Annotated in this window: 45 protein-coding genes and 3 tRNA genes (1 of these 48 cut by a window edge); 30 read left to right on the top strand and 18 right to left on the bottom strand. The window is 69.9% G+C overall.

The genetic code is table 11. From position 1 onward, the window contains the following. Positions 1-332 precede the first annotated feature (332 nt). The 3 genes from LV75_RS23665 to LV75_RS23655 are packed head-to-tail and all read right to left on the bottom strand — an operon-like array spanning position 333 to position 3,073. Positions 333-2,546 carry a heavy metal translocating P-type ATPase gene (locus LV75_RS23665; protein ID WP_253889171.1) on the bottom strand — a complete coding sequence of 738 codons (2,214 nt, stop codon included), beginning with the start codon at positions 2,544-2,546 and terminating at the stop codon, positions 333-335. Next, positions 2,543-2,716, bottom strand: a complete 174-nt coding sequence (locus LV75_RS23660) for a heavy-metal-associated domain-containing protein (RefSeq protein ID WP_301319698.1) — start codon at positions 2,714-2,716, stop codon at positions 2,543-2,545. The genes LV75_RS23665 and LV75_RS23660 overlap by 4 nt, the downstream gene beginning before the upstream one ends. Positions 2,717-2,776: 60 nt before the next feature. After that, on the bottom strand, positions 2,777-3,073 hold the full coding sequence (locus LV75_RS23655; RefSeq protein ID WP_092782234.1) for a metal-sensitive transcriptional regulator: 297 nt from the start codon (positions 3,071-3,073) through the stop codon (positions 2,777-2,779). Positions 3,074-3,297: 224 nt separating this feature from the next. Here LV75_RS23655 and LV75_RS23650 point away from each other — a divergent pair, with 224 nt between their 5' ends. The 20 genes from LV75_RS23650 to LV75_RS23555 all read left to right on the top strand — a co-directional run bounded on the left by LV75_RS23650 (position 3,298) and on the right by LV75_RS23555 (position 27,644). Beyond that, positions 3,298-3,543 carry a hypothetical protein gene (locus LV75_RS23650; RefSeq protein ID WP_253889169.1) on the top strand — a complete coding sequence of 82 codons (246 nt, stop codon included), beginning with the start codon at positions 3,298-3,300 and terminating at the stop codon, positions 3,541-3,543. A 369-nt stretch (positions 3,544-3,912) separates the two neighbouring features. Next, positions 3,913-3,985: transfer RNA gene (locus LV75_RS23645), tRNA-Glu, on the top strand. A 24-nt stretch (positions 3,986-4,009) separates the two neighbouring features. Next, a tRNA-Asp gene (locus LV75_RS23640) sits at positions 4,010-4,083 on the top strand. A gap of 169 nt (positions 4,084-4,252) precedes the next feature. Then, positions 4,253-4,326, top strand: a tRNA-Phe gene (locus LV75_RS23635). A 321-nt stretch (positions 4,327-4,647) separates the two neighbouring features. Further along, positions 4,648-5,109, top strand: a complete 462-nt coding sequence (locus tag LV75_RS23630) for a Panacea domain-containing protein (RefSeq protein ID WP_253889168.1) — start codon at positions 4,648-4,650, stop codon at positions 5,107-5,109. Continuing rightward, complete coding sequence (locus LV75_RS23625) at positions 5,106-5,483, top strand: type II toxin-antitoxin system death-on-curing family toxin (RefSeq protein ID WP_253889167.1); 378 nt, start codon at positions 5,106-5,108, stop codon at positions 5,481-5,483. The genes LV75_RS23630 and LV75_RS23625 overlap by 4 nt, the downstream gene beginning before the upstream one ends. Positions 5,484-6,668: 1,185 nt before the next feature. Beyond that, the gene (locus LV75_RS23620) at positions 6,669-8,189 is read left to right on the top strand and encodes a sugar transferase (protein WP_253889166.1); all 1,521 of its coding nucleotides are present in this window, start codon (positions 6,669-6,671) and stop codon (positions 8,187-8,189) included. Between the two features lie 158 nt (positions 8,190-8,347). Beyond that, positions 8,348-9,424: a Gfo/Idh/MocA family protein gene (locus tag LV75_RS23615; RefSeq protein ID WP_253889165.1), complete on the top strand. Its 1,077-nt coding sequence runs from the start codon at positions 8,348-8,350 to the stop codon at positions 9,422-9,424. After that, positions 9,421-10,443 carry an NAD-dependent epimerase/dehydratase family protein gene (locus LV75_RS23610; RefSeq protein ID WP_253889164.1) on the top strand — a complete coding sequence of 341 codons (1,023 nt, stop codon included), beginning with the start codon at positions 9,421-9,423 and terminating at the stop codon, positions 10,441-10,443. The genes LV75_RS23615 and LV75_RS23610 overlap by 4 nt, the downstream gene beginning before the upstream one ends. After that, a complete protein-coding gene (locus tag LV75_RS23605; RefSeq protein ID WP_253889163.1) occupies positions 10,443-11,570 on the top strand; it encodes a DegT/DnrJ/EryC1/StrS family aminotransferase in 1,128 nt (375 codons plus the stop codon). The genes LV75_RS23610 and LV75_RS23605 overlap by 1 nt, the downstream gene beginning before the upstream one ends. Beyond that, a complete protein-coding gene (locus tag LV75_RS23600) occupies positions 11,567-13,642 on the top strand; it encodes a glycosyltransferase (protein ID WP_253889162.1) in 2,076 nt (691 codons plus the stop codon). Before LV75_RS23605 ends, LV75_RS23600 begins: the two co-directional genes overlap by 4 nt. 2 nt (positions 13,643-13,644) lie before the next feature. Next, positions 13,645-15,498, top strand: coding sequence for an asparagine synthase (glutamine-hydrolyzing) (gene asnB, locus LV75_RS23595; protein ID WP_253889161.1), 1,854 nt, complete (start codon positions 13,645-13,647; stop codon positions 15,496-15,498). Further along, complete coding sequence (locus LV75_RS23590; RefSeq protein WP_253889160.1) at positions 15,495-16,136, top strand: acetyltransferase; 642 nt, start codon at positions 15,495-15,497, stop codon at positions 16,134-16,136. The genes asnB and LV75_RS23590 overlap by 4 nt, the downstream gene beginning before the upstream one ends. Positions 16,137-16,173: 37 nt before the next feature. Further along, positions 16,174-17,280, top strand: a complete 1,107-nt coding sequence (locus tag LV75_RS23585) for a DegT/DnrJ/EryC1/StrS family aminotransferase (RefSeq protein WP_253889159.1) — start codon at positions 16,174-16,176, stop codon at positions 17,278-17,280. A 5-nt stretch (positions 17,281-17,285) separates the two neighbouring features. Next, the gene (locus tag LV75_RS23580; RefSeq protein WP_253889158.1) at positions 17,286-17,843 is read left to right on the top strand and encodes an acyltransferase; all 558 of its coding nucleotides are present in this window, start codon (positions 17,286-17,288) and stop codon (positions 17,841-17,843) included. A gap of 481 nt (positions 17,844-18,324) precedes the next feature. Continuing rightward, complete coding sequence (locus LV75_RS35615) at positions 18,325-22,296, top strand: DUF4082 domain-containing protein (RefSeq protein ID WP_253889157.1); 3,972 nt, start codon at positions 18,325-18,327, stop codon at positions 22,294-22,296. Between the two features lie 18 nt (positions 22,297-22,314). Beyond that, positions 22,315-23,358, top strand: coding sequence for a glycosyltransferase family 2 protein (locus LV75_RS23570; protein ID WP_253889156.1), 1,044 nt, complete (start codon positions 22,315-22,317; stop codon positions 23,356-23,358). 450 nt (positions 23,359-23,808) lie between these two features. Then, positions 23,809-24,300 carry a SigE family RNA polymerase sigma factor gene (locus LV75_RS23565; protein ID WP_253889155.1) on the top strand — a complete coding sequence of 164 codons (492 nt, stop codon included), beginning with the start codon at positions 23,809-23,811 and terminating at the stop codon, positions 24,298-24,300. Between the two features lie 11 nt (positions 24,301-24,311). Next, a complete protein-coding gene (locus LV75_RS23560) occupies positions 24,312-25,145 on the top strand; it encodes a hypothetical protein (RefSeq protein WP_253889154.1) in 834 nt (277 codons plus the stop codon). Positions 25,146-25,355: 210 nt separating this feature from the next. Then, positions 25,356-27,644 carry an effector-associated constant component EACC1 gene (locus LV75_RS23555; protein ID WP_253889153.1) on the top strand — a complete coding sequence of 763 codons (2,289 nt, stop codon included), beginning with the start codon at positions 25,356-25,358 and terminating at the stop codon, positions 27,642-27,644. On the opposite strand, the gene LV75_RS23550 is transcribed toward LV75_RS23555, so the two are convergent. From LV75_RS23550 to LV75_RS23530, 5 genes are all read right to left on the bottom strand, one after another. Then, positions 27,641-28,462 (bottom strand): glycosyltransferase family 2 protein, encoded by an 822-nt coding sequence (locus tag LV75_RS23550; RefSeq protein WP_253889152.1) that lies wholly within the window; start codon positions 28,460-28,462, stop codon positions 27,641-27,643. The two genes, LV75_RS23555 and LV75_RS23550, sit on opposite strands and share 4 nt — an antisense overlap. Then, entirely contained in the window at positions 28,459-29,976 is a 1,518-nt protein-coding gene (locus LV75_RS23545) for an oligosaccharide flippase family protein (protein WP_253889151.1), read from the bottom strand. Before LV75_RS23545 ends, LV75_RS23550 begins: the two co-directional genes overlap by 4 nt. Next, complete coding sequence (locus LV75_RS23540; protein WP_253889150.1) at positions 29,973-31,421, bottom strand: O-antigen ligase family protein; 1,449 nt, start codon at positions 31,419-31,421, stop codon at positions 29,973-29,975. Before LV75_RS23540 ends, LV75_RS23545 begins: the two co-directional genes overlap by 4 nt. Before the next feature lie 2 nt (positions 31,422-31,423). Continuing rightward, entirely contained in the window at positions 31,424-32,419 is a 996-nt protein-coding gene (locus tag LV75_RS23535) for a hypothetical protein (protein WP_253889149.1), read from the bottom strand. Between the two features lie 154 nt (positions 32,420-32,573). Next, positions 32,574-34,205, bottom strand: a complete 1,632-nt coding sequence (locus LV75_RS23530; protein ID WP_253889148.1) for a hypothetical protein — start codon at positions 34,203-34,205, stop codon at positions 32,574-32,576. A 266-nt stretch (positions 34,206-34,471) separates the two neighbouring features. Between LV75_RS23530 and LV75_RS23525 the strand changes: the two genes are divergently transcribed. After that, positions 34,472-35,647 (top strand): right-handed parallel beta-helix repeat-containing protein, encoded by a 1,176-nt coding sequence (locus LV75_RS23525; protein ID WP_253889147.1) that lies wholly within the window; start codon positions 34,472-34,474, stop codon positions 35,645-35,647. An 86-nt stretch (positions 35,648-35,733) separates the two neighbouring features. On the opposite strand, the gene LV75_RS23520 is transcribed toward LV75_RS23525, so the two are convergent. Both LV75_RS23520 and LV75_RS23515 read right to left on the bottom strand, forming a co-directional pair. After that, positions 35,734-36,699 carry a TolB family protein gene (locus LV75_RS23520; protein ID WP_253889146.1) on the bottom strand — a complete coding sequence of 322 codons (966 nt, stop codon included), beginning with the start codon at positions 36,697-36,699 and terminating at the stop codon, positions 35,734-35,736. Beyond that, positions 36,696-37,934 (bottom strand): MFS transporter, encoded by a 1,239-nt coding sequence (locus LV75_RS23515; RefSeq protein ID WP_253889145.1) that lies wholly within the window; start codon positions 37,932-37,934, stop codon positions 36,696-36,698. Before LV75_RS23515 ends, LV75_RS23520 begins: the two co-directional genes overlap by 4 nt. Before the next feature lie 196 nt (positions 37,935-38,130). Between LV75_RS23515 and LV75_RS23510 the strand changes: the two genes are divergently transcribed. Both LV75_RS23510 and LV75_RS23505 read left to right on the top strand, forming a co-directional pair. Then, entirely contained in the window at positions 38,131-39,522 is a 1,392-nt protein-coding gene (locus LV75_RS23510) for a glycosyltransferase family 4 protein (RefSeq protein ID WP_253889144.1), read from the top strand. Between the two features lie 14 nt (positions 39,523-39,536). Then, positions 39,537-40,844: a UDP-glucose dehydrogenase family protein gene (locus LV75_RS23505; RefSeq protein WP_253889143.1), complete on the top strand. Its 1,308-nt coding sequence runs from the start codon at positions 39,537-39,539 to the stop codon at positions 40,842-40,844. Between the two features lie 2,650 nt (positions 40,845-43,494). Here LV75_RS23505 and LV75_RS23500 read toward each other — a convergent pair. Continuing rightward, positions 43,495-44,304 (bottom strand): hypothetical protein, encoded by an 810-nt coding sequence (locus tag LV75_RS23500; RefSeq protein ID WP_253889142.1) that lies wholly within the window; start codon positions 44,302-44,304, stop codon positions 43,495-43,497. 117 nt (positions 44,305-44,421) lie between these two features. Here LV75_RS23500 and LV75_RS23495 point away from each other — a divergent pair, with 117 nt between their 5' ends. Next, the gene (locus LV75_RS23495; RefSeq protein WP_253889141.1) at positions 44,422-44,631 is read left to right on the top strand and encodes an ECF-type sigma factor; all 210 of its coding nucleotides are present in this window, start codon (positions 44,422-44,424) and stop codon (positions 44,629-44,631) included. Continuing rightward, the gene (locus LV75_RS35100) at positions 44,632-45,177 is read left to right on the top strand and encodes a Clp protease N-terminal domain-containing protein (protein WP_301319635.1); all 546 of its coding nucleotides are present in this window, start codon (positions 44,632-44,634) and stop codon (positions 45,175-45,177) included. It begins immediately after the preceding gene. A 195-nt stretch (positions 45,178-45,372) separates the two neighbouring features. Here LV75_RS35100 and LV75_RS23480 read toward each other — a convergent pair whose 3' ends face one another. Both LV75_RS23480 and yczE read right to left on the bottom strand, forming a co-directional pair. Then, complete coding sequence (locus tag LV75_RS23480) at positions 45,373-46,455, bottom strand: calcium:cation antiporter (RefSeq protein ID WP_253889140.1); 1,083 nt, start codon at positions 46,453-46,455, stop codon at positions 45,373-45,375. A gap of 10 nt (positions 46,456-46,465) precedes the next feature. Next, positions 46,466-47,107, bottom strand: coding sequence for a membrane protein YczE (yczE, locus tag LV75_RS23475; RefSeq protein ID WP_253889139.1), 642 nt, complete (start codon positions 47,105-47,107; stop codon positions 46,466-46,468). A 59-nt stretch (positions 47,108-47,166) separates the two neighbouring features. Here yczE and yczR point away from each other — a divergent pair, with 59 nt between their 5' ends. Both yczR and LV75_RS23465 read left to right on the top strand, forming a co-directional pair. Next, positions 47,167-48,609, top strand: a complete 1,443-nt coding sequence (gene yczR / locus LV75_RS23470; protein ID WP_443612909.1) for a MocR-like transcription factor YczR — start codon at positions 47,167-47,169, stop codon at positions 48,607-48,609. Between the two features lie 1,564 nt (positions 48,610-50,173). Then, a complete protein-coding gene (locus LV75_RS23465) occupies positions 50,174-51,025 on the top strand; it encodes a S8 family peptidase (protein ID WP_308211024.1) in 852 nt (283 codons plus the stop codon). On the opposite strand, the gene LV75_RS23460 is transcribed toward LV75_RS23465, so the two are convergent. From LV75_RS23460 to LV75_RS23445, 4 genes are all read right to left on the bottom strand, one after another. Beyond that, a complete protein-coding gene (locus LV75_RS23460; RefSeq protein ID WP_253889138.1) occupies positions 50,951-52,933 on the bottom strand; it encodes a CHAT domain-containing protein in 1,983 nt (660 codons plus the stop codon). The genes LV75_RS23465 and LV75_RS23460 overlap by 75 nt on opposite strands. Next, positions 52,921-53,319 (bottom strand): hypothetical protein, encoded by a 399-nt coding sequence (locus LV75_RS23455; RefSeq protein ID WP_253889137.1) that lies wholly within the window; start codon positions 53,317-53,319, stop codon positions 52,921-52,923. The genes LV75_RS23460 and LV75_RS23455 overlap by 13 nt, the downstream gene beginning before the upstream one ends. After that, on the bottom strand, positions 53,316-53,882 hold the full coding sequence (locus LV75_RS23450) for an RNA polymerase sigma factor (protein WP_253889136.1): 567 nt from the start codon (positions 53,880-53,882) through the stop codon (positions 53,316-53,318). The genes LV75_RS23455 and LV75_RS23450 overlap by 4 nt, the downstream gene beginning before the upstream one ends. Positions 53,883-54,098: 216 nt before the next feature. Further along, complete coding sequence (locus LV75_RS23445; protein WP_253889135.1) at positions 54,099-55,265, bottom strand: pyridoxal phosphate-dependent aminotransferase; 1,167 nt, start codon at positions 55,263-55,265, stop codon at positions 54,099-54,101. 86 nt (positions 55,266-55,351) lie between these two features. On the opposite strand from LV75_RS23445, the gene LV75_RS23440 reads away from it, so the two are divergent. After that, positions 55,352-56,560, top strand: a complete 1,209-nt coding sequence (locus tag LV75_RS23440) for a DUF445 domain-containing protein (protein WP_253889192.1) — start codon at positions 55,352-55,354, stop codon at positions 56,558-56,560. 30 nt (positions 56,561-56,590) lie between these two features. Here LV75_RS23440 and LV75_RS23435 read toward each other — a convergent pair whose 3' ends face one another. Further along, positions 56,591-57,064, bottom strand: a complete 474-nt coding sequence (locus LV75_RS23435) for a CGNR zinc finger domain-containing protein (RefSeq protein WP_253889134.1) — start codon at positions 57,062-57,064, stop codon at positions 56,591-56,593. A gap of 88 nt (positions 57,065-57,152) precedes the next feature. On the opposite strand from LV75_RS23435, the gene LV75_RS23430 reads away from it, so the two are divergent. Together LV75_RS23430 and LV75_RS23425 are read left to right on the top strand one after the other, a co-directional pair. Continuing rightward, a complete protein-coding gene (locus tag LV75_RS23430) occupies positions 57,153-57,521 on the top strand; it encodes a VOC family protein (protein ID WP_253889133.1) in 369 nt (122 codons plus the stop codon). Between the two features lie 67 nt (positions 57,522-57,588). Further along, positions 57,589-57,671, top strand: partial view of a PadR family transcriptional regulator gene (locus LV75_RS23425; protein WP_253889132.1) — the beginning only. 442 nt of this gene lie beyond the right edge of the window; 83 of the gene's 525 nt are visible here — the first part of the coding sequence; its start codon is at positions 57,589-57,591; its stop codon lies off the right edge, out of view.

Below are 57,671 nucleotides of genomic sequence, written 5' to 3'. Positions count from 1 at the left end.
AGCCCGCAGCCGGTGTGACTGGCGACACAGCAACCATTCCGGTCCTGAGCCGTTCACCTGCGGTTATGGAGAGGCCCCCGCGCCAGGGGGAGGAACGCGGGGGCCGGAGGGGATCTCCACAGGTGCTGACCGGGGGTGTGTCAGCCCCACGATTGTTGCACGTGCACCGGCTTGGGCGGGAGGTCTCAACCGGGAAAAATTGCCGTCAATGTTCACCTGATGTTCGTCTTGCCTCGTGGCCTTCTCACCGCTAGTGACCTGCGGTGATGACCTTCGCCGACGACCCCGCCGGGCCGTACGTCGCACCCGCCGGACAGCTCCCCGGGAGCCGCTCAGGCGGCCGCCGGGCGGAACCCGCGCAGCCGCAGGCTGTTCGCCACCACGAACACGCTCGACAGCGCCATCGCCGCCCCCGCGATCATGGGGTTGAGCAGGCCGAACGCCGCCAGCGGGATGCCCGCGACGTTGTAGGCGAAGGCCCAGAACAGGTTCCCCTTGATCGTCCCCAGGGTCCGCCGGGACAGCGCGATCGCGTCCGCGGCGAGCCGGGGGTCGCCGCGCACGATCGTCAGGTCGCTCGCCTCGATCGCCGCGTCCGCCCCGGTCCCCATGGCCAACCCCAGGTCGGCGGCGGCCAGCGCGGGCGCGTCGTTCACCCCGTCGCCGACCATCGCCACCACGGCACCCCCGGCGCGCAACCGCTCGACCGCGGCGACCTTCTCCTCCGGCAGCACCTCGGCGATCACGTCGGTGATCCCCACCTGCGCCGCGATCGCCGCGGCCACCCGCTGGTTGTCGCCGGTCAGCAGCACCGGCCGCAGCCCGAGCGCGCGCAACCGGGAGATCGCCTCGGCACTGGTCGGCTTCACCGTGTCCGCCACCGAGATCACCCCGATGGCGACGCCGTCGGCCGCCGCGGCGACCACCGTGCGGCCCAGGGCCTCGGACCCGGCCAGCGCGGTCGCCAGCTCGGTGGGCAGCTCGATCCCGTGCTGTGCCAACAACCGCGGCCGACCGACGACCACCGGCACGCCGTCGACGACACCGGTCACCCCGAGCCCCTCGGCGTTGCGGAAGTCCTCGACCCGCGCCTGGCTCGCCGCCCGCGCCGCGATCGCCTTGGCCACCGGGTGTTCAGAGGCCGATTCCACCGCCCCCGCGAGCCGCAGCAGCTCCTCGACAGCGACCCCGGGCGCGGGCACCACGTCCACGACCGACATCCGCCCGGTGGTGATCGTGCCGGTCTTGTCCAGCACCACCGTCGTCACCCGCCGGGTCGACTCCAGCACCTCCGGGCCCTTCACCAGGATCCCGAGCTGCGCGCCGCGCCCGGTGCCGACCAGCAGCGCGGTGGGCGTCGCCAACCCCAGCGCGCACGGGCAGGCGATCACCAGCACCGCGACCGCCGCGGTCACCGCCGCGTCCCCGGACGCCCCCGAGACCAGCCAGCCAGCCAGCGTGATCACCGCGATCGCCAGGACCACCGGCACGAACACCGCGGAGACCCGGTCGGCCAACCGCTGCACCTGGGCCTTGCCGGTCTGCGCCCGCTCGACCAGGCGGGCCATCTGCGCCAACTGCGTGTCGGCGCCGACCCGGGTCGCCCGCACGAGCAGGCGGCCGCTGGTGTTGACCGTCCCGCCGACCACGGCCGCGCCGGGGCCGACCTCCTCCGGGACGGACTCCCCGGTGACCAGCGCCCGGTCGACCGCGGACGCGCCCTCCTCCACGACGCCGTCGGTGGCGACCTTCTCGCCCGGTCGGACCGCGAACAGCTCGCCGACGCCCAGCGCCGCGATCGGCACCCGCACCTCGACGCCGTCGCGCAGCACCGCCACGTCCTTGGCGCCCAGCGCCAGCAGCGCGCGCAGCGCGGCACCGGCCCGCCGCTTGGAGCGGGCCTCGAGCCATCGGCCCAGCAGCAGGAAGGTGGTGACCCCGACGGCCACCTCGAAGTAGATGTCCGCCCGCCCGTGGTCGCCCGCGGGCAACAGGCTGAACTCGTGCCGCATCCCCACCGCGCCAGCGCCGCCGAACAGCAGCGCGTAGACCGACCAGAGGAACGCCACGCCGACGCCCATCGACACCAGCGTGTCCATCGTGGCCCCGCCGTGGCGCAGGTTGACCGCGGCGGAGCGGTGGAACGGCCACGCGCAGACCAGCACCACGACGTAGGACAGCGCGAGCGCCGACCACTGCCAGGTCGGGAACTGCCACGCGGGGACCATCGACACCGCGATCACCGGCGCGCTCAGCGCGGCCGAGAGCCAGAACCGCGCCCGCGCGTCGTCGACGGTGGTCGCGGTGTCGGGCTCCGCGCGCACCGGGCTGGCCTGGTAGCCCGCGCCGGTCACGGCGTCGACCAGCGTGGTGGTCGGGAAGCCCGGTGGTACCTCGACGGTCGCGCGCTCGGTCGCGAAGTTGACCGAGGCGCGCACCCCGTCGAGCTTGTTCAGCTTGCGTTCGACCCGACCCGCGCAGGCCGCGCAGGTCATCCCCCCGATGGCGAGCTCGACCCGCTCGGGCGGCCGCTCGACGGTGGTCATGTCAGCTGGTACCCGGCCTCGGTCACCGCGGCCGCGACGGCGGCGCGGTCGAGTTCGGCGGCGCTGGTCACGGTGACCGCGCCGGAGGCCAGGTCCACCTCGACGCCGGAGACCCCGCCGATGGCGGTGAGCTCCTCGGTGACCGACGCGGCGCAGTGGCCACAGGTCATCCCGGCGACGGTGTAGACGGTCTGCTCGGACACTTCGGTGTTCCTCCCTGGATCCCGGATCTAAGACTTGACCAGGCGGGCGATCGCGTCGGCCGCCTCCCTGACCTTCGCGGCGGCTGCCTCGTCGCCCTGTCTGGCCGCGTCGACCACGCAGCCGGCCATGTGTTCCTCGAGCAGTTCGAGGGCGAACGCCTGCAGCGCTTTGGTCGCCGCGGAGACCTGGGTGAGCACATCGATGCAGTAGGCGTCCTCGTCGACCATCCGCTGCAGGCCGCGGACCTGCCCCTCCACCCGGCGCAGCCTGCGCAGGTGGGCGTCCTTCTTGGCGCTGGGGCGGTGCGTGTGCTCGTGCTCCATGCCACTGACGATACCCATAGGGGGTAGGGGTTGGTGAGCAGCTGTGGCGTTGATCTCCCCGGGCGGGTGGTCCGCCCTGGTCAACTCCTGGCACCGGAGTCGTCACGGTCCGAAAAGATGTCACGGACGGCTACCGAGGGTGCACTGCGGTTCACTCTGCGGGGGGCTGTGGACGCGGCGACTTGTCTCATAGCCTCACGCCAAACAAAAGCCGGGGAGGCACCATGAGCGGGTCACTCGAAGTGCGCAGTTTCCTTCTCCAGCAAGACAGCATCGGCGGGACCAACCAGTTCTCCACCGGCGTTCCGGCCCCCCGTTCGGGGGAATCCGCCCGCGTCTCCGAGGAGCAGGTGCGCCGCGCCCGTCTGGCCGTCGCGATGGGCGCCCAGTCCACCGAGGACTGCCGTGAGCTGCTGGAAATGCTCGGCCTGATCGACGGCGACGACGGCCTGCCCGCCGTTCGCCGTTGACCGTTTCCAGTACGGTTTCAAGATCGGATCCGACCGTCGGAAATTGACCTCCGGGTGCCGCCGAAGATCATTTTCCGCCCAGCGCGCCGGTTCGCCCGGCGCGCGATTCCCGGGGTTGGCGCAATTCGACCAACCAGGTAACCCAGCGTGACCCTCGTCCGGTGCCGCGGACGAGGGTCGACCACCCCCGGTCGTGCTGATCATCGCCGGGTGCGGTCGGCGGAGTGTTTGCCCAGGTCGGGGGCAGTTTCGGGGGGCCGTTTTGGTCATCCGGGAGGTGTGCCCTAAGCTATGCGTGCTCCCAGAGAAACCGGGCCTGGCCCGGGGAACCTGGAAGCGCGGTCGATCGGTTCGCCCGGAATTGGTCGGGCTCCCATCGTCTAGCGGCCTAGGACTCCGCCCTTTCAAGGCGGCAGCGCGGGTTCGAATCCCGTTGGGAGCACGTAGTACGGTAGTAGTGACGCAAGGCCCTGTGGCGCAGTTGGTTAGCGCGTCGCCCTGTCACGGCGAAGGTCGCGGGTTCGAGTCCCGTCAGGGTCGCGAGCTTTGGCATGCCCTTGTCCACGGAAAGCGTGGACCTGGGCGCTCGCCATTGCTTCTGGGGGGCGACCCCCCAGACCCCCACGGTGCGGTACGTGCCGAACCAGCGTCGTTTTTTGTACGTCTGGTTCTCGGTTGGTGCCGGTGCTGGTGGGGGTGTTGTGTTCTTGGCCAGGTAGCTCAGTTGGTACGAGCGACCGCCTGAAAAGCGGTAGGTCGGCGGTTCGACCCCGCCCCTGGCCACGGCCTCGGCCGATCTATGTCCACGGAGAGCGTGGACTGGGTCGGCCGTTGTTGTATCTGGGGGGCGACCCCCCAGGCCCCCACGGTGCGGGGGCGGGGAAGGTGTGGAGCGGTGGAGTTCGCGGAGCTTGTGTAGCGGACGGAACTGCGGATGCTGGAGCGGTGGGGGAAGGCGCAGAGCGGTGGAGTTCGCGGAGCTTGTGTAGCGGACGGAACTGCGGAGCGCCTGGACAACCGGGGGGACCCAGCGGGGGCTCGCTTGACCTTCGGTCGTCGCATCGAGGTTGTAGCCAATGGCACGGTGCGGTCGGGGGTGGGGTGATGGGTGAGGTGGGGGAGATGGTGGGGAGTGCGGGGCGGTGGGGGGTGTTGCTGTACTACTGCCAGGCTTGGCATGTGGTGTGGGAGGGCAGGGGGCTGTTCTCGGCGCGGATCGAGGCGGGGGGCGAGGGGCCGGTCGTGGGGGTTGGGCGGCAGGACCTCGAGTTGTCGGAGCGGGAGCGGGGCGTTGTTGATGCGGTGGTCGGGTTCTACGGCGGGTTGACGGACGGGGAGTTGGCCTCCTTGGTGCGTAGTGAGGCGCCTTGGCGGGAGGCGGAGGTGGGTGCGGAGATCCCCGTGTCCGCCCTGCTGCGGTTCTACAGCGGCTTGGCCTTGAGGCACGGCGAGGATGTGCCGCGCCGACCGGTTGGGGACGAGGAGTTGGCGGTCCCCGAGTTGCTGGCACTGGTCGAGTCGGAGGTGCCGCGGTGGCGGGAGACGCTGGATCGGCTGGCGCAGTGACCTACTACTTCGGCTTCGACGCGCTGGTCGGGATCAACCGGTCGTTCACCAACGGCGGCGGCCGGACGATCGACGAAGGGGTGGCCCGGTCGGCGCTGGCCCGACCCACCCACGCCTTCGGGGACGTGGAGTTCTACCCGACGGTGGTGGGCAAGGCGGCCGCGTTGCTGGAGGCGCTGGCCCGGACGCAGGGGTTCGTGGACGGCAACAAGAGAACCGCGTGGCTCGCGTGCGTCGGCCTGCTGAAGGCGCACGGCCTGACCCTCAAGGCCGAGGCGGACGCCTACGCTGCCGACCTGGTGCTCGACGTGATCGCCCGGCGTAGCGGGTTCGCAGAGGTGCACGACTGGCTGCTCGACAACCTCGAGGACTAGTACCGGCCATCGAGGTGCCCCAGACACCACGGCACGGCGGTGGACCCGACGGGCTCGGTGGTCGCGCGAAGTGAATGAACTTGGAGTGCTTGGCGCGTAAAGCCCCTGGTCATGAAGTGTGGTCCCCGCGCTAGCGGGGCTGTTCCCGACGCCACCCGCAACAAGACCGTGACGATCACGTGGTCCCCGCGCGAGCGGGGCTGTCCCCCCGGCCAAGCGGCGCGGGATCGTCGCGGGCAAGTCGTCCCTGCACTCGCGGGGCCGTTCTCCGGGCGGGATGTCGGTTGCGGCGCGTGGGCACCGGCTCTTGCCGCTTCCTTGGTGGGGAGCTGGGCGGGGTGGCGTTACCCGGGGGTGGGGGCGTCGTTTTGGGGATGGTCAGAAGGTCATCTGTTCGGGGGCGTTTGGTTCATCGGGTTGGTGCTTGGTCCGAGTGGCCGCGTGAGGGGTTCGCCGGGGGTGTGGGGGTGGTCACTTGGTGTGCGTTGACTTGATGGGTGAACGGTCCCGCCGGATGCGGGAACGGGGGTTGCGCAGGTCGGCCGAAGATGATGTGTGAGGCGGGACACAGATAGCTGATGGGCATAAGGGAAGTGATATGGAACGCACGGCATACCACTTCCCGGCGTTTACGTTGCGTGATCTTTAACTGGGAACGTCGGGCACCGGGCTGGCCTGGTCAAACGCGGTAAACGCGGGCTTGAGGGAAATACGCGTTCGCGATTGGTGCAGCTGTGATGGGGCTGGACGGCGGCGGTCGGGGGGCGTTGTCTGTGTCACGCTGGACGGCTGCGGTCTCACTCGGCGGTGGGAATTCACGGATCTCTACCGGGGTGGGATATACGCTCTGTCACCTGCCGGGCTGTCCGAGGTGGACTGTCGCATGTGCTCACGGGACGTGAGCGGACCTGCGGTGGAGCTACCGGACAGGTCACGGCTGTGCATCGTCGTTTGCTACTCGCTGTGTAGTCAGTTGCCTACAAACACAAGGCCAAGCCGAACGGGTTACATAAGAACTAACCCTCCGTGTAACGGCCCCGGGTAACCAAACGAATGAGCTATCGCAGCCAGGTCCCGATCGTCGCAGCTCGGGGAGTTGGCTCAACCCACTTTCAGCATGGTCAAGGGGCTTCGGGACGCCCCTCGACCGTGCATGCCCGATCCACCCACAACGGGGGATACACGATGCGTGACCAAGTCGGCCTTCCACGTCGGAGAGCTTCCCTGTGGCCCGCGCCAGCCGGTGCGCGCCGCGGCACCAAGCCGCGCCGCGACCTGCCCGCGGGTGAGCCCTCCTACCCGCCGGTGGCGGGCTGGGAGCCCCGCTACCGCACGGGAGTGCTGCTGGCTGACCTGTTCTCCGTGCTGTTCGGGGTGCTGGTCGTCGGTGGCTTCGTGGCCAACCGGGTCGATCCGGCCAGCCCGCTCATCACGCCGACCGGTGTCGTTACCTTCGGCGTCCTGGTGGCGTCCCTGATGGTGAACCGGGTGTGGAATCTCGCAATCCTGGGCCAGGGCGCCGAGGAGTTCCGCCGCCTGGGGCGCGCCTTCGTGGCCGCCTCGGTCGTGCTGGCGCTCGGCGGTCTGCTGTTCGACATCACCCAGATCCGCCCGTGGGTGTTCATCGTCGTCCCGGCCACCGCGCTGCTCGTCTTCCCGATGCGCTACGTGCTGCGGCAGTTCCTGCACCGCGCCCGCCGCGAGGGCCGCTGCCTGCTGCCGGTGATGGCAGCGGGCAACGTCGAGACCATCCGCGACCTCATCACCCGCACCCGCGGCGCCACCCACCTGGGCTGGCGGGTCGCCGCGGTGTGCACCACCGACGGCCTCGGCGAGGACGTCACCGAGATCGACGGCGTGCCCGTGGTCGGCCAGCTGCGCGACCTCGCCGCCCACGCCCGCCGCGGCGGCTACCGCATCGTCGCGGTGACCCCGGACGCCTACTGGACCCCCAAGCGGCTGCAGCAGCTCGCCTGGAAGCTCGAGGGCTCCGGCGCCGAGATGGTCGTCGCCCCCGTGCTGATGGAGGTCGCTGGCCCCCGCCTGCACGTCGACGCGGTGCTCGGCATGCCGCTGCTGCGCGTCTCGTCCCCCTCCTTCACCGGTGTGCGCCGCGTGGTCAAGGACGTCTTCGACAAGGTCGGCGCCGCGATCCTGCTGACCCTGCTCGCCCCGGTCATGATCGCCGTCTCCATCGCGATCGCGGTGGACACCCGCGGGCCGGTGTTCTACAAGCAGCGCCGGGTCGGCAAGGACGGCCGCGAGTTCACCATCGTCAAGTTCCGCACCATGGTGGTCAACGCGCACAAGCTGGTCACCAAGCTCGCCGACCAGAACGAGGGCCACGGCCTGCTGTTCAAGATGCGCAAGGACCCCCGGGTCACCAAGGTCGGCGCCATCCTGCGGCGCTACTCCATCGACGAGCTGCCGCAGCTGTTCAACGTGCTCGCGGGCCCCATGTCGCTGGTCGGCCCCCGCCCGCCGCTGCCGGAGGAGAGCGCCCGCTACGCCCCCGACGTGCGGCGCAGGCTCCTGGTCAAGCCCGGTCTGACCGGCCTGTGGCAGGTCAGCGGCCGCAGCGACCTCCCGTGGGAAGAGGCCGTGCGCCTGGACCTGCGCTACGTCGAGGATTGGTCCTTGGCGCTCGACGCGGTCATCCTGTGGAAGACGTTCCGTGCCGTCTTCACCGGCCAGGGCGCGTACTGAAACACCCCAGCACCCGGGGAGCGATAGTCGACGAACACCCGTACCGGCGCAGGGGCCGGTGCGGGTGGGGGATCAGCACGGAGCTGGTCGGCGCCTGAGCTGATCGGATCCTGGCCACCCCAGCACTGAGGACATCAGCACTGTTAAGGGGATTCAGCGTGGGAACCATCGGGCTAGCCGTCATCGGCGCGGGTTACTGGGGGCCGAACCTGGTGCGCAACGCGCAGGCCACCCCCGGCTTGCGGCTGCAGTACCTGTGCGACCTGGACGCCGACCGGGCGCGCAAGGTCCTCGGCGAGTACTCCACCGTCGCGGTCTCCGACTCGCTCGACGAGGTCCTCGCCGACCCGGCCGTCGACGCGGTCGCGATCGCCACCCCGGCTGGCACGCACCTGCCGGTCGCGATGAAGGCGCTCGAGGCGGGCAAGCACGTGCTGGTCGAGAAGCCGCTCGCGGCGACCTACGACGAGGGCCGCCTGCTGGTCGAGGCCGCCGACAAGCGCGGGTTGACCCTCATGCTCGACCACACCTACTGCTACACCCCGGTCGTGGAGCACCTGCGCGACCTGGTCCGCGGCGGCGGCATCGGCTCGGTGCAGTACCTGGACTCGGTGCGCATCAACCTGGGCCTGGTGCAGCCGGACGTGGACGTGCTGTGGGACCTCGCCCCGCACGACCTGTCGATCTTCCTGTCGATCCTGCCCGACGGCGTGCAGCCGATCGCGGTCGCCGCGCACGGGTCGGACCCGATCGGCGCTGGCCGGGCCTGCGTCGCGCACCTGACCATCGAGCTCACCGGCGGGGCCATGGCCCACGTGCACGTGAACTGGTTGTCGCCGACCAAGGTCCGCACGATGATCATCGGCGGCTCGAACCGCACCGTGGTCTGGGACGACCTGAACCCGGCGCAGCGGCTGTCGGTCTACGACCGCGGCGTCGACCGCAAGGACGCCACCGAGGTCGGCGCCCAGGCCCGCGCGCAGACGATGGTGTCCTACCGCACCGGCGCCATGGTCGCCCCCGCGCTGCCGGAGAAGGAGGCGCTGCGCGCGGTCATGGCCGAGTTCCGCGACTCGATCAACGACAGCCGCCCGCCGCTGACCGACGGCCGCTCCGGCCTGCGCGTGCTGTCCATCCTGGAGGCCGCGTCCGCGAGCCTCGCCAAGGGCGGGGTCTTCCTGCCCATCCGGTCCACCGAAAACGCCAGCAGCACCGCAGAGGGAGTCAACGCATGAGCGCGCAGCCGATCGAGGGCCAGCGCATCCTGGTCACCGGGGGAGCGGGCACCATCGGATCGTCGGTGGTCGACCAGCTGATCGCCGCCGGTGCCGCCGAGGTGACCGTGCTGGACAACTTCGTGCGCGGCCGCCGGGAGAACCTGGCCGACGCCGCCGCCGCGGCCGGTGACCGGCTCAAGGTGGTCGACGGCGACATCAACGACCGCAAGGTCGTCGGTGAGCTGACCAAGGGCGTCGACCTGGTGTTCCACCTGGCCGCCATCCGCATCACCCAGTGCGCCGAGGAGCCCCGGCTGGCGCTGGAGAGCCTGGTCGACGGCACCTTCACCATCATCGAGGCCGCCGCGGCCGAGGGCGTCAAGAAGGTCATCGCGTCCAGCTCGGCGTCGGTGTACGGGCTCGCCGAGACGTTCCCGACCGACGAGCGGCACCACCCGTACAACAACGACACCTTCTACGGCGCCGCGAAGGCGTTCAACGAGGGCATGCTGCGCAGCTTCAAGGCCATGCAGGGCCTGGACTATGTCGCGCTGCGTTACTTCAACGTATACGGTCCGCGTATGGACGTGCACGGCCTCTACACCGAGGTCCTCATCCGCTGGATGGAGCGCATCGTCGAGGGCAAGCCGCCGCTGATCTTCGGCGACGGCGCGCAGACGATGGACTTCGTGCACGTGCACGACATCGCCAGGGCCAACCTGCTGGCCGCCCGCGCGGACGTCACCGACACGGTGTACAACATCGCGAGCTCGGCGGAGACCAGCCTGCTCGGCCTGGCCGAGGCGCTGCTGGGCGCGATGGACTCCGAGCTCGGCGTCGAGCACGGCCCGGAGCGCAAGGTCAACGGCGTGACCCGCCGCCTCGCCGACATCAGCGCCGCCGAGCGCGAGCTCGGCTGGCGCCCGGAGATCAAGCTGGATGATGGGCTCCGGGGCCTCGTGCAGTGGTGGCGCGCAGAGAAAGACAGCACAGCGAAGGTTGCGGTTGTCGACACTGCCGTGAAGGGCTCCGCCTGATGGCCATCCCGGTGATGAAGCCGCTGCTCGGCGAGGAGGAGGCCCTCGCCGTCGCGGAGACCGTGCGCTCCGGCTGGGTGGCGCAGGGGCCGCGGGTCGCCGCGTTCGAGAAGGCGTTCGCCGAGCGGGTCGGTGCCGCGCACGGCATCGCGGTGTCCAACTGCACGACCGGCCTGCACCTGTGCCTGCACCTGCTCGGTGTCGGCCCCGGTGACGAGGTCGTCGTGCCGTCGCTGTCGTTCATCGCGACCGCCAACGCGGTGCGCTACTGCGGCGCGACGCCGGTGTTCGCCGACATCGACCCGCTGACCGGCAACCTCACGGCGGCGACGGTGGCCGCGGCCATCACCCCGTCGACCAAGGCGATCATGGTCGTGCACCAGGGCGGGGTGCCCGCCGACGTCAAGGGGGTCCGCGCGATCGCCGGTGACGTGCCGGTCGTCGAGGACGCCGCGTGCGCCGCCGGGTCCACTTTGGACGGCGCCCCGGTCGGCACCGGCGCGCTGCTGGCCGCCTGGTCGTTCCACCCGCGCAAGCTGCTCACCACCGGTGAGGGCGGCATGATCACCACCGACGACGCCGAGTGGGCCACCCGGCTGCGCAGGCTGCGCGAGCACGGCATGAGCATGTCGGCCGCCGACCGGCACGCCGCGGGCGGCGCGGTCGTCGAGTCCTACGTGGAGACCGCGTTCAACTACCGGATGACCGACATCCAGGCCGCCATGGGCCTGGTGCAGCTCAAGCGGCTGGACGGCATCGTCGACCAGCGCCGGGCGCTCGCGGCCCGCTACCACGAGCTGCTCACCCCGCTCGGCCTGCGCGCGGTCACCGACCCGGCGAACGCCACGACGAACTACCAGTCGTTCTGGGTCGCGCTGCCCGACGGCGCCCCCGACCTGCTGCAGGTCCTGGGCAAGCTCGCCGAGGCCGGGGTCTCCGCGCGCCGCGGCATCATGGCCGCGCACATGGAGCCCGCCTACGCCGGGCACCCGCACGCGCCGCTGCCCGGCACCGAGGAGCTGGCGACCCGGTCGCTGATCCTGCCGCTGCACCACGAGATCACCGACGCCGACCAGAAGCACATCGTCGGCGCCCTCGCCGACGCCCTGGGGCTGGTGGCGTCATGAGCACCCGTCCGATCGCCGTGGTGATCGTGACTTACAACAGCGCCGAGGTCATCGCGGACTGCCTGCGCGCCCTGCCCGCCGCCCTCGAGGGCGCGGGCGAGTCGCGGGTCGTCGTGGTCGACAACGCCTCCCACGACGGCACCGCCGACGTGGTGGCGCTGACCGACTCCGAGGTCAAGGTGGTGCACCGGACCGGCAACGACGGCTTCGCCGCGGGCGTCAACACCGGCTTCGCGCACGCCGACGGCTGCGACGTGCTGGTCCTCAACGCCGACATCCGGTTGGCCCCCGGCGCGGTCGCGAAGCTGCGCGCGGCCGTCAAGCCGGGCATCGGCGTGGTCGCGCCGAAGCTGACCGAGCCCGACGGCAGCATCCAGCACTCGCTGCGCCGCACCCCGACCGTCCTGCGGACCCTGGGCGAGGCCGTGCTCGGCGGCCGCCGGGCCGGTCGGTTCGGCCCGCTCGGCGAGACCGTCACCACGCCCGCCGCTTACGAGCGCGCGGGCGTCGTCGACTGGGCGACCGGCGCGGCCTGGCTGGTCACCCGCGAGTGCATCGAGTCGGTCGGGCCCATCGAGGAGCGCTACCTGCTCTACTCGGAGGAGACCGAGTTCATGCTCCGGGCGGGCGCCCAGGGCTTCAAGACCTACTACGAGCCCGCCGCGCAGGCCGTGCACCTGGGCGGGGAGTCCGGCACCTCGCCGCGGCTGTGGTCGCTGGTGGCGACGAACAAGGTCCGCCTGCACCGCGAGCGGCACGGCAAGGTCGCCGCCGCGGGCATGTGGGCCGCGACCATGGTCAACAGCCTGCCCCGGGCCGCGCGCGGCTCGGCGACGCACAAGGCCGCGGTCAAGGCCCTGCTGACCCAGCGCACCTGGCCCGCGCCGCTGTCCACCCCCGCCGCACCACCCAAAGACGCCCCGCCGTACGTCTGCTTCTCCGCCCAGGACTGGTGGTACCACAACCAGGCCCACTCGGACTTCCAGCTGATGCGCCGGGTCGCCGAGCACCGCAAGGTCCTGCTGGTCAACAGCATCGGCCTGCGGATGCCGACCCCGGGCAAGAGCACCCAGTTCCTGCGCCGCATCCTGCGCAAGGCGGGCAGCGTCGCCAAGCTGGTGCGCCGCCCGCTGCCGGACGTGCCCGGCTACTACGTGATGACCCCGCTGCCGCTGCCCTTCTACGGCAGCGAGCGGGTGCGCGCGCTGGGCGCCAAGCTGGTCCGCGCCCAGGTGCGGGCCGTGTGCGCGGTGCTGCGGATGCCCAACCCGATCGTCGTCGCGACCATCCCCACCGCGTGGGACGTCGTGCAGGGCATGCCGCACCGCAAGCTCGTCTTCAACCGGTCCGACCGGCACTCGGCGTTCCCCGAGGCCGACCAGACCACCATCGCCGCGCTGGAGGACAAGCTGCTCAGCGGCAGCGACCACGTCCTCTACGTCAGCCGCCAGCTGCAGGAGGAGGAGTCCGCGCTCACCCAGCAGCGGGCGCACTTCCTCGACCACGGCGTCGACCTGCAGCACTTCCGCCGCCGCGCGCAGCTGCCCGCCGACCTGGCAGGCATCCCGGGCCCGCGGATCGGTTTCTTCGGCAGCCTCGACGACTACCTCGTGGACTTCGACCTGCTCGAGCGGGTCGCCCAGGAGTTCCCCGAGGCGTCGCTGGTGCTGATCGGCGACGCGACGCTGTCGATGGAGCGGTTCGCGAAGTACCCGAACGTGCACTGGCTCGACTTCCGCCCGTACGCCGAGATCCCGGCTTACGGCACCGGCTTCGACGTGGCGCTGATGCCGTGGCTGGACAACGACTGGATCAAGCACGCGAACCCGATCAAGATGAAGGAGTACCTGGCGCTGGGCCTCGCCGTGGTCAGCACCGACTTCCCCGAGGTGCACCAGTACCCGGAGCTGATCAGGATCGCCCGGGGCCACGACGCGTTCGTCGCGGCCATCAGGCAGACTCTCGATGACGGCGGCCTGTCCACAGTGGAGGGCCGAAGGGAAGCTGTGCTGCCCGCTTCGTGGGATTCGCGGGCCCGCCAGCTGGTCGACCTCGCCGAAGGGCAGCGATAGCGATGTGCGGAATCGCCGGAGTGCGCAGGCTGGACGGGGCGCCGGTGGATCCGGCCGTGCTGGTCGAGATGGCCAGACGACTGCACCACCGCGGCCCGGACGACGCGGGGACCTGGATCGAGGGGTCCACCGGCTTCGCGCACACCCGGCTTTCCATCATCGACCTGGGCGCCTCGGTCCAGCCGATGGCCACCCCGGACGGGCGCAAGGTGATCGCCTTCAACGGCGAGATCCTCAACTACCGCCAGCTGCGCGACCGGCTGGACTACCCGTTCCGCACCAGCGGCGACACCGAGACCCTGCTGGCGCTCTACGACAAGCACGGCGTCGAGAGCGTCACGCAGCTGCGCGGGCAGTTCGCCTACGCGCTGCACGACGGCGAGACCGGTGAGCTGCACCTGGTGCGCGACCGGTTGGGCATCCTGCCGCTGTACTACTACGTCGACAACGAGATCTTCGCGTTCGCCTCGGAGATCAAGGCGCTGCTGCCCGCGATCGGCGAGCGCCGGGTGGACGTGGCGAGCCTGCACGACTACCTGGCGCACCGCTCGGTACCCGCCCCGTACACCCTGGTCGAGGGCGTCCGGAAGGTCCCGCAGGGCCACCGGCTGACCCTGGGCCGCGACGGGCAGGTCCGGCTGCGCGCGTACTGGCAGATCCCGGCCGACGCCGCGCACCGCGACGTCTCCCCCGAGGAGGCCGTGCGGCTGGTGGCCGACGCGCTCGACGCCTCGATCGCCGACGCGCTGGTGGCCGACGTGCCGGTGGGCGCTTACCTGTCCGGCGGCATCGACTCCAGCCTGATCTCGGCGCTGACCGCCAAGGCCAAGCAGGGCGAGGGCCTGCACACCTTCTCCGCGGGCTTCGGCGACCCCCGGGTCGACGAGCTGAACTGGGCGCGCAAGGTGGCCGACATCGTCGGCAGCGAGCACCACGAGGTGATCGTCACCGCCGAGGACTTCAAGGCGAACTGGCACAAGCTCAGCTGGCACCGCGACGCGCCGCTGTCCGAACCCGCCGACGTCGCGGTGTTCAAGCTGGCCGAGCTGGCCCGCCAGCAGGTGAAGGTCGTGCTGTCCGGCGAGGGCAGCGACGAGCTCTTCGGCGGCTACCCCAAGTACCGCTTCGCCCAGGCCACCCGCTGGGCCGGGCTGATCCCGGCCCCGCTGCGCGGTCGGATCCTGCCCCGGCTGGAGCGGGCGCTGCCCGCGTCCCGCTCGCGGCTCGGCGTCGCCGTGCGGGCGATGGGCGAGGGCAGCTCCGCCGAGCGCATGCGCGGCTGGTTCGCCCCGTTCACCGAGCGCGAGCGCGACGGCCTGCTCGGCGGTCCCGCGGTGCGCAGTGCCATCGCCCCGTACCAGCGGGGCCGCGGCGACGCGCTCAGCCGGATGCTCTACGCCGACTCGCACGCCTGGCTCGCCGACAACCTGCTCGAGCGCGGCGACCGGATGTCCATGGCCGCCTCGCTGGAGCTGCGGCCGCCGTTCCTGGACCACCGGCTGGTCGAGCTGGCCTTCTCGCTGCCCAGCTCGGTCAAGGTCCGCAACGGCGTGACCAAGTGGGTCGTCAAGGAGGTGGCCAGGGCGCACATCCCCAACGACGTCGTCGACCGCGCCAAGTCCGGCTTCAAGGTGCCGCTGGACGCCTGGTTCCGCGACGGCCTGCGCGACATGGCCAACGACCTGCTGACCGGTCCGTCCTCCTTCGTCGCCCAGGTGCTCGACCCGGCCGCGGTGCGCAAGCTGCTCGCCGAGCACCACGCCGGTACCCGCAACGAGCAGCCCCGGCTGTGGACGCTGTTGTCGCTGGAGGTCTGGCACCGCGAGTTCGAGAAGTCGCTGCGGGTGGGCGCATGACCCAGCCGTTGCTGCTCGTCGGCGCCGGTGGGTTGGCCAGGGAGGTCCTGGCCGCCGCACGCGCGCTGCCCGACGAGTTCAAGACCATCGGCATGCTCGACGACGACCCGGATCGGCACGGCTCCGATGTGGACGGTGTGCCGGTGCTCGGGCCGACCGACCTGGTCCACGAGCACACCGACGCGCTGGTGCTGGTCTGCGTCGCGTCGCCGGGTAGGCCCGACGGCCGCGCGAACGTCGTGCGCAGGCTGGACCTGCCCGCGCAGCGCTACGCCACCCTGGTCCACCCGAGCGCCTCGGTCGCCCCAGGCGTCGAACTCGGCGCCGGGACCGTGCTGCTGGCGGGGACCGTGATCACCGCGCCGCAACGGGTCGGCGCGCACGTGCTGGCCATGCCGCAGGTGCTGTTCACCCACGACGACTCGGTCGCCGACTTCGTCACCTGCGCCGGGCGGGCCACGCTCGCGGGCGCGGTGACCGTCGCCGAGTCGGCCTACCTGGGGGCCGGTTCGCTGGTCCGCCAGGGGGTCCGCATCGGTGCCCGGGCCGTGCTCGGCATGGGCGCCGTCGTGTTGTCCGACGTGCCGGACGGCGAGACCTGGGTCGGGGTACCGGCCAGGCCGCTCGGCCCGCGTTGATCCCGCAAGCTCCTAACTCCTGAAGGAGAGCTCACCCATGACCGGCCCAATCCCCCTGGTCGACCTGGCCGCCCAGCACGCCGCGGTGGCGGACGAGGTCGCGGCAGGCTGGGCTGCCGTGCTGGCCAAGACCGCGTTCGTCGGTGGCCCGCAGGTCGCCGCGTTCGAGGCCGAGTACGCCGCGTTCGCCGGGGTCGAGCACTGCGTCGGTCTCGGCAACGGCACCGACGCCCTGGAACTGGCCCTGCGCGCGCTCTCGATCGGCGCGGGCGACGAGTGCATCGTCCCGGCCAACACCTTCATCGCCACCGCCGAGGCCGTCGCCCGCACCGGCGCCACCCCGGTCCTGGTCGACTGCGACCTGGACACCGCGCTGATCGACGTCGACGCCGCCGCGGCCGCGGTGACCACCCGCACCCGCGCGGTCCTGCCGGTCGACCTCTACGGCCAGGTCGCCCCGATCGACAAGCTGCGCTCGGTGCTGCCGACCAACGTCGCCATCGTCGAGGACGCCGCCCAGTCGCAGGGCGCCACCCGCGGCGGCCAGACCGCCGGGTCCTTCGGCGACATCGCCGCCACCAGCTTCTACCCGGGCAAGAACCTCGGCGCGTACGGTGACGCGGGCGCGGTCACCACCTCGCGCGCCGACCTGGCCGAGCGGGTCCGGCTGCTGGGCGCGCACGGCTCGCCGCGCAAGTACGAGCACCCGGTGCTGGGCTTCAACTCCCGGCTCGACACCCTGCAGGCCGTCGTGCTCTCGGCCAAGCTGCGCCGCTTGGCCGACTGGAACGCCGCCCGCCGGGCCGCCGCGGACCGCTACACCGAGTTGCTCGCCGGTGTCGACGCCGTCACCACCCCGGTCGTCGCCGAGGGCAACGTGCCGGTGTGGCACCTGTACGTGATCCGGGTCGCCAACCGCGACGCGGTGCTGGGCAAGCTGCACGCCGAGGGCATCGGCGCGGGCATCCACTACCCCACCCCGGTCCACCTGACCGGCGCGTTCGCCGACCTGGGCCTCGGCGCGGGCGCCTTCCCGAACAGCGAGCTGCTCGGCGGCGAGATCCTGTCCCTGCCGCTGTTCCCGGAGATCACCCGGGCGCAGCAGGAGCGGGTCGTCTCGGTGCTCACCGAAGCCGTGCGGTGACCGGCGTGTTCGTCCACGAGCGTGGACTCTGCGAGAGCACCGAGGTCGGCGACGGCACCCGGGTGTGGGCCTTCGCGCACGTCCTGCCCGGGGCGCGGGTCGGCCGCGACTGCAACATCTGCGACGGCGCGTTCGTCGAGACCGGCGCGGTGCTCGGCGACCGCGTGACGGTCAAGAACGGCACCCTGGTCTTCGGCGGGGTCACCTGCGAGGACGAGGTCTTCCTCGGCCCCAACGTGCTGTTCACCAATGACTTCCGGCCCCGCGCGCACATCAAGAAGGGCCCCGAGGCGCTCATCGACACCCTGGTGCGGCACAACGCGACCCTGGGCGCGGGCACCGTGGTGGTCTGCGGGACCGAGATCGGCGCCTTCGCCTTCGCAGGCGCGGGCGCGGTCGTGACCAAGGACGTCGAGCCGCACGCGTTCGTGGTCGGCAACCCCGCGGTGCGCAAAGGCTGGGTTTGCGAATGCGCAGCCCGGCTCGATGACGATCTGCATTGCACCGAGTGCGGACTCGACTTCGTCACGGCAGGGGAAGGCAAAGGGCTGACCCGAGCCTGAGTTTTCACGTTTCGCCCAATGGCCGCCGAGCAACATCGGCGGCCATTCGGGTTTCTCGGGGTTGTTGCCCAGCGCCCGGCTGTCCGCCGATCAGGTGATTACCGGTCGACCACTGCCGGTTGGTGATCGACCGCACAGCGCGCTCAACCCGGTCAAGCAATCCCCAATGGACACTGGGAGTCCGCTGGGAGTGGGCTGTGTTCACGCATTGCCACAGATCCACTCGGGACGGTGAGTACCCGTCTGCCTGCTGGACATTGCGCATCGTTACACTCGTTGGGGGTAACGGGGCCATCGTATGTAACGATGTGCAGGGAAATAGGAACCGCTCTGCCCGTCAGGCGTCCCCTATTCGGTGCCAACTTCAGATTTTCCCTATCAGCGGTTACTCACCGTGGAGGCTCGGATGGACCGTGCGATGTTCGCCGCACGCGCTCGGGGGCGGACAGGGCGCGGCCTGCGCGCTGTCCTAGCAGGTTTAGTGGTCGTTGTCGGACTCCCCGTGCTCGTCGCGTCACCGGCTGCCGCCGGTCCGTGCGACGCACCGGTCAACCCCATCGTTTGTGAGAACTCAAAGCCAGGCACTCCGCGCGCTGACTGGTTCATCGAGAGCCACTACGGCGACATCGAGGGCTACGCCACCGCGGCGAGCATCCAGCCCGGCGAGCGCCTCGACTTCAAGATCAAGACGCCCAGCACCGACTACCAGGTCGACATCGTGCGGCTGGGCTACTACGGCGGTACCGGTGGTCGCCTCCAGCAGACGCTGACCCCGACCGCGCACCTCCCGCAGACGCAGCCCGCCTGCCTCTACCAGACGACGACCGGCATGGTCGACTGCGGCAACTGGGCGGTTTCGACCTCCTGGTACGTGCCGACGACCGCGGTGCCCGGCTTCTACGTCGCCAACTTCATCCGCAACGACGGCGCGGGCGCGGGCCAGTACCCGTTCGTCGTGCGAAATGACTCCTCGACCTCCGACATCGTCGTGCAGACCTCCGACCAGACGTGGCAGGCCTACAACAAGTACGGCGACAAGGAAGGCGTCAACGAGTACAACCTGTACGAGGGCGGCTTCTCCGGTTCGCCGGACGGTCGTGCGTTCAAGGTGAGCTACAACCGCCCTTACCGCAACGCGGGCACCTCGAACTACCTCAACGCCGAGTACCCGATGATCAGGTTCCTCGAGCGCAACGGTTATGACGTCAGCTACCTCACCGGCGTCGACATCACGCGCAACCCGAACCTGCTCAAGAACCACAAGGTCTACATCTCCTCGGGCCACGACGAGTACGTCAACGCGACCCAGCGCGCGGGCATCGAGGCGGCCAAGGCCGCAGGCGTGAACCTGTTCTTCTCGACCGGTAACACCATGTTCTGGAAGACCCGGTTCGAGAACTCGATCGACTCGTCGAACACCGCGCTGCGCACGATGGTCTGCTACAAGGAGACCAAGGCACCCGGTGGCGCGAAGATCGACCCGAGCCCGCAGTGGACCGGCACCTGGCGCGACCCGCGCCAGTCCCCGCCCTCGGACGCCGGTCGCCCGGAGAACGAGCTCATCGGCACCCTGTTCAACGTCAACGGCTACCGCGCCGACTCGATCGAGGTCCCGGCCTCCTACGGCCGCAACCGGTTCTGGCGCGGCACCCCGATCGCCTCGGCGACGACGACCACCGTGCTGCCGCAGGGCACCCTCGGCTACGAGTGGGACGGCGACCCGGACAACGGCTACCGGCCCGCCGGCCTGGTCCCGCTGTCGGACACCACGGTCACCGTCGACAACGGCCAGTTGCTGCTCGACTACGGCCACATCTACGGCGGCGGCCCCGCCAACCACAAGATGACCCTCTACCGGGACCAGGTCAGCAAGGCCCTCGTGTTCTCCGCCGCCACCGTGCAGTGGTCGTGGGGCCTCGACGCCGACCACACCTTCCCGGCTGGCGCCCCGGCGACCGCGCCGACCAGCGTGGCCATGCAGCAGGCCACGGTGAACCTGCTCGCCGACATGAACGCCCAGCCCAAGACGCTGATGGCGGGTCTGCAGCTGGCGACCAAGTCGACCGACACCGTCGGCCCGACCGTCACCATCGGCTCGCTGACCGAGGGCTCCACCGTCCCGGCAGGCACGCCGCGCACCATCACCGGCACCGCGGTCGACGCGGGCGGCGGCAAGGTGGGCGTGGTCGAGGTCTCCGTCGACGGCGGCGCGACCTACCACCGGGCCACCGGCCTGGACACCTGGTCCTACGCCTGGACCCCGAGCACGCTCGGCGCGGCGGTCATCAAGGTCCGCGCCTCCGACGACGGCGCCACCCTGGGTGCCACCGTCACCAGGAACGTGACCGTGGGTTCGCAGCAGTGCCCGTGCACCATCTTCGGCACCCAGACCCCGAGCACCGTCGACGGCGGCGACGCCGCGGCCATCGAGGTCGGCACCAAGTTCACGACCTCGGTCAACGCCACGGTCACCGGTGTCCGCTTCTACAAGGCGACCACCAACACCGGCAGCCACACCGGCTCCCTGTGGACCTCGGCCGGTCAGCAGCTGGCGACCGGGACCTTCTCCGGTGAGTCCGCCTCCGGTTGGCAGACGCTGACCTTCAGCAACCCGCAGCAGATCCGCGCCGGGCAGACCTACGTCGTGTCCTACAGCGCGCCCAACGGCCACTACTCGGTCGACCCCGGGTTCTTCAACACCAAGGGTGCGGGCATCGTCCCGCTGACGGCGCCCGCCACCGGCAACACCCCCGGCGGCAACGGCGTGTTCAAGTACGGCACGGGCTTCCCGAACAGCTCGTACAACGGCGGCAACTACTGGGTCGACGTGGTCATCACGACCGACGGCGCGGACAACACCGCCCCGGTGGTCAGCTCGACCTCGCCGACCGCGGGTGCCACCGGCGCCTACCGCGACGGCAGCGTCTCGGCGACCTTCAACGAGGCCGTCGACCCGAGCAGCGTGCAGTTCACCGTCCAGGCCAACGGCAGCCCGGTCCCGGGCACCGTCAGCGTGGACGACAAGAAGGTCACCTTCAGCCCGACCGACCTGCTGCCCGCCAGCACGGTGCACAACGTGACGCTCAACGCGACCGACGGCTACGGCAACGCACTCGCCTCGCCCAAGACGTGGAGCTTCACCACCGGCACCACGCTGCAGCCGTGCCCGTGCAACCTGTTCGGTTCGCGGACCCCGGCCACGGCCGACGCTGGCGACGCCAGCGACGTCGAGCTGGGCGTGAAGTTCACCGTGGGTGCCAGCGCCAAGGTCACCGGCGTCCGGTTCTACAAGAACTTCAACAACACCGGCACGCACACCGGTTCGGTCTGGACCACCAGCGGCCAGCGCCTGGCCACCGGCACGTTCAGCAACGAGACCGCGACCGGCTGGCAGACGCTGACCTTCGCCGAGCCCGTGCAGATCCAGGCCGGGCAGACCTACATCGCCTCGTACCGGGCGCCCAGCGGGCACTACTCGGTCGACCACGGCTACTTCGCCGCCCAGGGCGCCGGACGCGGTGTGCTCACCGCCCCCAGCTCCCCGGCCGCGAACGGCAACGGCGTGTACGTCTACGGCGGTGGCTTCCCGAACAGCACCTACAACGCCAACAACTACTGGGTCGACCCGGTCGTGGACACCTTCGGCGCGGACAACACCGCACCGTCGGTGAGCTCCTCGACCCCGGCCGCCAACGCCACCGGTGTCTCCACCGGCACCGGCGTCACGGCGAACTTCTCGGAGCCGATCAACCCGGCCACCCTGCAGTTCTCGGTGACCCGCAACGGCACGCCGGTCCCGGGTGCCTCGCAGATCGCCGCGGACAACCGCAGCGTGACCTTCGCCAGCACCAACGTGCTGACCGGGAACACGCAGTACGCGGTCAGCGTCCAGGCGGCCGACGCCTGGGGCAACCAGATGGCGGCCCCGTACACCTGGTCGTTCACCACCGGAGCGGCGGGCCAGTGCCCGTGCAGCCTGTTCCGGCCGACCGACGCCCCCGCCAACAGCGCCGTGGACTCCACCGTGGAGCTGGGGATGCGGATCACCCCGAGCCAGGACGGCTACATCCGCGGTGTCCGGTTCTACAAGCCCGCGGGTGACCCGGGTACGCACACCGGAACGCTGTGGACGAACGCGGGCGCGCAGTTGGCCACCGGCACCTTCGTCGGTGAGACCAGCAGCGGGTGGCAGACGCTCCTGTTCAGCACGCCGGTCCAGGTGAGCGCGGGTACCACGTACGTGGTCTCCTACTGGGGCTCGGCCGGGCATTACGGCTACACCACGCAGTACTTCACCACCGACCGGACGAACGGCCCGCTCACCGCGGCCGCGAGCTCGGAGGCGGCGCCCAACGGCGTCTACCGTTACGGCAGTGGAGGCCTGTTCCCCAACGGTTCCGGTAACGGAACCAACTACTGGGTCGACGCAGTGTTCGCGACTACTCCGTCCTAGTACCAGGGGGTTATACCGGTGGCCAGCGTTGATGTGGTGATCCCGTGCTACAAGTACGGGAAGGTCCTGCCAACCGCCGTGCGCAGTGTTCTCGACCAGCCGGGCGTCGACGTCCGGGTGCTCGTGATCGACGACTGCTCCGGTGACGGCAGTGCCGACGTGGCCCGCGAACTGTCCTCAGCGGACAGTCGGGTGACCGTTCTGGAGCACGAGCAGAACAAGGGCCACATCGCCACTTACAACGAGGGCCTGATGGATTGGGCGAGCGCGGACTATTGCGCTCTCCTGTCCGCAGACGACGCGTTGACCCCGGGTGCGCTCCAGCGGGCTACCCGCCTGCTGGACGCGCACCCGGAGGTCGGCTTCGTCTACGGCCGCCCCCTGCACTGGGACGGCAGCACACCGCTGCCGCCCGCCCGCACGGAAGACCAGGGCTGGACCGTCTACAACGGACTTTCCTGGTTGCGCCGCAGGTTCGCCCTCGGCGAGGGGTGCATCACCTCGCCGGAGGTCGTCGTCCGGACCTCGCTGCAGCGCAGGCTGGGCGCGTACAACCCGGAGCTGCGCCACACCGGCGACATCGAGATGTGGATGCGCTTCGCCCTGCACGCGGACGTGGGGTACCTGAAGGGCGTGGACCAGGCCTACTACCGGGTCCACGGCCAGAACATGTCAGCCGCGTACTACGCCTCGGTCGTCAACGACCTCCGCCAGCGGCTGGCCGCCTACACCGCGATCACGGACCGGACCGACAACCAGCTGCCCGACCGCCTGGAGATGGACCGCCAGGTCCGCCGGGTGCTGGCCCGCGACGCCCTGCGCCGAGCGGGCCGGGCGTTCGACAAGGGCCGCAGCGAGATCGACCCGGTCGACGAGCTCGTCGACTTCGCCCGGGAGGCCTTCGGTGACATCGAGGGCCTGCCGGAGTGGCACACGCTCCAGCTGCGCAAGCGCCTCGGCGCCCGCCGCTCCCGGGCGTTGTCCCCGCTGGTGCTGACGGCCCCCGCTCGGCGGATCCGCCAGCACGCCCGCGTGCTGAAGTGGCAGCGCGAGGGAATCTGATCTTCGTCTAGACCAGCAGGGCGGCCCTCCGGGACCGCCCTGCTGCCATTTCGCCCGCCCCCGCCTGCCGCGCTCCGGTCCCCGGGTCTTCAGCCCTGGGTCTTCAGTGTTGGGTTCCAGTCCCCATGGGACGGTTGTCCACAGCCCACCCGCCGCAGGCCCCCGATGTGTCGTCCCCCCGCCGGTAGGCTGGATTCGGGGGCGACTCAGCGCGGTTTGATCTTGGCTACCCGCCCGGCCCGGTCCCCCGGCCGTCCTCGCCGCGGCACTCCTCGTCCCATCCCGCCACCCCCGGGACGGTTGCCCACAGCCCGTCCCCACCACTGCGGGACAGCTGTCCACACCCCGCCCTGGCGCCCCGGCCTGGCGGAGCAGGGCCGACGACGCGTGCAACCATCCCGGTGGGTCCGGGCGTGAGTACTCCGTAGCTACAGCTGGCCAGGGGGTTCGATGAGCGATCGGGATCGCGACTTCGCGGAGTACTTCGGGGCGAGGTCGAGCGGCATGCGCGGCACGGCGTACCTGCTGTGCGGCGACTGGCACCGGGCGGAGGACCTGGTGCAGACGGCGTTCGTCAAGCTCTACCGGGTCTGGGACAAGCTCGTCGAGCGGGACAAGCTCGACGGCTACACCAGGCAGATCCTGGTCAGGACGTTTCTCGACGAGACCCGGCGCGGGTTCTTCAAACGGGAGACGGTGACGGAGGACACCGGCGACCACGCCTGCCCGCACAACGGGAGCGTGGAAGACCGGCTCGTCCTGTTGCGGGCACTGACCAGAGTGCCCGCCCGCCAGCGTGCCGCACTGGTCCTGCGGTACTGGGAAGACCTTTCGCTGGAAGAGACCGCGCGGGTCATGGGCTGCTCCGAGGGCACGGTCAAGAGCCAAGCCGCCAGGGGCCTCGACAACCTGCGCGGCCTCGTCCCCACCTTGACCCGCTGAAGAAGGACCACATGGACGAGCACTCCTTGCGCACCGCGCTCAACGACGTCATGACCGCGACCCCCACCCCGCCCGCGATGGACGGGGACCGGGTCCTGGCGACCGCGCGCCAGGCCAGGCGGGCGCACCGGGCGCGGCTGGCCGGTGCCGGGTCGGCCGTCGCCGTGGTCATCGTCGCGGCGGGGGCGTTCACCCTCCCCGTGTTCGGCGGCGGCGTGGACGACTCGATCGCCGTCGGTTCCGCGTCGACCAGCACCTCCAGCGCCTCCAGCACGGTCACGATCACCCCGACCGCGCCGAGCGACACCAAACCCGTCCTCCCCCCTGGCCAGACCGACCGCACCCAGACCAGCGGGCCCGAGGCCGACCGCAGCCAGAGCCTGCTCAAGCAGCTGCTCACCGTGGCCCCCGCTGGCTACGTCATGCCGGAGAAGGTCGCCAACCCCGAGAACGTCCCCGCGCAGGACCACCAAGCCCAGGTGACCGACGACGAGGGCAAGGTGTGGGAGTACGCGGCCTACGCCGCGATCGGGAAGGACGACCGCTGGGGTCGGCTGACCGTGCGGTCCGTCCACTTCGAACAGGGCGCTCGTGGCTGCGACATCCCCTGGGAGGGCCTGGCCGCGTCCTGCGCGACCATCGAGGTCGGCGGCAAGTTCATCCCCGTCTACACCGCGGTGAGCAGCCCGGACCAGTGGGCGGTCTACATGCACCCCGATGGCATCGTCGTGACCGTCCTGCAGCAGCGCGACCACTTCAGTTCGCTCAACGGCTTGACCGCCTTCCCGCTGACCCCCGAGAAGCTGGCCGAGCTGGCGGCGGACCCCAGGTTCACCCTCCGCTGACAGCGGCTCTGCTGTCTACCTTTCCCCAAGACCACCCGTTCGCCCCACCGACCCCGCGTTCCCCAGGCGCGGGGTCGGTGGCTGTCCTGGCGCGGGTGTCGTGGTGTTGTCGCACAGGTGAACGGGTCGCGAAGCGCCCGTGCCGCTCGGCGGAGCGTGCCATAGTGCCGGAGCGTGACCCTGTCGCTGCGGTCTTGTCTGGGGTGAAGCTTGGACGCCATCGAGTTCAGGTTCGAAGCGGGCGATGAGAACAGCTCGCGGGATCTACGCACGTTGGCCCTCCACCTCACCGGTGACCACCAGCTCCGCGAGCACACCAGGGTGCTCGTGCAGAGCGAACCGGTGCGACCGGGTGAGATGGGCGCGGCGGAGGTCGTGCTGGCCGCGGTGTCCGCCGCGGTGGGGGTGAGCCAGCTGGCCGTCGCCGTCCGCGCCTGGCGCGACGACCTCAACCGGTCGACGAACGTCCGGCTCGTTGTGCCGGAAGAACACCGCGAGCGGGCCCGGGCGGTCTTCGAGGCGTTGAGCGGATCCCCGAAGGAGCGGATCACCAAGCGGAACGGCCGGATCGACCCGGCGAGCTCCGCGTGCGTGCTCATCGGCGTCGACAGCTACCTCGACGGGGACCTGCCTTCGCTGCGCGCGGTGTACAACAACATCGAGCAGCTGCACGAGGTCCTGACCGACGAGGACGTCTGGGGCATCGGACCCGGCCGCATCCGCAAGGTGCACAACCCGCGTTCGGCCGCGGAGCTCATCCGGCCGATCCGGGAGATGTCGGAGCTGGCCACCGACACGCTGGTCGTCTACTACGCGGGCCACGGCCTGAAGGACCTCGAAGAGAACGAGCTGTACCTGGCCCTGCCCGGCTCGGTGCCGGGTCAGCCGGAAACATCGGTCCGCTACAAGGCGCTCAAGCAAGCGATTGCGCAGAGCCGCCACGCGCAGCGCGTGATCGTCGTCCTCGACTGCTGCTACAGCGGTGTCGCGATGGACGGCGCGATGGCACAAGCGGTCGAGGACATCCGGGCCGACGCGGGTGTCGATGATGTCCGCGGCTCGTACCTGATGTGCTCGGCGGCGCCCAACCGCAAGGCACTCGCGCCCAATCCGGACAAGTGCACGGTGTTCACCGGGGAGCTCGTCGACGTCCTGCGCGGGGGCATCCCCGACACGCCCGACCCGACGCTCAGCCTCGGCGTGGTCTTCCGGGAGGTCCGGCACCGGTTGCGCCGGGACCGGCGCCCGGAACCGCAGGAACAGGACCAGAACCAGGTCGGTGAACTGTCCTTTGTGCACAACTTCGCGCAGAAGCCCGCGCCCGCCGAGGTCGCGGTGGTCACGGCACCCCGGCGGAAGGGCAGGCGCGCACTGGCCACCACCGCGGTGGCCCTGATCGCGTTCGGCGCCGGGTTCGCCGTGCGGCCCACCATCGACTGGGTGCGCGAGCTGGACCCGGTGCCCCCGGGTGGCCCGTGCTCGGCGAATGCCACCCTGCTCAGCTACTCCGACCAGCTCAACGGCTTGGCCGTCGCCAACGAGGTGGTGACCGGGTTGTCGGCGCTCGCACTGGAACCCGGTGGGGCGAAGCTGTACGCGCTCGCGGACAACGCTCCCGGCCGGGTTTTCCCGCTGACCGTCGGTGACCCGAACCGGCTCGACATCACCGCCGAGCGCGCCATCACCTTGAAGAGCGCCGCGGACGTGGTGCTCACCGGCGAGATCGACAGTGAAGGACTGGTGTTCGAACCGGGCGGGCGGACGATGCTGATCAGCACCGAACGACCCACGGCGATCCGCCGCTTCGGCATCGACGGGGTCGAGGTCGGGCCGAACGTCGAGATCCCGAAGAGCATGCGGGAACCGTCCGTCGACCCGAAGTTCCCGGATGACCCGGCCAACCCCGCTCGCGCCCAGTCCGGTCGCACCATCGAGTCGCTCGCGATGACCCCCTACGGCGACTACCTCTACGCCGGGTGGGAGGCGCCGCTGAGCATCGACGGTGACGTGCAGGGCCGCAACCGGGTGCGGATCCAGCGCTACCACCTCAAGTCGGAGGGCGCCTATGAGCCCGATCGCCAGTACGCCTACGAGACCGACTCGGGTCTTTACCTGGTCGACTTCGCCGTCGTCGGTCCGGACCGGCTGCTCGCCCTCGAACGGCAGTACGTCGAGGGCTTCGGCAACACCATCCGCGTGTACGACGTGCGGCTCGACACCACCAAGAACGTCACCACCGAGACCACGCTGTCCGACGACTCGGCGGACACCTTCGTGCGGCGCACGCTGCTGTTCAACCTGGCCAACTGCCCAGCGGGCAGCCCGGGACAGGTCGTCGCCAACCAGAAGCAGCCGAACCCGTTGCTGGACAACGTCGAGGGCATGGCGGTCGGCCCCGAGACCCCGGACGGCCGCCTGCTGTACCTGGTCTCGGACAACAACGCCAACCCCAAGCAGACGACCAGGATGTACGCGTTCCGGATCAAACTCCCCGCCTAGGCGGGGGTTTCCGGTGTCCAGGCGGTGTAGTAGCTGTCCTCGTTCACCAGGTACCGCACCGTCGGCTCCGGGACGTGCTGCACGACCCGCGTGCGCGACATCCGGTGCACGAACTCCCAGTCCTCCTTGGGAAGCGTCGCCTTCACCCGCGGGATCCGGCTGAACAGCACGTCATCGGCGCGCCGCAGCACGATCGAGTTCGAGTCCACGTACGGCGAGTCGTCGACCATCGTGCGCCGGTCGAACTCCTCGGACAGCACGTCGAGCACGGTCCCGTCCGCCCGCCGCCGCTCCACCGCCGAGTACACCAGGTCCGCCCCGCGCCCCAGCGCGGCGAGCGTCTTCTCCAGGTGGTCCTCGCGCCAGGTGTTGTCGTCGTCCAGGAACGCCAGGTACTTCGACGACGTGAGCCGGATGCCGACGTTGCGCACCAGGCCGAGCACCGCCGAGTTCCGCGACAGCGACACCGCGACCAGGCGCGGGTCCGACGGCAGCGCGGGCAGCCCGGCGCCGTCGTCGACGACGATCACGACCTGGTCGGTGACCGTCTGCGCCAGAGCCGACTCGACCGCGAGCGGCAGCAGCTTGGGCCGCTTGTAGGTCGGCATCACCGTCGCCACCAGGGTTTCCGGCCGCGAGCCGACGACCGACCGCAGTCGGGCGACGTTCTCATCCTCGAACCGGCGCAGCGCGGGCACCCTGCGCCCCAACTGCGCCTTGGTCTTGGCCTCGTGCATCGGCCACAGCCCGAACGTGTCGCGCAGGGCGCGGCGGACCGTGGCGGAGACGCCGTTGCGGTCCTTGAGGGGGGCGGTCACGCCGCCACCCCCGAACGGCCGGGGAGCAGGTTGCGCATCGGGTACACCACCGGGAAGTAGACGAGTGCGGCCACGAGACCGCCGATCAACAACTGGGCCACCGAGTTGGCGAAGACCTCCCGCACCAGCACCGCCGAGCCGACCACCAGCACGCCGCCGATCAACGGCCGCGTGCAGGCCCGCACCGACGGGGTGATCCGGATCCCGCGCCGCGCCACCATCATGGCGAACGCGGGCAGCACGATCAGCACCGCCACCGCGGCTTGGGCGATCGCCGCGCCGCGGATGCCGTCGAGGTAGGTGCCGAGGAACAGCGCCGGGATGACCGTGCCGAGCCACAGGCCCTGCAGCCCGATCAGCACCCGGTTGCCGTCCAGCGCCACCATCAGGTCGTAGCCGATGAACAGCAGGATCCGCGCCAACCCCAGGATCGCCAGGAACTGCAGCGCGACCGCGCCGGGCACCCACTTCGACCCGTAGATCACGTTCAGCATCGGCGCCGCGTAGCAGGCCAGCAGCGCGCACACCGGCATCGCGGCGGCCATCATCAGCCCGACCCCGCGCGCCAGCGCCTGCTCCAACTGCTTCTTGTCGTCGGCCATCCGGGAGAACCCGGCCAGCGACACCCGCCGCGCCGCCTCGGAGAAGATCTGCAGCGGCAGGCTCGACTGGTTGAACACCATCAGGTACAGCCCGAGCGCGGCCGCGTCCATGATCCCGCCGACCACCAGCTTGTCGACCTGGGTCACCGACAGCGTCAGCAGGCTCGCCGCGGCCAGCGGCAGCCCGAACGCGATCAGGTCCTTGGCCACCAGCGGGTTCCAGCCCGGCCGCACCCGCACCGGGCACAGCACCAGGTAGCAGGTCATCGACACCAGCGCGCCTGCCACCTGCCCGATCGAGAAGCTCATCGGACCGGCGCCGGACGCGCCGAGGGTGATGGTCAGCGTGGTGACCACGACGAACGACGCCGCGTCGCAGAAGAACCGGGTGCGCTGCAGGAACTCGCGGTTGAGGATGGTCGCGGGCACGATCGCGATGCCGTCGATCACCACCGCCAGGCACAGCACGGTGACCACCGGCACCGCCTCCGGGTTGCCCATCAGCCCGCAGTACCAGGGCGCGAGCAGGACCAGCAGCCCGTAGATCAGCAGCGAGTTGAGCACGGCGATGGTCATCGCGGTCGGCGCGAACTCGCGCACGTCGCGCTCCCAGCGCACCACGGCCAGGCTGACGCCGAGCTCGTTGAACGCCTGCAACACCGTCAGCGCGGTCACCGCGATCGCGAACACGCCGTAGTCGGCGGTGGTCAGCAACCGGGCCATGACGATGCCCGCCATGAAGATGCCCAGCCGCAGCACGACGGTGTTGAGCAGGCTCCACACCAGGCCCCTGCCGACCTTGCGGCCGACGCTCGGCTCCTCCATCGCGGGTTCGCTGTTGAGCGGGGGCGCGGCGGGCCCCAACTCGGTGGCCACCGCCCGTGCCGCGGGTGGGGGCTCGTCTGCGCTCACGCGGACACCTCAGGTCTCTTGTCAGGTCGTCGGGTGCGTTGGCGGTCCGGTTTCGATCTAGGGCCGTCCCGGTGTTGTCTTCGCTGCGAACGCCCCGGGCGTTGCGCCGGTGTGGGCAACAACGGCGGAATCCCACCCGGCTGCTCCTGCACCGTCCGCCACAGCGCCCCGGCGACCCCGATCAGCAGGAAGGTGTACCCGGTGGCGACCGCGAACCCGATCAGGTCGAAGGTCGCCGAGGAGATGCCGGGCACCGCGATGCAGGCGGCGAGCGTGACGCCGAGGTCCTTGATCCGCGGGTCCTTGCTGGCCAGCCGGGCGCGGAAGGCGCAGTACATCCCGGCCAGGTAGAGGAAGATCAGCAGGGTCAGGCCGATGACGCCGTTCTGCACCAGCGTGCCCAGGTACTGGTTGTCCAGCCAGCCGTACTTCTCCGGCAGGTACGTGCCGAGACCACGGCCGAGCCACAGGTGCTCGGGGATCTCCTTGCCCGCCCGCTCGACCGCGCGGCGGCGGCTCTCGGCGCTGGGGTCGACGCTGATGCTGGTGAACAGGCTGAGCAGGGTGCCGACCAGGCCGGGGACCATCAGCCGCATGGCCACCAGGAAGCCGAGCATGCCCCACAGGGCCTTGACCCGGCGCTTGGGCGCCATGGCCGGGATGATGAAGATCGCCGCGATGGCCAGGCCGAGGATCGCCGAGCGCGAGAGCGACTGCATGGAGGCGACCGCGAGGATCGCCAGGCAGAGCCACCACCGCTTCGTCTGACCGCCGTGGTCCACGCCGCGCAGCGCGTAGTGCAGGGCCAGCGGCACGGTCATCGCGCAGACCACGCCGAACTCGATGGGGTGGCCGGAGGTGCCCGCGGGCCTGCGGAAGTTCGACCGCTCCAGCACGTGCGAGAGCTCGCCGTTGGCGCGCAGGCCGGGCAGCATCAGGTACTGGGTGAGGTCGAGCGCGAACATGAACTGCAGCACGCCTACGAACGCCATGAAGGTCGCGCCGACGATCATCGTCTTGAGCAGCCGGTCGATCCTGGCCATCCCGCGCACGCCGTCAGTCACCGCGATACCGACAGCGACAACGGCCATCACGGTGATGAGAGTGCGATCGGCCGCGGCAAGCTCATCACCGGGCAGGTAGCCGTAAGTGGCGTAGCCGTAGGTGGCCAGCTGCGAGCAGGTGAAGATGAAGAGGGCGGTCCGCGCCGCGTTGCGGCCCTTAGCCACCCCGAGCGTGCTGACCATCTGCGCCAAGAACCACACAACGCCCATGACCAGGCCGATCGCCACCCCGGGGGTCAGCGACATCGGTAGGCCCTTGATGACCAGCGCCGCCGGGATGACGGTCATGGCCAGCGCGTAGACGCAAGCGAGCGTGGCGCCGTCGAACCTGGTCTTGCCGCCAAGCCCGGTTTGGTCAGGCAGCAGCTGTGGGGCCGCCACGGTCACCCACGCGGTTCTTGCGGTGCTTGGGCAGGCTTGACGCGGACGGTCGGAGGCTCGCGGTACTCCTCGGGGGAGCGGTTGCCTTGACCCTGCCGCCGGTTGGCAGCACTACCGGGCGCTGCGGGGAGCTGACCGCTCTTAGTACCGGTGGCGGGCCGACCGTTGGGCGCGCTCTTGCTCGCGGGCGGGTTCGCAGGCGCGTTCCCGGGGGTGTTCGCGGGGTCCACCTGGGCGGGCCGGAGGAGCTGAGTGCGCTCGGCGGTGCCCTGTCCAAGAGGCTGCGGAGTGCGGCTCACGGGCGGCGGCTGCCGGGGGGCGTCAGGCTCGCGGCGGACGACCGGACGGATCTCCTCGTCCTCGTCCAGCTCGTCGTAATCCTCGTCCTCGTCCGGGTTGTCCTTCTTGCGCTTGCGTTCCTTGTACGTCTCGAGGGAGTACACGGCCGCGAGGCTGGCGACGAGCCCCAGCACCAGGGCCACCGCCGCGCCGCGCAGCTTGCCGCCGCGCAGCGGTTCGGGCTTGGTCGGCGGCACGACGTCGTCGACACCGATGAACGTGGTCGGCGGCGCGTTGAGGGCCTGCTGCCGCTTGGCCAGTTCCTGCTTGACCCGGTCGAGCACCTTCACGGCCAGCTCGCGCGCGCCCGACTCGGACGCGCTCTCGGTCTTGACGGTGATGAACGGGCCGCCGTCACCGCCGCCGGTGAGCACGAACTTGTGGTCGGCGGAGTCGCCACCGAGGGACTTGACCACCTCGGGGGTGTTGATGCTCTGGATGACGATGGCGGCCGAGATGGTGAGGCTGGTGTCGAACGCGAGCAGCGGGTTGGTCTGCCCGGAGACCTTGTCGGTCACCTGCGTCGCGCCACCGGCCGGTGACGTCAGCACCATGGTGCCCACCGACTCGTAGTGCAGCGGCAACGCCACATACGCCGCTCCGGCCGCACCCACGGTGACCGCGAACACGGGGAGCGCGACGTACCACCGCTTCAGCATCAGAAGCAGTGTTTTGAAGAAGTCCATCATCTGCGCCCCAACACACGACGTGACACCGAGCTACCGGTCCGGTCGCCTACTTGTAGGTTCATCGCGGTGCGATGAAAGTCGTTACTCCATGTGATGCTACGCGCGACCCACTGCGCTGAACGGTCTAGCGGTTCAGGTTCGCCCGGTATGTCCACACCCGATAGGACGTACCGTCCGCCACTGGGGTTGTAAGCAGCAGATCTTTATCGCACACGACGATGTCCACCTTCAGGCCACCGCCCTGTTGGGGCTCCACGAACCGCACACAACCGGGGTTCGTCGGGTCCGGGGTGCCCGGCTCGTTGTCCCCGCGCGCGTAGAGGGCGACCCCTCGACTGGCGAGGAACTGGTGCACAGTGCCGTTCTTCAGCGCCTCGAGGTAGTCGGCCGAGTTGACCAACCCTTCCAAGTGGACCACGGGTCGGTGCAGGTGGTAGCCCACGCTGCCCGCCCGGTCGCCCATCGCGATCGGTTCGCCCGCGGGGGCGAGGGCGTCGATCTGCGCGGCGACGGCAGGCCCCGCCTCGATGAACGCACTACGCGCCACACCGCCCTTGCCGGAGCGGACCGCGTTGGCCCCGACGGCGGCCACGACCAACAGCACCAGCCCGAGCGCCGCGATTCTGCGCACCGGCACCCAATTCGCCCATTTGTCCACAAGGGCCGGTCCGGCGAGCACGATCGCCAGTGGCGCGGAGGAGAAGTACCAGGGCCACAACTGCCACGAGGAGGTGAACGCGTAGTAACCGACGGTGAGAGCGCCACCGGTCAGCACGATGGTGCCGAACCGCGCGGCGAGGCCCAAGCTGCCGGTCGCCCTGGCCGCGAGCGCGCCGATGACCACGACGACACCGATCGCGCCGAGGTAGGTCGACTGGCCGAACAGGACCGGCGAGGTGAGGAACTGCCCGATCGTGTCGGCGTTGAACCCACCACCGCCGAGCGCCTTGGCCTGACCCGACACCGGCAGCGGCGTGTGGAACAGCGCCTGGTTGACGGCCAGGTAGGCGGCCAGCGCGATCGCGGGCGGGGCGGCGAGCCACAGGCCCAGTCGCACCCACGGCTTGCCGAGCCGGACCCAGGTGAGCACGGTCACCACGCCGAGCACGGCCATCGGGAAGACGGTGTCGAGCCGGGCGAGCACGGCGATCGCCATCAGGACGCCCGCGTTGCGCGCCGCGGCGGTGCCGAAGGTCGCCGAGGTGAACCCGTCGGTGCGCAGGTAGGTCGCGGCGAGCCACAGGAGGGCGAAGAGGAGCAGGCCCGTCTCCATGCCCGAGTACCAGAAGGAAGGACCCGCGGCGCCGACCACCAGGAGGGGGGCCGCGCAGAGCGTGACGACGACGGGACGCCCGGTGAGCAGGCCGATCCGGTCGATCTGCCGTCCGGAGGCGATCGCGAGCAACGATGAGACCAGCGTCACAGCAACCAACGCGGCCTTACCGTTCGTGATCAAAAACACCGGAACGAGGATCAATAGCCACAGAGGGTGATAGCCGTTGGTCGGATCGAGTCCGTTGAAGGTCGAACCGTCACCCGCGGCGATATGTCCGGCTACGCCGAAGTAGTAGAAAGCGTCGTCGTCGAACAGGCCGACCGCGGTCGAGTACGGCGAGAACGCGACCACCGCGATCCGGATGACGGCGAGTACGCAGGCCACCGCCGTGGCGGTGAGCCAGACGGGGGGTCGCGTGCGAGGCCCTGGGTCGGCCTTGGGCCGGTCCGGGGCGGGTGTCGGTCGGGCGCTCGTGCGCATCCCAGCTCCCGGCTGCCTGGTGATGGGTGAGCGAATGTGCTCGGTGCAGGCATCGCGTCGCGGGCGGAATTGTTACGCAGCGTCGTTTCGCTCGACTGAGTGATGGAGCCCACGCTTAGTGACCAGATTGCTGCTGGCTTCGTGACTGCATTGTGATCTGGCGGCCGCTGTGCTTAGAGTGCCTCGGGCTCCGGGACGCCCCGATGTCCCGAGTCGAAACCCTTGTCCTGCAACGGGGGCGACTTGTTGCCAACCGGAAGGATCTCATGTCCGCTCGACATCACACGTCTGCGGAGTTAGGCAAGCGGCACGGCAGGCACAGACGGGTGCGCGGCATCGCACTCACCGCCGGTCTTGCCCTGGGGGCGCTGGTACTCGCGTCCGGCTGCAAACCCGTGGCCGGTAAGCCTGCTCCGCCCATCCCCACTCTCCCGACAAGCTCCACCATCCCGGCGCCGACCTCCGCGCCCACGTCGACCGAGACGACCGAGACGACGACCAGTGCTCCACCGTCCACGACGGCGTCGAGCGCTTCCCCCACGGCCTCGTCGACCATCAAGCCCACCAGCGCGAAGCCCACGGCCACCCAGCCGGGCCCGCCGCCGGGCAACGGCACCGCACCCGCGCCGGGCACCGTCGGCTTCCGCGGCGACCGCGCCAAGCTCAAGGTCGTCGACGGCCCCGGCTCCGCCCCACCCGGCACCACGTGGAACTCCGGCGCCCTGCGCTTCGGCGGCGGCAACGTCACCCTGGAGAACGTCTACGTCAAGGGTGGCATCGAGTACAACGGCAAGGGCACGCTGACCATCAAGAACTCGGTCATCGAGGGCAACCACTTCAGCTGGTCCCCGCTGCTGGGCAACAGTGGTCACATCAACGTCAGCGACACGACGATCACCTACAAGGACTCGCAGTGGCCGGGTGACAAGTGGGGCAACGGCGCCATCCACGGCGACGCCACGGTGACGGTCCAGCGCTGTGACATCTCGGGTACGCCGGACGGCATCCAGAACGGCCCCGGCAACAGCACGATCGAGCAGAACTACATCCACGACCTGCTCCGCGCCGGGACGTACCCGACCAACACCCACAACGACGGCATCCAGTCGTACGGCGGCCCCAACACGGTCATCCGGTACAACCGCATCGACATCAGCGCCGACGGCAAGGCCTACGACGGCACCCACCAGAACGCCGCGGTGTTCATCATGGAGGGCGGCCCGGGCGAGACCACCGGCCTCCAGATCGTCGGCAACTACCTGGCGGGCGGCGGCTACATCATGCGCGTCAGCGCCACGGTCCGCGGTGCGATCATCACGGACAACAAGTTCGGCACCACGGCAGGCGGCTGGGGTGAGGCCTTCGTGGACAAGGGGGCCACCATCGCGGCCTGGTCCAACAACGTGAGCTCGTCGAACAAGCAGATCAACAAACCCAGCTAGTAGTTCCCCCGCAAAGGCCGCCGTCACTTTCCCCCGGGTGACGGCGGCCTTTGCATTGTTGTCGGGGCCTTGCCTATAGGTGCTTCTTAGGCGACTGGTCCAGGGGACGAGGCGGCGGCCACCAGTTCGCGGGGCTGGCCGGAGCCGTCCGCCGCGGACTCGTAGATCGTCGGGGCGCCGCCCTGTTGCACCTTCGCGTAGGCCAGCGTCGTGTTGTTCAGCCAAGCCGCCTGGTCGTCCACGCCGTCGGAGCCGGGCATCTGGGTTTCCTTGCCCGATCCCAGGTCCAGCACGAACAGCTGCCAGGTGCCCAGCCGACCGCCGCGCTTCTTGTAGGCGACGCGGGTCTGGTCGGGGGAGAGCGACGGGCACTCGGCGGACTGCCGGACGGTGTCCATCTTCTTCGCCTTCAGGTCGCCCTTGATCAGCCACGTCGTGTTGCCCGAGCCCAGGGTCGCGTAGAACGAGTTGTCGTCCGAGGCCACCGTGACGCCCCAGTAGTTCTCGTTGACGCGCTTGTCCGGTACGCCCTCGATCGTCATCGCGAGGGTCTCGAGCGACTCCACCAGCTCACCGCTGCGCAGGTCGAGCACCCCGGTACGCGTAGAGAACCCGCCCGGTGCGAGGTAAGAGTCACCGGTCACGAACACGGTCCACGACACGATCTTCCCCGAAGCCGACACCCGCGCGCGCGAAGGCGTACCGGGCAGCGGCACGGACCGGACCTCCTTGCCGTCCACGAACACGGCAGCCTCATAAGCGCCAGGCAGGCTCATCCGCAGGCAGACAGTCGTACCGGCCGCCGTGTACACGCGTAGACACTTCAGGGCCCCGGGTGTCCTCTTACCCGAAGCGTCCAATGTCGACACGAGGTTCTGGCCGCCGCCGTTGTCGACGAAGGTCAGCCCGCTGGCCACCGCCGCCCCCGGCTGCGTCGCGGCGGCCTGCTGGTCGCGCACCGTCGCCACCACGTAGACGACCGCCACCGCGATCACCACGACCATCGCGGTCACCCCGACCACGATCCGGTTCCGTACGAACCAGTCCTTCACCGCGAGACCTCCGGGCGGATGAGCAGGAACACCCCGACCAGCGCGATCGCCATCGTGCTGATCGACACGAGCACGGCCGTGCTGAACGCGAAGTTCTGCAGCAGCAGACCGACGCCGATCGACGAGGCGAACCGGGCCAGGGCCTGGCCGGTCTGCACGATCGACAGGCCGCTGGCGCGCAGGTGCTCGGGCACCAGGGTCGCCCCGTGCGCCATCAGCACGCCGTCGGTCGCGGCGTAGAACAAGCCGTGCAGGGCAACGGTAACGATCACCAGTGCGATCCCGGTGAACGGGCCGAGCAGCAGCAGGTACACCGCGAGCAGCACCACGTGCCCGGCGAAGAAGATCCGCCACCGGCCAGCGCGGTCGGCGAGGCGCCCGAGCGGGGTCGCGGCCAGCAGGAAGGTCAGCGCGGTGCCGACCGGCATCAGCGCCAGCCAGGTCGGCGACACCCCGGAGACCTTCTGCAGCACGACGAAGACGAACGCGTCGGAGATCGTGGCCAGGCCGAGCAGGCCCGCGGCGATGGTGGTCCGGCGCATGCCCTTGTTGCGCAGCAGGTCGGCGGTGGCGCGCAGCGTGACCACCTTGCCGGGGACCCGCTCGAGCCGGGGCTGGCGGACGAAGAAGACCAGCACGATCACGCCGAGCGCGGCGAAGCAGAAGCTGAGCATGAAGATCGGGCCGGGGCGGGTGGTCACCCAGTACAGCAGCGCGAATGTCGCCAGTGGACCGAGCAGCGCGCCGATGGTGTCCATCGTGCGGTGTACCCCGAACGACTCGCCCAGCTTCTCCTTGGGCGTCACCAGCGAGATCAGCGCGTCGCGCGGCGCGGTGCGCAAACCCTTGCCCGCCCGGTCGAGCGCGAGCACGCCGCCGAGGCCGACCGAGGACGCGCCGACCGCGGGGAAGATCAGCTTGGTCGCCGCCGACATGCCGTAGCCGACGACCGCGACCGCCTTGTGCCGGTGCACCTTGTCCGAGATGTGCCCGCCGACCAGCCGCAGCACCGCCGTCGCGCCGGTGTAGATGCCGTCGAGCAGACCGAGCTGCAAGTAGCTCATCTGCAGGTTGAAGATCACGTAGATCGGCAGGAACGCGGTGACCATCTCGGCCGAGATGTCTGTGAGCAGGCTCACCGTGCCCAAGAGCACAACGGTGGTCGGCACCCGGCTCGGGCGGATTCCCCCGTCCGCTGGCGAACCCTTGGTTCGCCTGGTCGACGCAACGTACACCCGAACACCTCCGCAGCTAGACCGCATCGCCGCGGCGCCTCGAACCGCGTATCGGAAAACGACCACGGTGTGTAACAAGGTGCCGAACTGGACCGAATCTTTGGTGGGTACTCGCGGGGAAAACTCATACCCCCGGTAACCGATGTGCCCGATCGAGCGAACACCACAGCAGTGCCCACCCCAGGAAGAGGTCCCCGTGAGCCGTCAGAGGGCCCCGCACGTCCTGATCATCGTGCAGAACCTGCCCGTCCCGCTCGACCGGCGGGTGTGGCTGGAGTGCAAGGCGCTCAGAGCGGCGGGCTACGAGGTGTCGGTCATCTGCCCGAAGGGCCCAGGTGACCCCGCGTACGCCGTGCTCGACGGCGTCCACCTGTACAAGTACGCCCCGCCCAAGCAGGCGGACGGCGTGCTCGGGTACGCCTGGGAGTTCGTCTACTGCTGGCTGCGCACCGCGGCGCTGAGCCTGAAGGTCCGCCGCCGGGCCCGGTTCCACGTCATGCAGGCGTGCAACCCGCCGGACACCTACTGGGCGCTCGCGCTGCCGTGGAAGCTGCTCGACGGGGTGAAGTTCGTCTTCGACCACCACGACCTCAATCCCGAAGTCTTCCGGTCCCGCTTCGGTGAGCCCAAGAAGCTCGCCGGGAAGGTCCAGCTCGCCGTCCTCAAGTGGCTTGAGCGGCGCACCTTCCGCACCGCGGACCGGGTCATCTCCACCAACACGTCCTACCAGGACATTGCCGTCAACCGCGGCGGTGTCAAGCGCGAGCACACGACCGTGGTGCGGTCCGGCCCGGACACCTCGGTCATGCGCCCCGCCTACGCCGACCCGGCGCTGCGCCGCGGCGGCAAGCACCTGGTGGCCTACCTGGGCATCATGGGTCCGCAGGACGGTGTGGACGGCGTGCTGCTCGCCGCCGACCGGATCGTGAACCACCACGGCCGCCGCGACTTCCGCTTCGTGCTGCTCGGCTTCGGCGACTGCCTCGACGAGCTCAAGCAGCAGTGCTCCGACCTCGGCCTCGACGACTATGTCGAGTTCACCGGCCGGGTCGGCCCGGACAAGATCGCGAGCTACCTGTCGGCCGCCTCGATCGGGTTGTCGCCCGACCCGCGCAGCCCGCTCAACGACGTGTCCACGATGAACAAGACCATGGAGTACATGGCGTACGCCCTACCGGTCGTCGCCTACCGCCTCACCGAGACGGTCGTCTCCGGCGGCGAGTGCGCGGTCTACGTGGAGCCCGGCGACAGCGACGGCCTCGCCGACGCCGTGCTGGAGCTCGCCGACGACCCGATCGAGCGCTCCGAGCGCGGCTACGCCGGTCGCCGCCGCGCCGAGCAGGTGCTGGACTGGCGCCCGCAGGCGCAGGCCTACATCGGGGTGTATGACGAACTCCTCGGCTTCCCGTCCGCTGGCCCGTTCCCGGACGGCTACCCGAGCGTGGACCGCCGGTCCGGCGGGTCCACCGACGAGCTGCGCGACCAGTGGGGCAACCAACTTGTCGATCTTCGTGATGAGACCGCGTTGCGCGCCTTCGCCGCGACTCGCATCATGACGCCGTCCGAGCCGGTCCGCGGCCAGAGCTGAAGCAGGGGTACCTGATGTTCGTACGACGGATCGCCGTGATCGGCACCGGGTATGTGGGGCTGACCACCGGTGCCTGTCTGGCCTCCCTTGGCCACGACGTGATCTGCGCCGATGTCGACGCCGACAAGGTCGCCCGGCTCGGCCGCGGCGAGGTCGACATCCTGGAGCCCGGTCTCGCCGACCTGGTCGCCGAGGGCATCGCCGCCGGTCGGCTCACCTTCGTGCTCGGCGCGGCCTCGGCCGTGCGCCACGAGCCCGAGGTGATGTTCCTCTGCGTCCCGACCCCGATGGGCGTCGGCGGCGTGGCCGACCTGAGCATCGTCGAGTCGGTGGTCGAGGAGGTCCGCGCCCTGCTGCCCGCAGGCTGCGTGGTCGTCAACAAGTCCACCGTCCCGGTCGGCACCGCCGACCGCACCGAGGAACTCCTCGACCGCGAGGACGTCGCCGTCGTCTCCAACCCGGAGTTCCTCCGCGAGGGCAGCGCGGTCTTCGACTTCCTCAACCCCGACCGCATCGTCGTCGGTGGTCGCCAGCAGGACGCGGCGGAGCGCGTGGCCGCCCTGTACGCCAAGCTCGGCGCCCCCACCGTGCTGACCGACGCCCCCAGCGCCGAACTGGTCAAGTACGCCGCCAACTGCTTCCTGGCGATGAAGCTGTCGTACGTCAACGCCGTCGCCGAGCTGTGCGACCGCCTGGGCGCGAACATCAGCGACGTCACCGAGGGCATGGGCTACGACAAGCGCATCGGCCAGGCATTCCTCCAGCCCGGCCCCGGCTGGGGCGGCTCCTGCCTGCCGAAGGACACCTCGGCGATGCTGCAGCTGGCGGACGCGGCCGACTTCGAGTTCCGCCTGATCCGGGCCACCATCGACACCAACACCCGCCAGCGCCAGCGCATGGTGGAGAAGGTCCGCCTGGCCGTCACCGGCAAGCGCAACGGCTCGCTCTCCCGCCGCCGCCTCGCCCTGTTCGGCCTGACCTTCAAGGCCGGGACCGACGACCTGCGCGACTCCCCGGCCCTGGCCGTGGCCGCCCTGCTGCGCCAGGCAGGGGCAGACCTGGTCGGCTACGACCCCTCCCTGCGCCCCGACAGCCAGCACCCCGACCTCTCCCAGGTCACCGTCACCGACGACCCGTACCAGGCCGCCAAGGACGCCGAAGCGGTCATCGTCCTCACCGAGTGGCCCGAGTTCCGCTCCCTCGACTGGCAACGCCTAGCCGAATCCGTCCGCAGCCCCATCGTCGTGGACACCCGCAACCTCCTGGACCCCGCCGTAGCCCGCCGCGCAGGCTTCGAGTGGATCGGCCTGGGCAAGCCCTAACCCCCCGCCCCACCCTTACCCCCGAACCGCCGAGACCTCCCCCCTCGGCGGTTCGGCTTTCCCACTGCCACCCACCTCAGACCAAGGCCATCAACCGCCCTGCACCCACACCGCCCTAGACACACCTACCCCTGAGCGCACGCCCCAGCACTGCACCCACCACACCCGCCCCAGCTCCCCAGCCTGCCCGCCCTGACGCACCCCCCTTGCCCGCACCCCCCAAACCCGCCACATCCAATCCGCATGCCCCACCCGAAACGCCCAGCCCGGCATTCGGCTCGATGCCCCAGCCCAGCTCCCCCCCAGCACACCTGGCTCACCCAGCCCAGCACGCCTAGCCAGCCCTGGCCCGCTCGTCCCGGCACACCCAGCCCGGCCCAGCTCGCCCACCCGGTATGCCTGGCTCGCCCAGCCCAGCCCAGCCCGGCTAGCCGGGCCTGGCCCACTCGTCGCGCCGCACCCTGCCCGGCCCAGCTCGCCCGCCCGATACACCTGGCTCGCCTGGCCCGATACACCCGGCTCCGCGCGCCAAGCCCGGTATCCGCCGCTCTGCATCTCCGCCCCCGGCACGCCCCGCCCGCACGCCTGGCCCGCCACGCCCGCCCCGGCATACGCGACTCGGCGCGTCAGGCTCCGACACACCCCTGCCCGGCCCACCTCGCCCGGCGGTACGTCTGGCTCGGCTCCGCCCGGTACGCCTTGCTCGGCTACGCCTGGCTGGCCCGGCCTGGTACACCCGGCTCGGCGAACCAAGCTCGTATCCCCGGCTCTGCATAACCTACCCGGCACGCCCCGTCTGGCCCACCCTTTCGGGGCTGGCCCAGCACGCCTGCCCCGGCATGCCAGGTCCCGGCACACACCCCCTGCCCGGCCCAGCTCGCCCGGTCGGTACGCCTGGCTCCGCCCCACCTGGCTGGCCCGGCCTGGTACGTCCGGCTCGGCGCGCCAAGCCCGGTATTTCCCGGCCCGGCGTCTCCGACCCCGTCACGCCCGCCCGTCTGGCCTGGCCTGGCATGTCCGCCCGGCGCGTCAGGTCCCGACACACCCTGCCCGACCCAGCTTGCCCAGCCGGTACGCCCAGCCCGGTACGCCTGGCTCGGCTCCGCCTGGCTCGCCCGGCCCGGTACGTCGGGCTCGACACGCTTGTTGGCCCGGCCTGGTAGGTCCGGCTCGGCGCGCCAAGCCCGGTATCCCCGGCCTGGCGTCTTCGACCCCGTCACGCCCGCCCGCACGCCTGGCCTGGCCCAGCACGCCCGTCGCGGCACACCTTGTCCGGCCCAGCTCGCCCGGCCGGTACGTCCGGCTTGGCCAGGTACGTCCTGCTCGGCGCGCTTGGCTCGCCCGGCATATCCGACCCTGGCACGCCAGGCCCCGGCCCGTCCGGCCTGGCTGGCTCGGCTTGTCCGACCCGACGTGCCCGACCCGGCACGCCGGGCTTGCGGTATGCCCGGCCCGGTCTGCCTGGCCCGGCATCTCCCCCCGGCATGTCCGGTCCGGTACGCCCGCCCGGCGCGTCTGCTCGGCGTGTCCGGCTAGGCATCTCTGACTCAGCATCTCCGTCCCCGGTACGTCTGGCCCGGCTTGGCCCGGTACTTCCTACTTGGCTCGGTATCTCCGCCCCCTGGCATCTCCGACCTGTACGTCAGGCCCCGGCATGTCCAGCTCTGCATCTCCGCCCCGGTACGTCAGGCACTGGCACGCCGGGCCCGGCCCGGCTGGCTCGGTCCGCCTGGCTCGGCATCTCCGCCGGTACGTCTGGGCCAGCTCGGCCCGATCCGGCCAGCTTGGCGTGCCTGGCCCGGCGCGCCTGGCTTGGCACGTCCGACCCGGTATCTCCGACCCTGGTACGTCAGGCCCCGTATGTCCGGCTTGGCGCGCCCGGCCCAGTCTGCCGGGCTCGGCATGTCCGTCCCGGTCCGGCTGCCCGGGGTTCGGCATCTCCGCCTCGGTACGTCAAGCCTCGGCATGTCTGGCCCATACGCCTCAGCCCGGCGCGCCTGCTCGGCTTGTCCGGCTGGGCATCTCTGACTCAGCATCTCCGCCCCAGGTAGGGCTGGCCCAGCCCGGCCCGCCGGGCTTGGCACGTCCGCACCCGACATCTCCGACCCTGGTGCGGCTGGCCCCGGCATGCCCGACCCCAGTACGTCCGGTTCGGACCGCCGGGCTCCGCATGTCCGGCCTGGTCCGGCGCGCTTGGCTCGGTATCTCCGACCCCGGTACGTCAGGCATCTGACACGTCTGGCCTGGCGTGTCAGACCTGGCACGCGGAGCTCGGCAACGCCTAGCCCGGTCCGGTTCGGCTGGCTTGGCGTGCCTGGCCTGGCGCGGCTCTGCATCTCCGCCCCCGGTCAGGCTCCGGCAGCCTTGGCTCGGCACGCCGGACCCGGTACGGGCCTAGCTCGGCCCCGTACAGCCCGTCCCGTCCGGCTAGACGCGGCTGGCTTGGAGTGTCCGGCTCAGCACGTGCCGGGCTCGACTCGGCACGCTGGCTGGGCACGCTCGGCTCCGGCACGTCAGGTCCAGCACGCCTGGCCCGGCCCTGCTTGTGCGGCCCCGGTGGGCCTGATCCGGCGGGTGCGACTCAGTGCGAATGGCCCAGTTCGTGTGAGGCGGGTGCGCCCGGCCCGACGCGCGGTCTGGTGTGTGGGACCTAGAAGCCGATCACGACCAGGGCCTGGTCGTCGTGTGCCTTGGGGCGGGGCCAGCGGGTTCCGCCGGGATCGCCCAGCTCTGCGTCCCGAACGGCGCCCAGCACCGCCTTTGGCCCGGCCTCCTTCGCCAGGTCGAGCACCTCACCCCAGCCGAACAGCCCGTAGTCGTCGACCCCGCAGGACACCCCGTCGCTCGCCATCAGGACGGACCGGACGGACTCCCTCGGCCACGACCGCCGGATTGCCCGGTGTGCCGCCGCCGGGACGGCTTCTGCCACCCAGTACCCCCCTTCCTGATTCCGCAATGCCGACGTCTTCCGCGCCGACGCCCTCACCGCCGCCACGTGATCTGCTGAATAGCCACCACCCCCGCGTAATCGATCCCGGTAACTGCCCCGCGGCACATGACGCAACCGCTGGTCCTCCACGACGTCCGGCTCCGGTACGAAGGCCACGACCGGACTGTCGGCCAACACCAACGCCTCGACGACCTCCGCGTCCCACCGCACGATCGCCACAGTGCTACACGGACTGTCCCCGGGCGTGAACCCGTTGCCCCGCGCCACCGAGCGGATGGCCCCTGCCAGCAGGTCCGCCAGGTCCAGCTCCGGCGCGGCCGTGAGCCGCGCCGCCAACTGGGCCCCCAACTCGCCCGCGTAGACACCCCCGCTCGGCAGGTCCTCCCGCATGGACGTGGCCCCGTCCAGCAGGAGCACAGCCCCGGGCAGGACCAGCACCACGTCCTCGCTCGGCCGCTCCTCGCCGCTCAGGCCAACCCCAGCCGCTTCCGCCACCGCGATCTCCGGCATGACCCGATGCTCCCAGAATCTCGATCATGCCGCCCAGTGCCCGGGCACTGGTCTAGGCCACGAGACGGTCGTCAACCTGGGTTGACAACCAGCCCGTCGTCAACGTAAGTTGACGACATGGCAGAAGCAACACAGTTGGCCAGCGCGGCGGGTGACCGGGATCCCCGAGTGGGTCTCCGGGCCGTCGCCGCACTGCGGAAGCTGCTGGAGCAGTTGGAAGCGGTGCAGGTGCGCAGCGCGCGGCTCAGTGGGTGGTCCTGGCAGGAGATCGCGGCCGAACTCGGCGTCAGCAAGCAGGCCGTGCACAAGAAGTACGGGAGGAACTAGATGTTCGAGCGCTTCACCAAGGCGGCCCGCCTCGTCGTCCGCGACGGCGTCCACCTCGCCGAGCAGGACGAGGTGGCCCTGATCGAACCCGAGCACCTGCTCTTCGGACTCCTCAAGCAGGACGGCACCCGCGGCACCGCCGTCCTCGCCGAACACGCCGTCACCACCGCCTCGGCCCGAACCGCCGTCGAGACCATCCGCAGGCGCGGCGGCCTGTCCGATGCTGACGCGGCCGCCCTCGGCGAGTTCGGCATCGACGTCGAGGCGGTTGTCGCGGCCGTCGAGCAGACCCACGGCGCGGGTGCGCTCTCCGGTGCGACCCGACGCCCACGCTCGCTCGGTCCCCGCTGGCGGGTCCCGTTCTCCCGTGACGCCAAGCGCGTCCTCGAACTGAGCCTCCGCGAGGCGTTGGCCCGCGGTGACAAGTCCATTGGCGACGAACACCTGCTCCTCGCCCTGATCAAAGTCGGCGGTGTCGCCGCGGAAGCACTGGCTTCCCTGGGGGTGACCCATGAGAAGGTCAGCACTTACCTCGCTACCACCTGAACCGATCGCACTGCGCCCCAGCGGCGGGGACGTGCGTCGGTGTCCGTGTTGGTGGTGCGCCTTGCGCAGGTCCGACCGGCGGTGCCAGTGAACATTCTCGTACCGAACCCCCTTTCCTCGGAGTTGACAGATCTGTCACAACCGAGTGTCCACGGATTCCGGTCTGTTCGCACCAACTTTTTCCGGATTCCCCCGTTACGGGGTTACCGCGAGGAACAGGAAAGCGCTGAACAAGGTCAGGTGCACCGTTCCCTGCAGCAAGGTTGCCCGGCCGGTGACCAAGGTCAACATGCTCACCAGCACGGTCAACACCAGTAGCACCAACTCCTTGGGCCCCAAGCCAAGTGTCAGCGGACCGGCCAACCAGATCGATGCAACCGCGATTGCCGGAATCGTAAGTCCGATGCTCGCCAATGCCGACCCCAAAGCCAGGTTGAGGCTTACCTGGAGTCGGTTACGCAAAGAGGCTCGGACAGCTGCAACTGTTTCCGGTAGCAGTACCAGCAAAGCAATGACAACGCCGACAAATGACACGGGTGCTCCGGCAGACTCAACTGCCGCCTCTAGCGTCGGGGAAACAGTCTTAGCCAGGCCGACTACCGCGACAAGGCAGGCCAAGAGCAGTACAAGGCTGGAAAACGCAGTCCGACTCGAAGGCGCCTCAGCGTGGTCATCCTCGGTAAGGCTCGTCTTCGGCAGGAAGTAGTCCCTGTGCCGAACCGTCTGGACAAACACGAACACCCCGTACAGCACCAGCGACGCGACCCCCGCGAACGCCAACTGCGAGCCGGAGTACGTCGGCCCCGCAGTGCTCAAGGTGAACGTCGGCAGCACGAGGCTCAACGTCACCATCGCCGTGAGCACCGCGAGCGCCCCGCCCGAGGCGTGCGCGCGGAACTCCTGGACCCGGTGCCGCAGTGAGCCGACCAGCAGCGCCAGGCCGACGATGCCGTTCGTGGTGATCATGATCGCCGCGAACACGGTGTCCCTGGCCAGGGCCGCCGCCTTCTCCCCGCCGGAGATCATCAACGTCACGATCAGCGCGACCTCGATCACCGTCACCGCGACGGCCAGGATGAGCGTGCCGAACGGTTCCCCGACCCGGTGTGCCACCACCTCGGCGTGGTGCACGGCGGCGGTCACCGCCAACGCAAGACCCACGCACACCAGCACTATGAGCACGGCGCCGAGGTCACGGCCGTAAGAGAGGATGAGGATGAGGAGGGCGAACGGGGGGACGGCCAAGCTCCAGCGGGGCAGCGTCGGGGCGGTGGTCATGCCACCGACCCTAGTGTCCGATTTTGGCCTCGGCCTGCGGACGCCAGGTCACGATGGGGAGGAACGCCTGGGCGAGTGGCCCGATCGCGAGCGCGTAGAGCAACGTGCCGATCCCGACCGTCCCGCCTAGCAGCCATCCCGACGCGAGGACCACGACCTCGATCCCGGTGCGCACCCAGCGGATCGCGTAGCCGGATCGAGCGGAGACCCCGGTCATGAGCCCGTCGCGGGGGCCCGGGCCGAGGCGCACACCGATGTAGGCAGCCGTAGCAAGACTATTAAGCGCAACGGCGACGACCATGAGTACGACCCGCGTGACCATGCCACTAGGAGTCGGCATTACCCACAGCGTGAGGTCAACTGAGGTCGACACGAGTAAGACGTTCGCGATAGTGCCAACTCCCGGTCGCTGTTTGATCGGAATCCAGCACAACAGCACCAGCAAACTGGTCAACGCGGTGACGGTGCCGAAGCTCAACCCGGTGATCTTGTGCAGTGCCTCGTGCAGCACGTCCCACGGCGCCAGGCCGAGCGCGGCCTCGATCTGCATACCGGTGCTGATGCCGTAGAGCGCGAGGCCCACGAACAGTTGCGGGAGCCGTCGACCCGGGCTGGTCCGCAGCGGGACGGGGGACAGGTTGGTGGGGGCCATGGACACATGGTTACCCAAGATTGGCCTTACATCGAGGGCCAATCTGCGACAATTGGCCCATGCTTCCCCCTGGAGGACGGGTCTCAGCTGCACGATTGGTCCGCATGCTCGGTGAGTGGCGTGACCAAGGCAACAAGGCGGGTTCCGCCGGTCTAGCCGCCGGGATCCGCCTGTTGCTGTTCGACGGCCAACTCGCGCCCGGAACGACCTTGCCCGCCGAACGGGAGTTGGCCGCCACCCTCGGCGTCAGCAGGACCCTCGTCGCCTCCGCGTGGGACCAACTCCGCGAGGAAGGCCTGATCGTCAGCAGGCGAGGCTCAGGGTCGCGGACAACCCTGCCTGCGTCGCCTGCCAACGAACTCTTCCCCGAGCGCTTCCAGCCCCTTGACCTCGCTACAGCGGCTCCAGGTGCGCTCCCCGGCGTTGGGCTGGCAGTTGACGCTGTGCGCGGAGCCTTCGCGTTAGAGCTATCCCGCCACGGCTATCTCGGCTACGGCATCGACATCTTGCGTGAACGACTGGCCCAACGTTTCACCGCTCGCGGCCTGCCGACCACCCCCGACCAGATCCTGGTCACCAACGGTGCCCACCACGCCTTGGCCTTGGTCCTCCGCGCCATGACCAACCCCGGCGATCGAGTCCTTGTCGAGCAGCCCACCTACAACAACGCGCTTGAAGCCATCCGCTCCGCTTACGCCATGCCGGTGCCGGTTCCCATGCCTGAAGAAGGGTGGGACCTAGAGGGCGTCGAGGTGGTCCTACGCCAGGCCGCTCCTCGAATGGCCTATCTGATCGTCGACTTCCAGAACCCCACCGGTCGTCGTTTGGACTCCGAGGGGAGGGAGCGGCTAGCAGCGATCCTGCGACGGGCCCGCACGCCGACGGTCGTTGACGAAACCCTCGTCGAGCTCGACCTCGACGGCGATCCTCTCGACGGCCCGCCCCCGATGGCGTGCTTTGAACAGGACCTGGTCATCACCGTCGGTTCGGCCAGCAAGTCCCACTGGGGTGGGTTGCGGCTCGGTTGGGTGCGGGCGACTGAAGAGGTGATCGGCAGGCTGGCGGCCTCTAGACGGGCGTTCGACCTGGGTTCCCCGGTCTTCGAGCAGCTCGTGCTGGCGCACCTCTACGCGGACCCGGAGCCGATGCTGCGGGAGCGCCGGGCGGAGATGGCCGCGAACCGGACCGTGCTGGTCAACGCGCTGGCCGAGTACTGCCCGGACTGGTCGTTCGACGTGCCGCGCGGCGGCCTGAGCCTCTGGTGCGAGCTCCCCGCGCCGATCGGCACGCGGATCGCCGTGGCGGCGCAATCTGTGGGGGTCAGGGTCGCCCCGGCCTCGCGGTTCAGCGTTCACGGTGGCCTGGATCGCAGGCTCCGGCTACCGTACACCCTACCGGCTCAATCGCTGGTCGAGGCGGTGCGCAGGCTGGCCACGGTGGCGGCAGGCGTCACCGGATCGCCTGGAACGCTCGGTTCCGACGGTCTAATCCCGGTCGCCTAGCTGGCCCCAGCGGGGCCGAGGCGGTACAAAACCAGTGCGCTGGATGGCGTAGTTGTTTGGACCTTTCGCCACCAAGTGCGCTTCGACCTCGGCAAGGACCCCGGTGGTCGGCACAGCCCCGCGTTGTGCCGACCACCAGGGGTAGCCGAGGGGGGAGCCCCGGCGCCGCGGGGGCATCGCGGCGCCGGGGCCAGGTCCCGATCTGACCGGGCGCGGTCGGCAGATCGGGTTCGGGAGATGGCTTCGGAGACGGCTCCGCGCGGAGTGGTCCGCGGGGAGCGACCGGTCAGGGACAGACCGGTCCTGTGGGATCGGCCCGGGTCAGTCGGGCGATGAGGTGAGCAGCCCGGTGACATCACCCGGTGGCTGCATCGCGTTGCTCGACGTTACGCCTGTCGCGTACGGCGGCACTACCCGCGCGCGATCACTAAGAACACCGAGCAAGCCCCTGGCGTGACCGCCGTTGTCGCACGTCGGTGCCGCTGCCGAACCCGGGGCCGCTGGGCAGGCCGGGGCGGGTGGCGCGGGGAACTTGGGTGTCTTGCCCGACTCGGCCTGAGGCCCGTCAGCAGGGGGCTTTGGCTTGGCAGGCGGCGCTGCCTGGGGCGGCGGCGCCGCGCTGGGTCTATGGACCGCAGCGGCGCTACGAGAGGCCTTGGCGGCGTGCTTGTGCGCCTTGACGCTCTTGCGCGCAGGTGCCGCTTGGGGCTCCGCAGGCGCGGACAGAGCTACCGGTGCAGGGGCACTAGCCGGGATAGCGGGTGCTGTCACCACTGCTGGCGGAGGAGGGGGGACCTTGTTCACCACGGTTCCGCCGGTTGTCTCTGATGCTGCGTTCGTGACGGCACCGGAGACGCTGGCCTGTACGGCGGCTGGGCGGGTCGGGGCGTGGTCGGAGTTGGCCATGGCCCCGGAGTAGGCAGACTCGCCGTCGAGCGGCGGTGTGTAGAAGCCCATCCCCGTGTCCGCGGCCGAGGTGCTCGCGAAGAGCACTCCCATCACCCACGCGGCCATCATCAACCCACCGGTGACCGCGAGCCGGAACAGCAGTCGCGACCCGACGACTGACCGTGCCACGCGCATCACCGCCATCCCGGTTCCCTCATCGATCCGCCACAGACCGGTGTGACCAGGTCACTATCCAGCACCGGGCCATCCTTCTGCACCCTAACCGCGTGTGTTCCACCCGGAAAGACGGTGCACGGCGCCGGGTGCGCGGAACCCACCATCGCCTTGATCACCCACCGTGGAATCCACCGGACCGGGTGAATGTCGCGCCTCTTCCGAGCGAGTGCGTGGTTGCGACGTCACGGTGTCCGTTGTGCACACCGACCGCAGTGCTACCCCACTGTCCCGTCTGGCCGAACGCGAACGTGATTTGGTCTTGCACGATCCCGATGGACCCGGCGAGTGCCTGCTCCGTCGGGGGCAACTCGTTGTGCCGCGGTCCGCGCTCTCGACGACCGTGCGCGCCCTGGACCGGTGGATCGAATCGGTTGACCCCGCCGAGCACGCGGTGGTGCGCCTACGCGCGGGTGTCGACTGCGTCCAAGTTGCCGCTGACATGGCGGATCGCGTACCGGTCTCGGTCAACCATGTCCACACGGTCCTGACGGGTGCACCCGTCATGCACGGCACCGGAGCTGAACCTGTGTCGGCGGACCTACCGGCGGAACCCCCACGAGAGACGTGGGCGAAACAGGCGACTGTGCTCGTCCTCGACACAGGTATTGATCCACACCCGTGGTTCCTGAACCGCCCGTGGTTCGGCCACTGGGGGCTAGAGGTCCTCGATGGCGACGGTGATGGTGTCGCCGACCGGCAGGCCGGCCACGGAACATTCGTTGCCGGCGTCCTCCTGCGACATGCACCTGGCGTGACGATTCGCCAGTACCCGGTTCTGTCGGCGCAAGGTTTGACAGATGACCGGACTGTTGCGACCACGTTGCGTAGGGCGCGGTACCTGGCTGCTGCTCGTGGCGAACGCATCGACGTTCTCCTGATCAGCGCGGGGTGCCACACAACCGACAACCGTTGCCCGCCTGTTCTTGCCGACGAGTTGGCGTTCTGGCCGACAGTGGTGGCCGCCGCGGGCAACTCCAGTACGACACGGCCGTTCTGGCCTGCGGCCTTGCCCTCCGTGACGGCGGTAGCCGCATCAGGACCAGATGGCACCTTGGCTCCATTCTCCAACTGCGGTGAGTGGGTCGACCGCACTGCGCCAGGCGTCGACATCGTGAGCGCCCATGTGCGGCTAGTCGGTGGCCAGCGCCTCTATGGGGCCGCTCGGTGGAGTGGCACGTCGTTCGCCGCCCCCCAAGTGGCCGCCGAACTAGCTCGGTCAGCGGCCGATCGCCACAAACCCGAGACCAGGGTGCCGGGCCAGCGCGACACCGGTTTCAGAGCCTTCGGCTAGCTCCCGGTGCAGGCTTCTGACCAGCGCCGCCGCTCTGGCGTCCACAACCGGCAGAGTGCTGGCGACAACGGAGCGTGCGCCGTGGTCGAGGAAGACCCTCGGCAGGTCAAGAGCGGATTCGCACGCCGATAGCACTACCCGGGCAGGTAGACGCGGGATCCGAGCGATGTGGTGGCCGTATAGAGGCCCATCCGCCAACTCTAGGGACGAGAACAGCGGGGCACCCGGGCGGTGCGCACAATGCGCGGCGATGTGCACGGTGCCCACGTCCGCCATCGCTGTGAGCACGGCGTCCACGGTGGCATCGGCGCCGACGAGCAACGTGCCCCCGTGCTCTTGGTGTAGCTCCACGACCTCGAACTCCGCGTGCTCTAGCCGTGGTCCCGCGACCCAGAGATGCCCGGGTGGGACGTCACCTTCGGCGCGTAGCCAGTGGAGGGCTGATGGGGCCGTCACGACTGGTAGCCCGCGCAGCGTCGGGAAGGCTCCCCACGGGATCCAGTGCAATTCTCTCGTCAGGATCAACAGCGGTTGTCTAGGTATGTCGATCTTCGAGAAGATCTGCTGGTCCAATTCATCGAGCGCGCGATTGGCCGCGTCTTCGCCATGGCCGGTTGTGGCTAGAAGGGTCATCGAGGCTCGGACAGCAGTTGGGTCTACCTGGCCGAGGTCATGCAGACGGAAGCGGCCGTCGATCACCGACACGGCTGACGTGCATCCGTTGTGGTTGTAGAAACTCAGCAAGGTGGTGCTACCGAGAGCGTTGACCATCTCGGCCGGGGTCGGAACCTGCCCTAGTCCGTCGAGGGTTGCGCGTTCTCGCTCAACCCAGGTGAACACCGTCCGCGGGTGGGTGGCTGCGGCTCGTCCCGCCGCTGCCAGCTCGACCGAGCGCGGGTCGGCTCGAAGTCCGTTTCGGCAGGCGACGAGCGCGGCGGCGTTTGTCCGGGCCAGCCGTGCCTGCGCCAACCAGCCAAGCGCGCGTAGTGCGGGAACTGTCGATGAGCGCTGAGCGGCGACAAGTGACGCTTGATCGGCCGCCAACCGCAACCGGGCCGCCACGATCGGATCGCAATTCATGGCGACTCCGTTGACGTCGACCTGCTCGCCCAATGCGATGCGTGCATGCGCGGCCAAAGCTCTACCTTCATGTGAGTCGACCGACTGCGCTGCCGTGAGAGCTGCTTCTGCCTTGCCTGCGCGCAAGCAGCACGAGCTATAGGCGAGCATGGCTTCGTTGTAGGCGGGTCCACGCCCGGCTGCTCCTAGCAGCCTCCCTGCCCGAGACAGCGCCACCCCGGCCTCCTGCAATAGACCGCTCCCCATCAATGCCTTCGCGCGGTCGACAAGCACCTCTGGTCGGCTTGTCGGATCTATATCTGCCGAGTCGTACAGGGCCAGGGCTCGAGGAAGGTCGCCAGCTTCCGCCGCGACGAAGCCCTGGTTGTGCCTGCAGGTCGCTGCGCGCTCAAGCTCACCCAGTCCTGTGTAGAGCTCGTATGCGTCATCGAGTGCTTGATCCGCCCTGCTGAAGTGCCCGAGGTAGGCGGCGGAGATGCCTACGCCGACGAGCGCGTTCGCTCTCCACCGCAGGTCTAGTGATGGATCGACCGAGGCGGCTTCTAGCACCGGTAGCGCCGCCGCGTGCTTGCCGTCATGGCACAGGAGGAGACCGTTTAGGCAACCGGCACGCGCGTCATGAACCTGTTCGATGAAGTGGGCACTCGAGTCGCTATTGCCGAGTTGGTGATGGACCCAGGCCAGGGTGAGCCGCGATTCTGCGCGCTCATCCTCGGACGCGGCGGCAGCCAGGGCAGCCTCAGCGACCGTTCGCGCTTGCCGGGTCTTACCTGTCTCGTGCAGAGCCACGGCGGAGACCTGGAGTGCCTTCCAGGTCACCGCAGCCATGGCGACACGAGCGGGACGGCGTTGCTGCGGTGCAGGACCAGCCGGACCCGGCCGTCCGGGAGTTCGGTGGAGAAGGTGCCGAACGGGTCGAGGTGCAAGATCGTCAGGCCATCGCGGGAATGCAGCTCGACGTGCGTGACACCCAGGTCGCGGGTCACGAGTCCAGTGATCCGGTTGCTCAATTCGACCACCAGGCCGTCGCCCCGCCACGCCTCTCGAACTCCCCGGACCGGCACGCACGGCGCCGCGATCAGGTCCAACTCCGCCCAATCGATGCCCAGTAGCGCGCCCGCCGCGGCGGCAGCCTCCCGCACTCGGTTCGGCATTGGATCGAGGCGGTCAAGCACCGTGCGCAGCTCGGCGAGCAGCTCGTCGTCGGTGATCATCCTGTTGCCCCCTCCGGCATGCCCAGGATCGCCAGCTTCCGCCGCATGACATCCAGGCAGCGGGATCGAGTCGTGCTCACGCTGGCGTTCGCCACTCCGGTAGCCGTGGCCAATTGCGCATAACTGAGTTCTGGCGCGAACGCCATTAGGCCCAACAGTCGACGGCAGCGCTGACTGAGTTGTTCGAAAGCGCGCCACAACAGGTCGTCGCGATCGGATCGCAGTACCGACGCCTCAGGGCCATGGTCGTCTTGCGTGAGCATCCAGTCGATCCGGTCCGTGGAGACTTCGCGCGGGCGCGCGTTGATAACCCGCAGGCATTCGCGCCGGGCCGTGGTGGCCAGCCACGCGGCCAGACGCTCCGGGGTGCGGATGGTGACCGCCTTCTCGGCGAGCGTGATCCAGGTGCGTTGGCTGACGTCGGCCGCGTCGGCCACGTTCAGCCGGTGCGCCCTGGCCACCTGCCACACCAGCGGTGCGTAGCGGCCGACCAGCTCGCGCCACGCGGCTTGGTCCCCGTCGAGCGCGGCGCGCAACAAGTCCGGAGTGGACGGTGCATTCACGCTGCTCTCCCTTCTGAAGTGGACTGTTCGCCGCTTCAGACGGGGCCTTCCGGTCGGCCGCTCCCGGCGACCCTCGAAGGTGTGAAAGTCGATCCGCCCGGCCTGTGGATGAATGAGGCCATTGTGGATAAACGAACGTCACCTTGTTGAGTGATGACAGCCCGATCGCCGCCGTGGCTTCCTGGACACAGCGGCAGAAAGGAAGGTGATGCGCAATCAGTGAAGTCGGTGCAATCGGGAGATCGCCTCGTCGAGCACCTCGTCGCGCTTGCAGAAGGCGAACCGGACGATGTGGCGCCAGCGGTCCGGGTTGTCGGTGAAGACCTGCACGGGGACGGCGGCGACGCCGATCTTGTCGGGCAGGGCTCGGCAGAACTCCAGGCCGTCGGTGAAGCCCAGCGGGCGGACATCGGCGCACACGAAGTAGGTGCCCTCGGCGGCGCGGACGCCGAACCCGGCCTCGGCCAGCCCGGCCGACAGTCGGGTCCGCTTGTCCGCCAGCCCGGCCCGCAGGTCGGCCACCCAGGCCGATTCGGACCGCAGGGCGTGCGCCACGGCGGGCTGGAACGGCGCGCCACCGACGAACGTGAGGAACTGCTTGGCCGCGCGCACCGCCGCCACCAACTCGGCGGGGCCGCACACCCACCCGATCTTCCAACCGGTGCAGTTGAAGCTCTTGCCCGCGCTGGAGATCGTCAGGGTCCGCTCGGCCATCCCGGGCAGCGACCCGAGTGGGACGTGTTCCCGGCCGTCGAAGAGCAGGTCCTCGTAGACCTCGTCGGTGATCGCCAGCAGGTCGTGCTCCTGGCAGAGCTCGGCGATCGCGGTCAGCTCGTCGCGGGTCAGGACGGTGCCGGTCGGGTTGTGCGGGGTGTTGACCAGGATCACCTTGGTCTGCGGGGTGATGGCGGCGCGCAGGGCGTCCACGTCGAGGCCGAACCGGCCGGACGGCTCCTCGACGAGGGCGACGACCCGGCGCTGTCCACCCGCGAGGGCGACCGAGGCGGCGTACGAGTCGTAGTAGGGCTCGAACAGCACCACCTCGTCCCCGGTGTCGACCAGGGCGAGCAGGGCGGCGGCGATCGCCTCGGTGGCGCCGACGGTGACCAGGATCTCGGTGTCCGGGTCGAACTGGGTGCCGTAGCGGGCCCGTTGCTCGGCGATGGCCGCCCGCAGCTCCGGGCGGCCGGGGCCGGGTGGGTACTGGTTGACGCCCGAGGCGATGGCTTCCTGGGCGGCGGTGAGCATGCCCGCGGGGCCGTCGGTGTCGGGGAAGCCCTGGCCGAGGTTGACCGCGCCCGCGCGTACGGCCAACGCGGTCATCTCCGCGAAGATCGTCGAGGTGAACGGCTGTAGGCGGGGCACGAGGCTGGTTCGGGGCACGGTAGGCAATCCTCACGGAGAATGGGGGTGTGGAGCAACTGGCACCGGTCCCCGGCGAGGTCGAGAAGCGGCTCGCGCTGCGTCGGATGAAGCTCGTCGCCCTGGCCTTCCTCGGCGCGGCGACGGCGATCTTCCTGGTCACAACCTTCTGGCAGTCGGCGGGCGCGCCCGGCTGGGTGGGGTACCTGAAGGCGGCGGCCGAGGCGGGGATGGTCGGTGCGCTCGCCGACTGGTTCGCCGTCACGGCGCTGTTCCGCAGGCCGCTCGGGTTGCCGATCCCGCACACCGCGATCATCCCGACCAGGAAGGACGCGCTCGGCGACAGCCTCGGTGAGTTCGTCGGCACGAACTTCCTGTCCGAGGAGGTCGTGCGGGAGCGGCTGCGCCGGGTCGGGGTCGCCGCCCGGTTCGGGCAGTGGCTGGCCAAACCGGAGAACGCCGAGCGGGTCACCTCGGAGTTGGCCACGGTGATGCGCGGGGCGGTCACGGTGCTGCGCGACGACGACGTGCAGGCCGTGGTCGAGCAGGCCGTCGTGTCGCGCATCGTGGGCGTGCCCTGGGGTCCGCCGCTGGGCAAGCTGCTCGAGCGGGTGTTCGCCGACGGGTCGCACCACAAGTTGGTCGACCTGATGTGCGATCGCGCCTACGACTGGGTCAAGGGGAACTACGACCAGGTCATGAACGTCGTGGCCGACCGGGCGCCGTCGTGGTCGCCGAAGTTCTTCGACTCGCTGGTGGCCGACAAGGTCTACGGCGAGGTGGTGAACTTCGCCTGGGCGGTGAAGACCGACGTCAACCACCCGATGCGGGTCGCCCTGGACACCTTCCTCGGCGAGTTCGCCGCCGACCTGCAGCACGACCCGAAGGCGATGGCCCGCGCGGAGACGGTCAAGCAGCAGGTGCTCGACCACCCCCAGGTGCAGAACCTCATCGGTTCCACCTGGTCCACCGCCAAGAAGATGCTGCTCGACGCCGCCGAGGACCCGTCAAGCGAGCTGCGCACCCGGGTCCGCTCCGGTCTGACCACGCTAGGTACCAAGCTGGCCAGCGACGACGGCCTGCGCACCAAGGCCGACAGCTGGTTGGAGGGCGCGGCCGCGTACATCGTCCTCAACTACCGGGACGAGATCACCACCCTGATCACCGACACCGTCCAGCGGTGGGACGCCGACGAGACCGCCCGCAAGATCGAGCTCCAGGTCGGCCGCGACCTGCAGTTCATCCGGATCAACGGCACCGTGGTCGGCGCGCTCGCCGGTCTGCTGATCTACGCGGTCGCGCAGGTGATCGGCTAGCCGGGTCCGGCGGCGTACCCGCGCCAGGGGTCAGCCGAGTTTGGCGCGCTCGCGCCAGGCCCTGGCCTTCTCCCGGTTGCCGCAGACGCGCATGGAGCACCAGGTGCGGGAGCGGTTGCGGGAGCGGTCGTAGAACGCCCAGCGGCAGTCGTCGGCCGGGCAGATCTTGATCCGGTGCCACTCGCCGAGGACCGCGAGCCGGGTGGCGGCGGCGAGGGCGGCACCGGCCGCCGTGGTGGCGACCAGGGTCGGCGTCTGGTCGACCAATTCGATCCGGACCGCGGTCGGCGGTGGCGGCGGGGCGGGGTGGCCGCCGATCGCCGCGCGCAGGCCGTCCCGGATGGCCCGGGCAGCGGGGTCGTCGGTCAGGTTCCGGCTGGTCAGCCAGGCCTGCCAGCCCACGGGGTCATCGAAGAGGTCGGTGTGCTGCTCGAAGTCGGTGGTGTTCAGGAAGTCGAGGAGCAGCTCCACATCGCTGTCGCTGCTGTCCTCAGCGCTACTCACGACACCACTGTAGGCCGAATACCGGTTGCTCCTCCCCGAGCTAACTCGCATACTCCTTTAGCTGGTTACGCCTACCCCGGGAGACCCCATGACCACCGCTGTTCCCCGCCTGTCCGCCGTCGTCCTCGACTGCCCCGACCCGCTCGCGCTGTCCGGCTTCTACGCCGAACTGCTGGACTGGCCGAAGGACGCCGAACCGGCCGACGACAACGCCTGGTCCACCATCCGGGGCGAGGGCGGGCGGATCGACTTCCAGCGCATCGACGACTACGTGGCGCCGACCTGGCCGAACCCCGAGCGCCAGCAGATGGTGCACCTGGACCTCGAGGTGCGTGACCTCGCCGCCGCGCACGAGCGGGCCGTCGCGCTCGGCGCCCGGCTGCTGGACCGGTCGAGCACCTCGTTCTGGGTCTACGCCGACCCCGCCGGGCACCCGTTCTGCCTCTGCGCCTGCTGAGCGCGTGCGTTTGCGCTGATCACCTTGCTATTCCTCAGGTGTATACACGTGGGGTACAGTGTCCGGCATGTCAATCGGACACGCACTGCTCGGGCTGCTGGAGACCGGTCCTCGGCACGGATACGACCTCAAGCGCGTCTACGACGAGCG

The organism is Actinokineospora diospyrosa (assembly GCF_024171925.1).
GTDB classification, from domain to species: domain Bacteria; phylum Actinomycetota; class Actinomycetes; order Mycobacteriales; family Pseudonocardiaceae; genus Actinokineospora; species Actinokineospora diospyrosa.
The sequence above is the reverse complement of the archived record's forward strand: the minus strand, read 5'-3'. Positions and strand labels throughout refer to the sequence as shown.

Excerpts from the sequence above, each read along its gene's own strand:
- LV75_RS23665 (WP_253889171.1), bottom strand. The coding sequence starts at position 2,546 with ATGACCACCGTCGAGCGGCCGCCCGAGCGGGTCGAGCTCGCCATCGGG.
- LV75_RS23660 (WP_301319698.1), bottom strand. The coding sequence starts at position 2,716 with ATGACCTGTGGCCACTGCGCCGCGTCGGTCACCGAGGAGCTCACCGCC.
- LV75_RS23655 (WP_092782234.1), bottom strand. The coding sequence starts at position 3,073 with ATGGAGCACGAGCACACGCACCGCCCCAGCGCCAAGAAGGACGCCCAC.
- LV75_RS23650 (WP_253889169.1), top strand. The coding sequence starts at position 3,298 with ATGAGCGGGTCACTCGAAGTGCGCAGTTTCCTTCTCCAGCAAGACAGC.
- LV75_RS23630 (WP_253889168.1), top strand. The coding sequence starts at position 4,648 with ATGGGTGAGGTGGGGGAGATGGTGGGGAGTGCGGGGCGGTGGGGGGTG.
- LV75_RS23620 (WP_253889166.1), top strand. The coding sequence starts at position 6,669 with ATGCGTGACCAAGTCGGCCTTCCACGTCGGAGAGCTTCCCTGTGGCCC.
- LV75_RS23610 (WP_253889164.1), top strand. The coding sequence starts at position 9,421 with ATGAGCGCGCAGCCGATCGAGGGCCAGCGCATCCTGGTCACCGGGGGA.
- LV75_RS23605 (WP_253889163.1), top strand. The coding sequence starts at position 10,443 with ATGGCCATCCCGGTGATGAAGCCGCTGCTCGGCGAGGAGGAGGCCCTC.
- LV75_RS23600 (WP_253889162.1), top strand. The coding sequence starts at position 11,567 with ATGAGCACCCGTCCGATCGCCGTGGTGATCGTGACTTACAACAGCGCC.
- asnB (WP_253889161.1), top strand. The coding sequence starts at position 13,645 with ATGTGCGGAATCGCCGGAGTGCGCAGGCTGGACGGGGCGCCGGTGGAT.
- LV75_RS23590 (WP_253889160.1), top strand. The coding sequence starts at position 15,495 with ATGACCCAGCCGTTGCTGCTCGTCGGCGCCGGTGGGTTGGCCAGGGAG.
- LV75_RS23585 (WP_253889159.1), top strand. The coding sequence starts at position 16,174 with ATGACCGGCCCAATCCCCCTGGTCGACCTGGCCGCCCAGCACGCCGCG.
- LV75_RS23565 (WP_253889155.1), top strand. The coding sequence starts at position 23,809 with ATGAGCGATCGGGATCGCGACTTCGCGGAGTACTTCGGGGCGAGGTCG.
- LV75_RS23560 (WP_253889154.1), top strand. The coding sequence starts at position 24,312 with ATGGACGAGCACTCCTTGCGCACCGCGCTCAACGACGTCATGACCGCG.
- LV75_RS23535 (WP_253889149.1), bottom strand. The coding sequence starts at position 32,419 with ATGCTGAAGCGGTGGTACGTCGCGCTCCCCGTGTTCGCGGTCACCGTG.
- LV75_RS23530 (WP_253889148.1), bottom strand. The coding sequence starts at position 34,205 with ATGCGCACGAGCGCCCGACCGACACCCGCCCCGGACCGGCCCAAGGCC.
- LV75_RS23525 (WP_253889147.1), top strand. The coding sequence starts at position 34,472 with ATGTCCGCTCGACATCACACGTCTGCGGAGTTAGGCAAGCGGCACGGC.
- LV75_RS23505 (WP_253889143.1), top strand. The coding sequence starts at position 39,537 with ATGTTCGTACGACGGATCGCCGTGATCGGCACCGGGTATGTGGGGCTG.
- LV75_RS23500 (WP_253889142.1), bottom strand. The coding sequence starts at position 44,304 with ATGCCGGAGATCGCGGTGGCGGAAGCGGCTGGGGTTGGCCTGAGCGGC.
- LV75_RS23495 (WP_253889141.1), top strand. The coding sequence starts at position 44,422 with ATGGCAGAAGCAACACAGTTGGCCAGCGCGGCGGGTGACCGGGATCCC.
- LV75_RS35100 (WP_301319635.1), top strand. The coding sequence starts at position 44,632 with ATGTTCGAGCGCTTCACCAAGGCGGCCCGCCTCGTCGTCCGCGACGGC.
- LV75_RS23480 (WP_253889140.1), bottom strand. The coding sequence starts at position 46,455 with ATGACCACCGCCCCGACGCTGCCCCGCTGGAGCTTGGCCGTCCCCCCG.
- yczE (WP_253889139.1), bottom strand. The coding sequence starts at position 47,107 with ATGGCCCCCACCAACCTGTCCCCCGTCCCGCTGCGGACCAGCCCGGGT.
- yczR (WP_443612909.1), top strand. The coding sequence starts at position 47,167 with ATGCTTCCCCCTGGAGGACGGGTCTCAGCTGCACGATTGGTCCGCATG.
- LV75_RS23465 (WP_308211024.1), top strand. The coding sequence starts at position 50,174 with ATGGCGGATCGCGTACCGGTCTCGGTCAACCATGTCCACACGGTCCTG.
- LV75_RS23460 (WP_253889138.1), bottom strand. The coding sequence starts at position 52,933 with ATGGCTGCGGTGACCTGGAAGGCACTCCAGGTCTCCGCCGTGGCTCTG.
- LV75_RS23455 (WP_253889137.1), bottom strand. The coding sequence starts at position 53,319 with ATGATCACCGACGACGAGCTGCTCGCCGAGCTGCGCACGGTGCTTGAC.
- LV75_RS23440 (WP_253889192.1), top strand. The coding sequence starts at position 55,352 with ATGAAGCTCGTCGCCCTGGCCTTCCTCGGCGCGGCGACGGCGATCTTC.
- LV75_RS23430 (WP_253889133.1), top strand. The coding sequence starts at position 57,153 with ATGACCACCGCTGTTCCCCGCCTGTCCGCCGTCGTCCTCGACTGCCCC.